Source organism: Streptomyces sp. NPDC058697 (genome assembly GCF_042715345.1).
Classification (GTDB): domain Bacteria; phylum Actinomycetota; class Actinomycetes; order Streptomycetales; family Streptomycetaceae; genus Streptomyces; species Streptomyces liliifuscus.
In genome coordinates this window covers 1-57222 of sequence record NZ_JBHXSU010000036.1, presented here as the reverse complement: position 1 = coordinate 57222, position 57222 = coordinate 1, and the positions used below count along the sequence as shown (strand labels likewise).

Genomic DNA, 57222 nt, shown 5'->3' with positions numbered 1-57222 from the left:
CTGGTACGGATCTTCAGCAGGTCCTGGTACGCGGCGGAGGCGCCCTCGATCTGCGGGCAGCCCACCTTGAGGCCCGCGGACGTCAACAGGGGCTTGGCGTAAGGCCACTTGGACTCGTTGTCGGCCGCCATCGGCAGCCCGCGTCCGAAGCCGTTGCCGTCCCGGCAGTCCCAGTGGATCGCGTTGAACCAGTCGCCGCTGTCGTAGGAGTTGCGGTCGAGCGACTTGGAACGCAGCAGGTCGGTGCCCGCCTGGGACAGTGCCGGGCCCTGTGAGAGCGCGGCCGTGGCCATGGCGAGGACCTGCATGCGGGCCCGGTCGGCGCCCGAGGTGCCCTTGGGCAGCTTGAACGCGAGCGCGTCGAACAGCGACTCGTTGTCGTGCGCGTCCACGTACGCGAGGGCGTCCCCGGGCGCGTCCGCGTAGCCGGCGGGCGCCCCGTTGTAGTCGACCTCGGAGCCCTTGACCTCCTTGCCTGCGGTGTCGGTGAAGGCGTACTCGGCGAGGTTGCCGGACAGGCCCACCTTGATCAGGTCCTGGTAGTGCAGGAGGCGGGCCTTCTGCTCGGCCGAAGTGCCGTTGCCGTCCGAGGAGTTGGGGTCGGTGTAGAGGCCGGAGGCGAAGCCCTGGACGCCCGGGTCCTCGTCGAAGGGGCCGCCGCCGCGCACGGCGTCACGGGCCCGGTCGGAGAAGGTGGCGATGCCGGTCCCGGCCATGTTCTTCTGGGTGGCCTGGACGAAACGGGCGTCGTCCGCGATCTCGCCGAAGTTCCAGCCCTCCCCGTAGAGGATGATCTTCTTGCCGTCGACGCCGTCCTTCGCGAGGGTGAGCGCGTCGAGGGCCTTCCTGACCGCGAGGATGTTGGCCTTCGGGTGGTGGCCCATCAGGTCGAAGCGGAAGCCGTCGACCTTGTACTCCCTGGCCCAGGTGACGATCGAGTCGACGACCAGCTTGCCCATCATGGCGTTCTCGGGCGCCGTGTTGGCACAGCAGGTGGAGGTGGCGACGCTGCCGTCGGCGAGGAGCCGCTGGTAGTAGCCGGGGACCACCTTGTCGAGCACGCTCGTGTCGGCCTGGCCGCTCGCGGTGGTGTGGTTGTAGACCACGTCCATGACGACCCGCAGACCGTCCTCGTTCAGCGACTTGACCATCCTCCGGAACTCGACCGTACGGTCCGTCCCGTCGGGATCGGTGGCGTACGAGCCCTCCGGCACCGTGAAGTGGTACGGGTCGTAGCCCCAGTTGTACGCGTCCTTCGCAGCGGCCTTCGCCACGCACTCCTGCTGCTTCTCGGAGTCGGCGGCGTAGGAGGAGAGGTCGCAGTCGGCCGTCGCCTGGTCCGCCTTCTTCTCCGGGATGGTGGCGATGTCGAAGGCGGGCAGGAGATGGACGTACGAAGTCCCGGACTCCGCAAGCTTCTTGAGGTGCCTGGAGCCCGCGCTGTCCTTGTCGGTGAAGGCGAGGTAGGTGCCCTTGTCCTTCGCCGGAACCGTCTTGTCGTCGACGGAGAAGTCCCGGATGTGGAGTTCCTGGATCTGCGCGTCCTTCAGCGGGACGGCCTTGGGCTTGCGCAGACCCGACCAGCCGCTCGGAGCAAGGGACTTGGCGCCCAGGTCGACGACGAGACTGCGCTCGGAGTCCGCGGCGAGGGCGACCGAGTAGGGATCGGTGACCTTGTTGGTGACGACCTCGCGGACGCTCGGCGCCCACACCTTCACGACGTACCGATAGGCCTTGTTCTGCCAGGACTTGGGACCGGTGACGGACCAGACGCCGGTGGCGTTGTCCCGCTTCATCGGCACGGTCTTCGGTGACGCACCCCTGTCGCCGATCTCCAGCTTCACGTCCTGCGCGGTGGGCGCCCACACGGAGAGCGTCGGGCGTCCCTTGTCGAACGTCGGCCCGAGGTCCGCCTTCGTGGCACCGCCGTAAAGGTCGTCGAGCACGCCCGCGATCTGTACGCCCGTGGCCGCCAACACAGCGCCATTGGCGGCTCGTTGGGAGGCGACGAGCTGGCCGCGCAGCGCCTCGCGCACCCGGTCGCGGTCGCGCGGGTCGACGGACCAGGCCTGGTAGTCCTTGAGGTGCGGGAACTTCGCCTTCTGGGCGTCGGTGAGCGCGGCCCTGTCGAGCCGCAGCCATCGCTCGTCGTCGCTCGTGAGTGCGCCGTCCTTCACCTTGATGGATCCGTTGCGCGAGGAGAGCAACTGGGTCGACGCGGCGGCCTCGTTGCCGTTCCAGGCGACCGTGTCCCGGTCGATCCAGACCGCCTTGGAGGTGGTGAGGTCGAGCGCGGCGGCGCTGCCCGCGGGCTGCGGAAGGAGGTACTTCTCCTGGCCGCTCAACAGCCACACCTCATGGCCGTTCGCCGTGAGGTCGAGCGACTGGTCGGTGGGCAGGTCCTTCTCGTCGCCCTTGTGGATGATGTAACTGAGGCTGGTGGCACCCTCGGTGAGCGGCACCTCGAAGACAGCGCCATACGCGTCAGTCTTCACCGGCTCCAGGGGCTTCGACCAGTCCGTGGGGTCCGCGGCTCCGGTCCAGGTGTGCAGTCCCCAGCCGTCGTAGTTCCCGTCGGCGCGCTGGTAGTGCAGTACGGCCCTGGTCTTGTCCGGCGCCGGGTAGTCGGCGGCCGGCCGTTCGGTCCGTACGGCCTCCTTGCCCTGCTCGACCCAGATCTCGCCCGTCTTGGTGACGTCGATCGTGCGGTCGGCGGAGACGTCCTTGTTGCCGTCCTTGTCGATGACGAGGAAGCCCACGTTCGAGGCGCCCGGCTTCAGCTTCACGTAGGCGAAGGCCCCGTACGCGTCCCGGCCGACGAAGTCGTGACCCTCGGGCCACGTGGTGCCCTCGCCGTCGGCGATGTCGCCCCAGGCGTACAGCCGCCAGTCCGCGTAGTCGCCGTCCTCGCGCTTGTAGTGGACGACCGCGTACTCGCGCGAGGAGGCGCTCGGGATCTCCTCGGCGGGCGGGGTGCCGGTGGTGGAGACGGCCGTCGTACTCGCCGTGCGCCCGGCGGAGTCGATCACAACCGCCTTGTAGCGCAGGGCTGTTCCGGCCGGTACGTCCTTGCCGACGACCTGGGTGACCTTGTACGGGGCGTGGTCGGCTGAGCCGAGCGTCTTCCACTTGCCGTTGCCCACCTGGGCCGCGAAGACGACTCGGTTGAGCTGTCCGCCGTCGGCGTCGGCGGAGATCTCTACGGTGCCGGTGGCGCCCTCGGCGGGTGCCTTCAGCGTGAGAGTCGGCTTGGTCGCGGGCTGTGCGAGCCTGCCCGTCGCCTTGAACACGACGGAGGAACCGGCCGGGACGGTGACGGTGACCTTCTTGTCGGAGCCGCTCTTGAGGGACTCGCCCCCATCGCCCGTGCCGTCCGTCCCGTAGATCCCGCGGAACGTCATGCCCGCCGAACCGGTCGCGAAGGTCGCCTCCTTCGCCTTGTCGGCGTTGTTCACGGCGACGACGTACTCGATGCCGCTCTTCGCGTCCGTGCGGGAGAAGGCGTAGACGCCGGCGCCGTCGGCCGCGTACCGCTCCGTCTGGACGCCGTCCGCGAGGGCCGGGTTGGCCTTGCGGAGCTTCGAGAGAGCACTGATCTGCTTGTAGAGCGGTGCACTCGTGTCGTACGCGTCCTCGGCGTGCGTGCGGTCCGTGCCCAGCTCGTCGTCGTCCAGGTAGTCGGCCGTCTTCGAGGCGAACATGGTCTGGCGGGCGTCCTTGTCGCCGCCCGCGCCGGTGAAGCCCTGCTCGTCGCCGTAGTAGACGACCGGGTTGCCGCGGCCGAGGAACATCAGCTCGTTGGCGAGCCCGTCCTTCTTCACCAGCTCGGCATCGGACGCGTTCGGGTTGTCCTGCTTGAGGAACGTGCCGATGCGGCCCATGTCGTGGTTGCCGAGGAAGGTGACCTGCTCGTAGGCGTTGGCCTTGTCGGTCGTGTACTTGTAGTCGTCCCCGAACACCGACGCGAGCCGCTTCGCGCTGCCGCCCTGGGAGGCGTACGCCCGTGCCGCGTCCTGGAAGGGGAAGTCCAGCGTGGAGTCCAGGCGGCCCTCGGTGACGTACGGGGAGGTGATCGACGTGTCCGCCGAGTAGACCTCGCCGAACATGAAGAAGTCGTCACGCCCCCGCTCGGCCGCGTACGCGTCGAGGGCGGTGGCCCACTGGGTCCAGAACTCCGTGTTGACGTGCTTCACGGTGTCGATCCGGAAGCCGTCGATGTCGTAGTCCCTGACCCACCGCTGGTAGATCTTCTCCATACCGCTAACGACCTCGGGACGCTCGGTCCACAGATCGTCGAGCCCGCCGAAATCGCCGTACGTGGAGTTCTCGCCGGCGAACGTCGAGTCTCCGCGGTTGTGGTACATCGACGTGTCGTTGAGCCACGACGGCACCTTGACGTTCTTCTTCGCGGCGGGCACGACGGGCGTACGAGGGAAGGAGCCGGCCCCGACGGACGGGAAGTCCCCGGTCCCGTCCGCGTAGTCGGCGTCGTCGAAGGGCTCGCCGTCCTTCGTCAGATAGGGGAAAGCGCCCTTGGAGAGGTACGAGTAGGACTTCTCCTTGTAGTCGACGACATCGGCCGTGTGGTTGGTGATGACGTCGAAGAAGACCTTCATGCCCTTGTCGTGGGCCTTGTCGATGAGCCTTTCCAGGTCCGCGTTCGTGCCGAAGTGCGGGTCGACCTGCGTGAAGTCGGTGATCCAGTAGCCGTGGTAGCCGGCCGAGGCGTCCTTGCCGGTGCCCTGCACGGGCTGGTTCTTGAAGATCGGCGCCATCCAGATGGCCGTGGTGCCGAGGTCCTTGATGTAGTCGAGCTTCTTCGTCAGCCCCTTGAGGTCGCCGCCCTGGTAGAAGCCCTTGTCGGTCGGGTCGTAGCCGGTTTCGAGGCGGGAGCCCGTGAGGCCGCCCTTGTCGTTCGACGTGTCGCCGTTGGCGAAACGGTCCGGCAGCACGAAGTAGAACTGCTCGCGGGTGAGGTCGTTACGGGCGGGCGTCTTGGCCAGGGCCGCGTCCGACGGGGGTGCGGGCGGGGCCGCGGCGCGCGCGGCGAGGGGCTGGACGAGCGCCGCGACGAGGGCGGCCACGGCGATGGCCGCGACCCGTCCGGCGTGGGCGGTGCGGCGCGCCGGGGGCGCCGGCCATCTCGGTATCACAGGCGGGAACTCCTTGCGATTACGGCTCAGTCGGGTCCGACCCCGGCGAGACCGTATCTCCGACGCAAGGGTTGCAGCAAGATGCCTGCAAGGAGAAGAAAGAGATTTCACCGGCGCTCTTGGCGGTCATCCGCACGGGAGGCCGGGAACCGACCACCCCAACTACCCGTCCTACAGCCCGAACTTGATACGCACGGTCGAACATGGACTCTTGTTCAATAGATTTACCTGTGCAATTAGGTGTACGCGGAAGGAATGCCCTTGATGGAACTGTCTGCACTGGTCGACGCCCTGAAGGCGCACGCGCTGGACGCCACACTGACCGAGGAGGGCCAGATCGTGGTCAACCTGCCCAGCAGCCGGGACCAGTTGATCCTGGGCCCCAGCCGGAGCGGGAGAGCGCCCCGGCTGTTCTGGCAGCGCCGTACGTTCCTCGGCACCCGTACCAACGAGTGCGGGTATCTGGAGTGGACGCCCGACCCCGGTCCCGTGGTCGGGGAGCTTCTCGGCTACGTACGCTCCAACGGACAGGGCGAGCCGCAGTACGGACCAGTCCTGGACGCGCTGCGGAGCAATGGACTCGACGCGGCGGTCGTGGCCACCGGCGGAGGCTGTCATCGGATCTGCGTCCACCTCGCCGACGGCACCCGGCTCGCCATCGGTGCTCCCGAGTCGCTTCCCCCGCAATTGACCCAGGTCACCGGCTGGCAGGTGCGGCGCATGGGCCCCGGCGACAGGAACAGGGTCGTCTACCAGTCGGCTCCTCGGGACCGTGATCGCGAGGCCACAACCGCCGAGCCCGGCATCGATCTGATGGCCAGGCATGTCGCCCGCTATCTCACCGAGGCGGGGCTGCGCCACGACGGCCACCGCCCGCTGCCCGCGCCGGCACCGGAGCAGGAGGTCACCGCGGGGTCGGTGGCCCGGCTGATCGACGAACTGGCCCAATTACCGTGCCACCGTCGCGGGTTGGACAGCCCGGGCGGTGCCCTCATCACCCTCGCCGAGCGGGACGGCACCAACGCCACGGCCATCGAGGTCCCCGCCGAACTCGCGAGCCGGATCAACTCGGTCCTGCTGAGCATGCTCACGGTCATGCGGCCGTACGACGACTAGCCTCCCCCCGCACCGGGGCGGCCCGCATCGCGCGGCACGCGATACGCGACGATGAACAAGATGGCTACGACACGAGAACAGTTCGAGCAGCGGCTCGCCGCACTGGGGGATGCCTGGATCACCCGCAGGCAGCTGCGGGAGCTGGCGGGAGTCACGGAGAAGACCGTCCGCAACTGGCTCGCCGAAGGCCCCCTCGGCCCGTCCGAGACCCGCACGGGCCCGCACAACTCCCAGCTCATCGAGCGGGAGGCCGCCGCGGCTCTGGCCCGGAGCCACCTCTTCGGGCCCAGGGAGGGCACCACCGTGCCGTGGACCGGTCCGCGCCTGGCCGAAGAGCCCCGGCGGTTGAGTCATGCCCCCGGCGAGCAGTGGGGGTGGGCCGACATCGCCCGGCTGCGCGGGGTGACCCCCGGGGCCGTCAGCAACCTGGCGAAGTCGTACGAGAACCACCCGGCCAGGCCGTTCCCCGGGAGGGTCGGGCGCGGGCGCGACGCGGCGGCCGTGGCCGAGTGGTTCCTCTGGTACGACACCGAGCGTCCGGGATACGCGGCGCGGCGCGAGGAAGGGCGGGTCCCGGAAGTCGTCGCACGGCTGGAGTCGGCGCTGGCCGGACCGGAGGACCTGACGACGGCGACTCTCGCCGAGGAGCTGGGAGTCGCCCCCGCCGTGGCACGGGCGTACCTCGCCCGGGCCGCCGAGCGGGTGATGGGCCGCCATCGGCTCATCCCCCGCAGCGCCATCGCGGGACTCCTGGAGCGGGCCGGCCACAGCGGGACCGCCGAGCAGCGGCGTGAGCGGGTCAGGACCCTGCTGCGCCGGAGGAACGCCCCGCGCAAGCACATCACCGTCGGTGGCACCGACTACTACAGGAAGGCCGAGATCGACCGTCTCCTGTCGTCGCCGCACGACAGCTGACGTGCACGGCCCCTCAGCAGCTCGGCTTGCCCGAATGGATCGCCAGGGCCGTGTTGGAGCCCAGAGTGGCGGTGAACTGCCCGCTGGAGTTCACGGTCACCGAGGTGTTGCTCTGGACGTTGCAGTACGTGCCCGCCGCGAGCGAGGTCTGGTAGGTGCGGGTCAGCGAGGACGACTCGTGGTTGATGGCCACGAAGCCCTTGCCGCCGCGGCCGAAGGCGATGGCGTCGCCCCCGTTGTCCCACCAGTTGGTGACCGACTCGCCCCGGGTGGTGTTGCGGAAGGCGACCATCGACTGGATCTCCGGCCAGGCGTGCTGGCACTTCCAGCCGTCCTGCCAACAGGCGTTGACCGTACCGCCGTTGGGCGGGCCCGCGTCCGTGGAGGAGAACTCGTAGCCGGAGTTGATGTCGGGCGCGCCGTACGGGTACGCCAGCATGAAGACGTTGGCCAGGGTGTAGTTGGCGTTGTCCTTGTAGCTGAGCGTGGAACCGTTGCGCTCGGTGTCGTGGTTGTCGACGAAGACGCCCGAGACCCCGCTGCTCATATAGCCCCAGCCCTCGCCGTAGTTCTTGAGGTAGGCGAGGTTCTCGTTGTTGAAGACCCGCTTGAGGTCGAACGCGTACCGGAACTCCTGGACGTCACCGGTGCCGGTGTACTCGGTCGGCTGGACGGCCTCGCCGGCGCCGTAGATGGCCTCCTGCTTCCAGTACACGGACGAGTTGCTCAGCCGGCCCTTGATGTTGGCGAGGTCGGCGGCCGGGATGTGCTTGGCCGCGTCGATGCGGAAGCCGTCGACTCCCAGCGAGAGCAGGTCGTTCATGTAGGTCGCGATGGCCCCGCGGACGTAGTCCTCACCGGTGTCCAGGTCGGCGAGCCCGACGAGTTCGCAGTTCTGGACGTTGCCGCGGTCCTGGTAGTTGCTGATCTGCGAGGTGCAGTTGTCGAAGTCGGGCGAGGAGTACAGGCCCGGGTAGGCGTACTTCGTGTAGGACGAGCCGCCCGTACCGGTACCGCTGCCCGCCGACATGTGGTTGATGACCGTGTCGGCGACGACCTTCACACCCGCCGCGTGACAGGTGCTGACCATGTTCTGGAAGGCCGTACGGTCGCCGAGCCGTCCGGCGATCCGGTAGCTGACGGGCTGGTACGAGGTCCACCACTGCGAGCCCTGTATGTGCTCGGCGGGCGGCGAGACCTGGACGTATCCGTAACCGGCGGGGCCCAGACGGTTGGTGCACTCCTTGGCGACCGAGGCGAAGTTCCACTCGAAGAGGACGGCGGTGACGTCCTTGGTGCCGGGCGGGGAGGCGTACGCGCTGCCCGCGGTGCTCGCGGGGACGACGAACGCGGCCGCGGCGAGGGCGAGCGCGCCGGACAGGGCTCTCTTGGCCATGTGGGGATCCTTCTCCATTGAAGGGGTGGGCCGTTGAAGGTTCTTGCTGCAAGATTCAACGGCCGTGCGGTGCGCCAGATAGTAGAAGCCCGCCTCCCGAAGCGGAAGGCGGGCTTCTGAAAATTCCGGAAAGTTCTTGCAGAACCCCCGAGTTGATGAACGGTCAGTCAGCGATCCACCACACTGTGGTGTCGGCAGGCAGCTTCGCCTCGCCGTCGTCCGTCACGGTCACCTCGCCGCTCGCGAGCAGCACCCGCCCGTGCGCCGGGACGGTCGCCGCCTCGCCGCCGGTGTTGGTCGTGCAGACGAACGCCCCCCGGCGGAAGGCGAGTACGCCCTCGGGCGCCTTCAGCCACTCGACACGGTCGCCCGCGCCGAGGTCGGCCTGCTCGCTCCGGGCGGCGAGCGCGGACCGGTACAGCTCAAGGGTCGAGCCCGCGACCCCGCTCTGCGCCTCCACGCTCAACTCGCCCCAGCCGGACGGCTGGGGCAGCCAGCTGCCCCCACTGCCGAAGCCGTACGACGAGCCGTCCCGGGTCCACGGGATCGGCACCCGGCACCCGTCGCGGAACCCGTCCTGGCCCGCGCCCCGGAAGTACGCCGGATCCTGGCGCACCTCGTCCGGCAGGTCGACGACGTCCGGCAGACCGAGCTCCTCGCCCTGGTACAGGTAGGCCGACCCGGGCAGCGCGAGCATCAGCAGCGTGGCCGCCCGCGCCCGGCGCAGACCCAGTTCACGGTCTCCGGCGGTACGGATCTGGGTGCCGAGCCCGGCCGGATTGGCGAACCGGGTCGCGTGCCGGGTCACGTCGTGGTTGGACAGCACCCAGGTGGCGGGCGCGCCCACGGGCCGCATCGCGTCGAGGGTGCGGTCGACACAGGACCGCAGCTCCGCGGCGTCCCAATGGGTGCTCAGGTACTGGAAGTTGAAGGCCTGGTGCAGCTCGTCGGGGCGCACGTAGTTGGCGGTGCGCTCGATGGTCGGGGTCCAGGCCTCGGCAACGAAGATGCGGTCACCGGCGTACTCGTCGAGGACGATCCGCCAGGCCCGGTAGACCTCGTGGACGCCGTCCTGGTCGAAGAACGGCATGACATCGTTGCCCAGCAACTTCACCTGGTCGTGGGATCCCAGGTCCGGCAGTCCGTCCGCCTTGACCAGCCCGTGGGCCACGTCGATACGGAATCCGTCGACACCCATGTCGAGCCAGAACCGCAGGATCGAGCGGAACTCGTCGCCGACGGCCGGGTGGTCCCAGTTGAAGTCGGGCTGCTCGGGCGCGAAGAGGTGGAGATACCACTCGCCCGGGGTACCGTCCGGCTCGGTCACCCGCGTCCAGGCAGGGCCCCCGAAGATGGACTCCCAGTCGTTGGGCGGCAGTTCACCGTCCGCGCCCTTGCCCGCACGGAAGTGATAGCGCTCCCGCAGCGGCGAACCCGGCCCCTCCGCGAGGGCCCGCTTGAACCACTCGTGCTGGTCCGAGGAGTGGTTGGGCACAAGGTCGACGATGATCCGCAGGGCGAGATCGTGGGCGTCCCGGATCAGCGCGTCGGCGTCGAGCAGGTTGCCGAACATGGGGTCCACGGCCCGGTAGTCCGCCACGTCGTAGCCGGCGTCGGCCTGCGGCGAGGCGTAGAAGGGGCTGAGCCACACGGCGTCCACGCCGAGGTCGCGCAGATACGGGAGTCGGGAACGTACGCCCTCCAGGTCGCCCATGCCGTCGCCGTTGCTGTCGGCGAAGCTGCGCGGATAGACCTGGTAGATCACCGCGTCGCGCCACCAGTCGCGACGGTCGGCGACAGTGGCGAGGGCGGAGGCCGGGGCCGGGTCGGCGGAGTGCTGGCTCATAACATCCTTGAGGCGTAACAGAGTTCGGTCATGGAGTCGCCGTAGTGGCGCGTGTCTTCTTCGTTTGTGGGACTGCTGATGCGGGACTGCTGACGAGGCGGCCGCGGTGTCAGCGGGGTCGGATGGACACCGCGACCGCCACCCACGCCCCCGAAGGGGCGCGGGGAACTGCGCGATCAGCCACGACGTGCCGCCGGACGACCGACGACCTCATGGCTCACCGCGAACGGCTAACCTTTCGTACCGCCGGCGGTCAACCCGGTCACCAGGTTCTTCTGCACAAGGTAGAAGAACGCGGAGACGGGAATCGCCACCAACACCGCCGTGGCAGCCATGAGGTTGCGCTGGGCGTCGTGCTCGCTGACGAAGCTCTGCAGACCGACGGCGAAGGTGTACTTCGTGTCGGACAGCATGAACGTCGAGGCGAAGGCGACCTCGCCGAACGCGGTGATGAAGCTGTAGAAGGCGGCGACGGCGAGACCCGGCTTGGCGAGCGGCAGGATCAGCCGCGCGAAGGTGCCGAAGGGCGAGAGCCCGTCGACGCGCCCGGCCTCGTCGATCTCGAAGGGGATGGTGTCGAAGTACCCCTTGAGCAGCCAGGCGCAGTACGGCACGGCCGTCGAGCAGTAGACGAGGATCAGGCCCAAGTAGTTGTCGATGAGCTGGAGTTCCGAAAGGATCTCGTACATCGGGACCATCAGCACGGCGACCGGGAACATCTGGGTGACGAGCAGGACCCACATGAACTTCTTGTAGCCGGGGAAGCGCATGCGGGAGACCGCGTAACCCGTCGTGGCCGCGACCAGGACGCCGATGACGGTCGTGCCGAGCGACACGAGGAGCGTGCTCCACATCCAGTCGAAGAACGGCGTGTGCTGCAGCACGAACGAGTAGTTGTCGAACGTCATCTTGCCGAGGATGTCCCCGGGGTGCAGATAGTCGTCCTTGTCCGGGCCGAGGGACAGATAGACGAGCCAGGCGATCGGGAAGAGCGCGATCAGGCTCGCGACGACGAGGATGCCGTGCGAGGTCAGTGAGCCTGCGAGGCTGCGCTCGCCGCGCCGCGGCCCCTTGCCCGCCGGTGCGGTGTCCACGGGGCCCCGGTCCGCCGGGGCGGGGGACGTGACTGTGGTGGTGCTCATGGGGACTCCTGCCTCAGATCGCGAGCTGCTGCTCATTGCGGGCCAGCCAGCGGCGGTAGACGGAGGTGAAGACGATCAGGATGGAGAGCAGCAGCACGCCGTACGCGGCGGACTGCGCGTAGTCGCGCGGCTGCTGGCCGAAGCCCAGGTAGTAGGCCCAGGTGACGAGGATCTGCGCGTCCGGCGCGGTGTCGCCGAAGAGCAGGAAGATGATGGCGAACTGGTTGAACGTCCAGATGACGCCGAGCAGTACGACGGTGGAGCTGACCGACCGCAGCCCCGGCAGGGTGACGTGCCGGAAGCGCTGCCAGGCGTTGGCCCCGTCCATCTCGGCGGCCTCGTACAGGACCGGGTCGATGGACTGGAGTCCGCCGAGCAGCGAGACCATCATGAACGGCACACCGCACCAGGTGTTGACCATGATCGCGGCGAACCGCTGCCAGAAGGTGTCCTCCAGCCACAGCGGTGACGGCAGATGCACCGCATCCAGCATGGAGTTGATGACACCACCGTCGGCGAGCATGAACCGCCAGCCGAAAACAGTGACGAACGTCGGCACGGCCCACGGCAGGACCAGGATGAGCCGGTAGAAGGTCCGCCCCCGCAGCTTCTGGTTGAGCAGCAGTGCGAGCCCGAGCCCGATCACGTAGTGGAGCAGCACGCACAGGGCCGTCCACACGATCGTCCAGATGAAGTGCGACCAGAAGCGGTCGTACGCGGTGGGGCCCCACAGGATGTCGGCGTAGTTGTCCAGGCCGATGAACTTGTAGGTGGCGTCGATGTGGTTGACGCCGATCGTGCGGGCCGAGTTGAGGCTCGTGGCGTCGGTGAACGTCAGGTAGATGCCCCGCGCCAGCGGATAGAGCACCAGCACACCGAGCACGACGACGACCGGGGCGATCATCGCGTACGCGTACCAGTACCGCTGGTACGAGTGCTTCATGCGCTGGAGCGGGCCGGGGCGCGGAGCCCGCTCACCGCGGCGCTTGCCGGTCGCGCGGTCGATGACGACTGTCATGGTTCGACACCTTCTGGAAAATCAGGGGTTGGGCGCACGTTCTGGAGACACGGCCGGTGGCCGCCGGATCCGTCCCCCCTGACCCCCGTCGCGCGGGGGCCCGGCGGATCCGACGGCCACACGGGTCACTTGCTGAAGTCGGGCACCAGCTTGGCGATCGCGGTCTCCGCGTTGCCCAGGCCCTTGTCCAGCGACTCCTTGCCACCGGCGATCTTGGGCAGTTCGGTGTCGAGCGGACCCCACAGCGAGCTGTACTCGGGCAGTGCCGGGCGCGGCTGGGCGGCGGAGAGCACGCCCTGGTAGCCGGCGATGCCCGGGTCGGCCTTGACCTCGGTGGTGTAGGCGTCGTCGCGCGTCGGCAGCGTGGAGTTCTTGAGGGCGATCGTCTCCTGGGACTTCGCCGAGGTCATGAACTTCACGAACTTCAGCGAGGCCTCCTGGTGGGCCTTGTCCGAGCCCGCGTACACGGAGAGGTTGTGGCCGCCGGTCGGGGCGCCCGCCTTGCCGCTGGAGCCGGCCGGGACGGTGGCGATGCCGAGGTTGGCCTTGTCCTTGAACGCCGAGCCCTTGTAGAAGTTCGTGATCTCCCACGGACCCTGGACGATCGCGGCGACCTTGCCGTTGACGAACGCGTCCTGGATGTGGGCGTACGCGTCGGCGGTGGTGTCGGCCTTGTGCAGGCCGTTGCCGTCGAAGAGGCCCTGCCAGGTCTTGTAGGCCTTCTTGGCCTCGGGCGAGGCGACGGTGATCTTCTTGCCCTCGGCGTCGACCGTGTCGGTGCCCTCGCCGTACAGGAACGACTGCGCGTAGTAGGCCTGGGTGGAGCCCCAGTAGCCGTCGACGCCCGTCTTCTTCTTGATGGTGCCGGCGTCGGTCTTGAGGTCGGCCCAGGTGGCGGGCGCCCCGTCGATGCCGGCCTTCTCGAAGAGGGCCTTGTTGTAGACCAGCGCGAGGGTGTCGGTGACCAGCGGCACGCCGTACGTCTTGCCGTCGTACTTGGCCTGCTCGATCAGGCTGGGCTGGAACTTGCCCTGGTCCGCGAGGGCCTCGGTGCCGTCGAGCGGCAGGAAGAAGCCCTTCTTGGCGAACGCGGGGGTCCAGCCGACCTCGGAACGCAGGATGTCCGGGGCGCCCTTGGAACCGGCGGCGGTGTCGAACTTGTTCTGCGCCTGGTCGAACGGCACGTTGACGTACTTGACCTTGATGCCCGGGTTGGCCTTCTCGAATTCCTTCGCGAGGGCCTTGTAGACCGGTGCCTCGTTGGTGGCGTTGGACGTGTCCCACCACGTGATGGTGACCGGGCCGTCCGCCTTGCCACTGTCGTCGCTGTCGCCGCCGCAGGCCGTCGCCGCGAGGGCGAGGGACGCCACCAGTGCGGTGGCCGCTATGCCACGCCGCATGAGTTCTCCTTGAGGGTGAAAGCCCGTGTGCTTGAGGGAACGGCCCCGTCCGCCGTCCCTGCCGACTCTCCGACCGCACCGTTGCCGCCGCCGGGCGACGTGAACGTAACAGCGATGTAAGCGCCGCGAAAGACCTTGCAGCAAAAAAGTGCAAGACCGACAGACAGTTACCCGGGCGTGACCTCTTCTCGACCGTCCCGAGCCTTGATTCACGGGCATTCACCGGGAACGGGACCACTGTGCAAGACTCTGCAAGCTCTTGCCATACCCGTCGGTCACGGGGATCATCGCCCCGGCAGCGCCTTGCAGAACCACCCCTTCCCGCGGGCGCACACAGCGGGTACGCGACGGACACAGCCCGGAATGCCGACCGAAGTGCCGACCAGAATCACGAGGGAACGCGATGACGCAGCAGCCCCGAGCGGGCCGATCAAGTGCCCGCACCCGTCGTTCGTTCGGTGGGCAGGGCGAGACCCGGCCGGTACAGTCCAGTCCTGTGACCACACGGCTTGCCGACATCGCAGCCCAGGCGGGGGTGAGCGAAGCGACCGTCAGCCGCGTCCTGAACGGGAAGCCGGGCGTCGCCGCGACCACCCGCCAGTCCGTTCTCGCCGCGCTCGACGTACTGGGCTACGAGCGCCCGGTCCGCCTACGACAGCGCAGCGAGGGCCTCGTCGGACTCATAACCCCGGAGCTGGAGAACCCGATATTCCCGGCCCTGGCCCAGGTCATCGGCCAGGCGCTGACGCGGCAGGGCTACACTCCGGTCCTCGCGACCCAGACTCCGGGCGGCTCCACCGAGGACGAGCTGACCGAGATGCTGGTCGACCGGGGCGTCGCCGGCATCATCTTCGTCTCCGGACTGCACGCGGACACCTCCGCGGACATGCAGCGCTACGAACAGTTGCGCGGCCAGGGTGTGCCGTTCGTCCTCGTCGACGGTTTCTCGCCAAAAGTGCAGGCACCCTTCATCTCGCCGGACGACCGGGCGGCGATGGCCCTCGCGGTCACCCACCTCGTCTCGCTCGGCCACACCAACATCGGTCTCGCGCTCGGCCCGAAGCGGTTCGTGCCGGTCCAGCGGAAGATCGAGGGTTTCGTCCGCACCATGCAGGACCTGCTGGGCCTCACCTCGGCCGACATCGAGGAGCGACTGGTCCAGCACTCGCTGTACACGCTGGAGGGCGGCCAGGCGGCCACCGCGGCGCTCATCGACCGCGACTGCACGGCCGTCGTCTGCGCGAGCGACATGATGGCGCTCGGTGCCATACGGGCCGCACGGCAGCGCGGCCTCGAAGTCCCCAAGGACATCTCCGTCGTGGGTTTCGACGACTCCCCTCTCATCGCGTTCACGGACCCGCCCCTCACCACGGTCCGCAAGCCGGTCCCGGCCATGGGCCAGGCCGCCGTACGTACGTTGCTGGAGGAGATCGGCGGGACACCGGCGCCCCACAGCGAGTTCGTGTTCATGCCGGAACTGGTGGTGCGGGGTTCCACCGCATCGGCACCTGGGGACCGAAATCGTGCGTAAGCAGTAGTGCCCCACCTACTCCAGGTGTAGAACGTGCGGGCAGGACCCACCCGAGGGATGATCGGTGGGGAAGGGCTTATCTGGCAGACTCTGTCTCTATGGGTGAGAGCACCGTGACGACACTGGAAGGCCAGGAGCAGGCCGCACACCAGCCCGTCGCGGACGAGGCGAACAGCCGCGCGGGGCAAGGTTTCCTGCGCCGCTTGCGTATGCCTCGCCGCCCCCGGCTGTGGTTCGAGATCCTGCTGATCGCGGTGAGTTACTGGACGTACTCACTGATCCGCAACGCGGTCCCCGAGCAGCGGGCGAAGGCGCTGGAGAACGCCGACTGGATCTGGAAGGTCGAGCACCACCTCGGCATGGCCGTGGAGGAGTCCGTCAACCACAGCGTGAACTCGGTGACTTGGCTGATCGTCGGCATGAACTACTACTACGCCACGCTGCACTTCGTGGTGACTCTGGGTGTCCTGGTGTGGCTCTACCGCAGCCACCCCGGCCGGTACGCGGCAACACGCATGGTCCTCTTCGCCACCACCGGCGTGGCCCTGGTCGGCTACTACCTGTATCCGCTGGCCCCGCCCCGCCTGATGAACGGCAGCGACTTCATCGACACGGTCGTGGTCCACCAGACCTGGGGCTCCATGGCCTCCGGCGACCTGAAGAACATGTCGAACCAGTACGCCGCGATGCCGTCCATGCACATCGGCTGGTCCCTCTGGTGCGGCCTCACGATCTTCGCCCTGGCCTCGGTCCCCTGGGTCCGCGTCCTCGGCCTGCTCTACCCCACGGCAACCCTGGTGGTCATCGTCGCCACGGCCAACCACTTCTGGCTCGACGCGGTCGGCGGCATGATCTGCCTGGCCTTCGGCTACGCAGTGGCAAGGCTCTGGTACGGCTCGATGCCGTACGCCCTGCCGCAACTGGTCCCGGCAAAGCCACCGAGGCGATCGCTGCTGCCGACGAAGGCGTAGGCCCGCGCCCCTAAGGGGCGCGGGGAACTGCGCGACAAGCCCCCACCGGCCCGCAGCCTCAGGCCGCGCCACCAGCCTCCCTCAGCGCATCCAAGAAACTCCGCAAGGCAGGCGACCGCGGCGCCCCCTCCCGCACGGCGGCAAAGATCGACCGAACCGGCTCCGGCCCCCGAACCTCCCGCACCACCACACCCGGATGCCGACTGCCCAGCCCCAGCCGAGGCACAAGACTGACACCCAACCCCGCCGCGACGAACCCCTGGGCGGTCGCATAGTCCCCGCTGTCCACGACAACCCGCGGCCGGAACCCGGCGGCCTCGCAAGCCACAAGCTGCGCGTCAAGACACGGCCCGGGCCACTCGCTCCCCACCCACGGCTCCTCCGCAAGGTCGGCCAGCGCGACGGTCCGCCGCCCCGCCAGCGGATGCCCCTTGGGCAGCACGGCGAGGTAGGGATCGTCGAGCAGCCGCACGAGCCGCACACCGTCGGGCCCGGCCTCCTCCGAGGGCCGGACCACGAGCGCCAGGTCCGCCCGCCCCTCCTTCACGTCCGGCAGCGAGTCCTCGAAGTCGACGAGCTTCAACTCGACCTGCACACCGGGATGTTCGGCCCGCACCTTCGCAACGGCCGGAGCCACGAGCGCGGCCCCCGCCGTGGCGAAGTACCGCACGGAGAGCCGCCCCGTACGCCCCTCCAACAGGTCGACGAGCGCGGTCTCGGCCTCGGCGACCTGCCGCCCGATGACGTCCGCGTACTCGGTGAGCATCAGCCCCGCCTCAGTGGGCCGCACCCCGCGCCCGACCCGTTCGAGCAGGGGCGTACGCGCCTCCTTCTCCAGGACGGCGATCTGCTGACTGACGGCGGACGGCGTATAGCCGAGCCGCGCGGCAGCCGCCGTCACGGACCCACTGGTCACCACGGCCCGCAGCATCTGCATACGTCGCACATCAAGCATGCAGCAGAGCTTAACAGTGCATGCAAGATCCTTCACTTGTCCTTACACCACACTCTCCCTCACCGTGGACGCATGCCGCTCGCATCGACCCTCCGCATGGCCGCGCTGGCCCTCCTCTGGGGTTCCGGCTTCCTCTGGATCAAACTGGCCCTGAACCACGGCCTGTCCCCCGCGCAGATCACGATCACCCGCTGCGCCCTGGGCACGGCGGTACTCCTCCTCCTGGCCCGCTCGGCAGGCCAACGCCTCCCCCGCGACCGCGCGACCTGGACCCACCTCGCCATCGCGGCCCTCTTCTGCAACGCGATCCCCTTCGCCCTCTTCAGCATCGGCGAGCAGACGGTCGACTCGGGCATCGCGGGCGTACTGAACGCGACAACTCCCCTGTGGTCCCTGCTGCTCGGCATCTTCCTGGGCACCGACCGCGGACTGGGCCGCGTCCGCCTGACCGGCCTCTTCCTGGGCTTCGCGGGCACACTCCTGATCTTCGCCCCCTGGCAGCGCTCGGCGGGCCTGCTGACCTGGGGCTCCCTGTCCCTCCTGGCCGCCGCGGCAAGCTACGCCGTCGCCTTCGCGTACATGGCCCGCAAACTCACCGACCGGGGCGCCCCGACAGCCATGTCGGCGGCCCAACTCCTCGCCGCAACAGCCTGGACGACCCTCTCAGTCCCCGCCGCCGGCCCCCTGCACACCGACGCCACGGGCCTCCTGGCGATCACCGCCCTGGGCATCCTCGGCACGGGCGTCACCTTCTACCTCAACTACCGCCTCATCGCGGACGAGGGCCCCACCAGCGCCGCAACGGTCGGCTACCTGCTCCCGGTCGTCTCCGTCGCCCTGGGCGTCCTGATCCTCAACGAGTCCACCGGCCCCCGCATCTGGACAGGCATGGCAATAGTCCTGACCGGCGTGGCGATGACCCGCACCCGCAGGACGTCAGAAGGGGACGTGGCGGGGTGTCCGCCCGCAGCGGATGGCGCGTCCGCGCCGGTCCCCTCGAAGGCCCCCCAATCGCGCCAGACCGAGGACGGACACCCCGCCGCGGCCCCGCCCTCGCTCGCCGAGCAGGCGCCCAACCACAACCCGCAGAATGGGCGACGGCCCAAACCCCCTGAGGGCGCGGGGAACTGCGCGCCAAGCCCCCACTGACCGGCACCCGCTGAACAACTCTCGCCAACCCCTACGCTCAGCGGCAGCGCTACCGGTCACCGGCCCCATAGAACAACTCTTCCACAACGGCCCGAGCCCGCCGAGTAGTACGCCGATAGTCATCGAGCATGTCCCCCACATGCCCCGGCCCATACCCCAAGTACCGCCCCACGGCAGCAAGTTCACGCCCATCAGAAGGGAACGTATCCCCGGCCCGCCCCCGAACCAGCATCACAGCATTACGCACCCGCGTAGCCAGAACCCACGCCTCATCCAGAGTCGAAGCATCCTCACCGGAGATCAACTCCGCCGCACAGGCAGCCGCAAGAGCCTCCCGCGTACGAGTGGTACGCAACCCCGGCTCCTCCCACCCGTGCCGCAACTGAAGCAACTGCACAGCCCACTCCACATCGGACAGCCCACCCCGCCCCAGCTTGGTGTGCAACGTCGGATCCGCCCCGCGAGGCATCCGCTCGGACTCCATCCGGGCCTTCAACCGCCGGATCTCCCGCACGGCGTCCTCGCCGAGCCCCTCCGCCGGATACCGCAACGGATCAACCAGCTCGATGAAGCGCCGCCCCAACTCCTCGTCCCCGGCGACAACTTCGGCCCGCAGCAACGCATGGGCCTCCCACACGAGGGACCACCGCCGGTAGTACGCCTCGTACGACTTCAACGTCCGTACCAGCGGCCCGGACTTCCCCTCGGGCCGCAGATCCGCGTCGATCAACAACGGCGGATCGGCACTGGAAACCTCCAACAACCGCCGCATCTCCGAGACAACGGAATTGGCGGCCCGAGAAGCCTCCTGCTCATCAACCCCTTCCCGGGGCTCATGCACGAACAGCACATCCGCATCGGACCCGTAACCGAGCTCGTGCCCCCCGAAGCGCCCCATGCCGATGACGGCGAACCGGGTGGGCAAGGTATCCCCCCACCCCTCCCGCACCACAGCCCGCAACGCACCCGCGAGCGTCGCCGCGGTCAGATCCGAGACGGCCCCGCCGACCAGATCCACCAGCGCACCCTGGTCGGCGTTGGCCGGCGTCTCGTCGGTCCCGTAGGAGTTCACGATGTCGATGGCGGCCGTACGGAACAACTCCCGCCGCCGCACGCCACGCGCGGCGGTGACCGCGGCCTCGCCACCGCTGGCCCGCCCGACGGCCGCGAGGATCTCCTGTTCCAGCTGGGCCCGGCCGCGGGGTTCGAGCCCGCCGCCGTCCCCGTCCCCGAGCAGCGCCACGGCCTCGGGCGCCCGCATCAGCAGGTCGGGGGCGAGCCGCCCGGCGGACAGCACCCGGGCGAGATTCTCGGCAGCGGCCCCTTCGTCCCTCAACAGCCGCAGATACCAAGGGGTCTTGCCCAACGCGTCGGACACCTTGCGGAAGTTGAACAACCCGGCGTCGGGATCGGCGGAATCCGCGAACCACCCCAACAGCACGGGCAGCAGGGTCCGTTGGATGGCGGCCTTCCGGGAAACCCCGGAGGCGAGCGCCTCCAGATGCCGCAACGCGGCGGCAGGATCGGCGTACCCCAGCGCCACCAGACGCTCCCGCGCCGCGGTCGTACTCAACCGGCTCTCGCCGGGCGCGAGTTGAGCGACTGCGTCGAGCAACGGCCGGTAGAAGAGCTTCTCGTGCAGCCGCCGCACCACGGAGGCATGCCGCTTCCACTCCCGGTTCAGCTCACCGATGGGGTCGGTGCGCAGCCCCAACGACCGCCCGATACGCCGCAGATCGGCGTCGTCCTCGGGCACGAGGTGTGTACGCCGCAGCCGGAAGAGCTGTATGCGGTGCTCCATGGAACGCAGGAACCGGTAGGCGTCGTCGAGCAGCACGGCGTCGACGCGCCCCACGTACCCGCCGACGGCCAGCGCTTTCAAGGCGTCCAGTGTGGTCCCGCTGCGCAACGACGTGTCGGCGCGCCCGTGCACCAATTGCAGGAGCTGCACGGCGAATTCGACGTCCCGCAGACCGCCGGGGCCGAGCTTCAGCTCGCGCTCGATCTCGGCGACGGGGATGTTCTCGACCACCCGCCGCCGCATCTTCTGCACGTCGGGGACGAAGTTCTCCCGCTCGGCGACCTGCCAGACGAGCGGCGCGAGCGTGGCGACGTACGACTCCCCCAGCTCGACGTCCCCGGCAACGGGCCGGGCCTTCAACAGAGCCTGGAACTCCCAGGTCTTGGCCCACCGCTGGTAGTACGCCAGATGACTGGACAGCGTCCGAACAAGCGGCCCGTTCCGCCCCTCGGGCCGAAGATTGGCGTCGACGGGCCAGATCGACCCCTCCACCGTGGTCTCGGAACAGATCCGCATCAGATGCGAGGCCAGCCGGGTGGCGGCCCGCAGGGCCTTCCCCTCGTCGGCCCCGTCGACGGCCTCCCCGACGAAGATGACATCGACGTCGGAGACGTAATTGAGCTCGTGTCCACCGCACTTGCCCATGGCGATCACCGCGAGCCGGCACATCGCGGCGTCCTCGGGGGCAGCCGTACGTGCGATGGTGAGCGCGGCCCGCAGGGTGGCGGTCGCGAGGTCGGCGAGCTCGGCGGCGGTCTGCGCGACATCGGTCGTCCCGCACACGTCGCGCGCGGCGATGGACAGCAGGCACCGCCGGTAGGCGACGCGCAGCGTCACGGGGTCGGACGCCTCGGCGAGCCCGCGTTCGAACTCCGCGGTGCCCGGGTGCAGGTCCTGCGGCTCGTACATCACGAGGACCTGCCAGTCGAGCGGATGCCGCGCGAGGTGGTCGCCGAGCGCGGCGGACGCGCCGAGCACCCCGAGCAGCCGGTCGCGCAGCGGCTTGGCCGCGATCAGCGTGTCGAGCAGCTCGCGCTGTGCGGTGTGACCGTCCTGCGCCTCGACGAGCCGTACGAGCCCGAGCAGGGCCAGGTCGGGATCGGCGGTGGCGCCGAGCGCGTCGAGCAGCACCGGATCGTTCCGTATCGGCGCGAGTTCCGCGCTCTCCATGAGCCGCTCGGCGGCGGACGGATCGGTGAAACCGTGCCGCAGCAGCCGCGTGAAGGTACTGCTCCTGCGCCCCGGCGTCATCATCCCCGGCCTCCGGTTCCGCCCACGGATCAAGGTCGTACGGCCCTGAGCCTAACCGGAGAGCCTGAGGGAAGGGCCAGAGCGCGGGCCGACGGTTTCAGCGCGCCACAACCATCGTGGCCGGTCGACCGCCGGCCCTCTCGGTGGCCGCCGGCCCTCTCGGTGGCCGTCGGACCGATGAGTTCCGTCGGCGGGCGGGGTCTGTTCTGGTGAGGAATCATCCAGTCATCCGCCGGGTCTCAGGAGGAGAGCTCATGGAAGCACGGACCGAACTGGACACGCGCTACAGCGACGAGGCCGCCACCGCACGCCCCTGGTCGGAGGCCGAGGCGCTGCTGGCCGAGGCCGAGCTGTTCTGGATCTCGACCGTACGGCCCGACGGGCGGCCGCATGTGACGCCGCTGCCGACGGTGTGGTCGGACGGCGCGCTGCACTTCTGCACCGGGCCCGAGGAGCGCAAGGCGCGCAACCTCGCGCAGAACCCGAGCGTCGTACTGACCACGGGCACCAACACGTGGAACAAGGGGTACGACCTCGTGGTGGAGGGCGAGGCGGTCCGGGTGTCCGACGACGACAGGCTGCGCGCGCTGGCCGAGGCGTGGGAGGGCAAGTACGGCAGTTTCTGGCACTTCGAGGTCGACGACGGGTACTTCCGGCACGGCGCCGGAAAGGCCCTTGTCTTCTCGGTGGCGCCCGGCACCGTTTTCGGCTTCGGTAAGGGAGAGCCGTTCAGCCAGACCCGCTGGCGGTTCGACGGACGCACGACCTGACGGCACAACGCCTACGACAGCACCACTGGCAGCACCACCGGCAGCACCTGCTACACGCCTAAGACAATGCGTACGACAAAGGAGTCGTCCATGGACATGGCCCTTGAAGTGATCACGCTTCCTGTCACCGACATCGACCGGGCGAAGACGTTCTACGAGGAGAAGGTCGGATTCCACGTCGACATCGACACCGAGGTGATGCCGGGCGCCCGCGTGGTCCAGCTGACGCCCCCCGGTTCCGGCTGTTCGATCGTGCTCGCCGAGGGGGTGCCGATCCCGACGGGAACACCGCAGCCGGGCACGTACCACGGTCTGCAGCTGGTCGTGGCGGATGCCAAGGCGGCCTACGAGGAGCTGACCGCCCGGGGCCTGGACGTCAGCGAGCCCGTCCAGTACGCCCCCCAGGACGGCGGCACCTTCATGCACTTCACCGACCCGGACGGCAACGGCTGGGCCATCCAGGAATTCCGCGAGCGCGCCGCCAAGCCCCTCCACAAGCTCATGACGGACCTGGCCGGGCAGGCAGAGTGACGGATCCCCTCGTCGGCTGAGCCACGGCCGGGACCGTCGGGGAGGGGGCGGCGACGATGATCACGCGTGCCCCCTCTGACACGGCCGTGTGCGGCCCACTGGATCCCCACCCATGCCGCGACTGGAGCGGCCGCCCCGGTCGTCCGGTCGCCTTCGCCGGTCCGGCGGCTAGGCTCCGCCCATGTCCGAGTCAGCCCCTGATCCCCGCCTGCAGTCCTTGATCAACGGGCTTCGGCCGGGCCGTATGCGAAGGGTGAAGGTCATCGGGTTCGAAGGACGGGATGTCCTGGTGAGTCTTGTGGATGCCGAGGAGGCGGATTCCGAGACCGGTCGGATCCCCCGGCACGAGGCGTCGATACGGCGAGTGGAGCACCCGTCGGAGATCTTCGAGGTCGGCCAGGAGATCGACGCCGAAGAGATCGGGCGCTGGGGCGACGGCCGGCTCTGTCTCTCCGCCCGAGCGTGTGAGAACCCGGCCCTGCGGTCCTTCCTCCTCTCGATGGAACCGGGGCAGATCGTCACCGGGACCGTCTCCGAGGTTCTCGACTTCGGCGTCTTCGTCCACGTCGACGGCGAGCCCGACGGCCTGTGCACCGGCTTCATCCGGGTACCGGACCTGACGTGGTCCTGGGTCGGTCATCCCTCGGAGTGCGTCGAACCGGGCCTGCGGATCACCGCCGAGGTGATCGTGTCCGAGACGCGCTCAGGGCAGGTCGTCCTCTCCCTCAAAGCCCTGCAGCAGCGTGGGGCCGACGGTCACTGACCGTCGGCCCCACGTGTCGTTCCGCGGAGGGAGTCCCTCCGGCCTGCGCCTACAGCACCGGCAGGTTCTTCCGCAGCTCGAAAGCAGTCACCTCGGAGCGGTACTCGTGCCACTCCGCCCGCTTGTTGCGGAGGAAGAAGTCAAAGACGTGTTCGCCGAGGGTTTCGGCGACGAGGTCGCTGCGCTCCATGAGGGAGAGTGCCTCGCCGAGGTTCTGGGGGAGGGGCTCGATGCCCATCGCACGGCGTTCGGCGTCGGAGAGGGCCCAGACGTCGTCCTCGGCGCCCGGCGGGAGCTCGTAGCTCTCCTCGATGCCCTTGAGGCCGGCGGCGAGGAGCATCGCGTACGCCAGGTACGGGTTCGCGCCCGAGTCGAGGGAGCGGACCTCCACCCGCGCCGAGCCCGTCTTGCCGGGCTTGTACATCGGGACGCGGACCAGGGCCGAGCGGTTGTTGTGGCCCCAGCAGATGTACGAGGGGGCCTCGCCGCCGGCGCCCGCGGTGCGCTCGGAGCCGCCCCAGATGCGCTTGTAGGAGTTGACCCACTGGTTCGTCACCGCCGCGATCTCCGCGGCGTGCTTCAGCAGGCCCGCGATGAAGGAGCGGCCGACCTTGGAGAGCTGGTACTCGGAGCCCGACTCGTAGAAGGCGTTGCGGTCGCCCTCGAAGAGGGAGAGGTGCGTGTGCATGCCGCTGCCCGGGTGCTCCGAGAACGGCTTCGGCATGAAGGTCGCGTTCACGCCCTGCTCCAGCGCCACCTGCTTCATGACGAGGCGGAACGTCATGATGTTGTCCGCCGTCGAGAGCGCGTCCGCGTAGCGGAGGTCGATCTCCTGCTGGCCGGGGGCGCCCTCGTGGTGGGAGAACTCGACCGAGATGCCCATCGACTCCAGCATGGTGATCGCCTGGCGGCGGAAGTCCATGCCGACGTTCTGCGGGGTGTGGTCGAAGTAGCCGGAGTTGTCGGCGGGCGTCGGGCGCGAGCCGTCGACCGGCTTGTCCTTCAGCAGGAAGAACTCGATCTCGGGGTGAGTGTAGAAGGTGAAGCCCAGGTCGGAGGCCTTGGCCAGGGCCCGCTTCAGCACATACCTCGGGTCCGCGAAGGACGGCGAGCCGTCCGGCATGAGGATGTCGCAGAACATCCGGGCCGTGCCGGGTGCCTCCGCACGCCACGGAAGGACCTGGAAGGTCGAGGGGTCCGGCTTGGCGATCATGTCGGACTCGTAGACGCGGGCGAAGCCCTCGATGGCCGACCCGTCGAAGCCGATGCCCTCGTCGAAGGCCTGCTCCAGCTCGGCCGGGGCCACGGCCACCGACTTGAGGAAGCCCAGCACGTCCGTGAACCACAGGCGTACGAAACGGATGTCGCGCTCTTCCAACGTACGGAGCACGAACTCCTGCTGCTTGTCCATCTTCCGCTTCCACCCAATCTTGCTGGTCAGGCCGCCTGCTCCCGTCCCAGGGAGGCGGTCGGGCACCTGCGCATCACACCACAACAGCATTTCATGCGCGTTGCGGACCCAGATCGCCCGGCCGACCTCCGCCTGAACGCCTCACGTACGGCAGGTGTACTGCTCTGACGCCTATCTTGCCCGTTGAGCGCCGCACATGTAATGGCCGCCCACTGCCGTCTCCGGGACGGGACGGAACTCTCATTTGGCCATTCCTCGGGCCTCTCGACGTACATCCACTTCTCCCCCACTACGATCAGCTGACCACACGACTGTCCCTTTCCCCCAGAAGGACCACCCCATGGGTTCCGCCAAGAAGACAGAGTCCCAGTCGCGCAAGGCGCGAATAGAGGAGATGCGGCGTGCCGAGCAGGCCCGTGAGCGCCGCAGCCGGATCCTCACGATCACCGCGAGCGTGATCGTCGTCGCCGGTCTCGTCGCCGGTGGTGCCTTCCTCATCAACTCGCAGTCAGACGACAAGGACAGCGCGTCGGGCGACTCGAAGTCGACGTCGGGGAAGTTCGTCACGGGCAAGGACGGGGTGAAGACGTGGAGCACCAAGCTCACGCAGAACCACGTCACCAAGGACGTGAAGTACCCGATGGAGCCCCCGGTCGGCGGTGACCACAACCAGGTGTGGATGAACTGCAACGGCGACGTCTACACCAAGGCGATCAAGAACGTGAACGCCGTGCACTCGCTGGAGCACGGCGCGGTCTGGGTGACGTACAACAGCAAGGCATCGGACGCGGACGTGAAGGCGCTCTCGGAGAAGGTCAAGAAGACCCCCTACACGCTGATGAGCCCGGTCGAGGACCAGAAGGACCCGATCATGCTCTCCGCGTGGGGCCACCAGCGTACGGTGACGAGTGCGAGCGACCCGGCCGCCGCCACGTTCTTCGAGACGTACGTCCAGGGCAAGCAGACGCCCGAGCCGGGTGCCGCCTGCACCAACGGCCTGTCGCAGTGAGGAAGATGAAGTTCGCCGGCTGGATCTCCGGGGTCGCCGCGGCCGTGGTCGTGGCGGCCGGGGCGATCACGTACGCGGTCGCCGACGGCGACGACTCCGGCATGAAGGCCCCGGCGGCCGACTCCGCGGACGCCGGCTTCGCGCGTGACATGGCGGTGCACCACCAGCAGGCCGTCGAGATGTCGTACATCGTGCGCGACCACACCAAGGACGAAGAGGTACGCCGTCTCGCGTACGACATCGCGCAGACGCAGGCCAACCAGCGCGGCATGATGCTCGGCTGGCTGGACCTGTGGGAGCTGCCCAAGGTGTCGGCCGACGAACCCATGTCATGGATGGACATGAGCGGCATGCCGTCCGCCGGGGACGGCTCGCTGATGCCGGGCATGGCGACGACGGCCCAGATGGAGTCGCTGGGCAAGCTTGACGGCAAGGCCGCCGAGGTCCGCTATCTGCAGCTCATGTACGCGCACCACATGGGCGGGGTGCACATGGCCAAGGGCTGTGTGGAGCGGTGTCAGGTCGGCGTCGAGCGACGGCTCGCACAGGGAATGGTCCAGGCGCAGGAGTCGGAGATGCAGCTCATCACCGACCTGCTGAAGAAGCGCGGCGCGAAGCCGCAAGCCTGAGCCCAGCCGGGATGCCTCCGGGGCGCGACCCGTCTCATGTCGGGCATCGCGCCCCAAATCCCTTGCACATACGGTTCCTTGGGCGCTTCTTGGCCCAGCCATGCCCCCGCCATTCCCCTGGCATGAACGGTTCATCGCAAGAGTGACCCCCATCCAGAGATCCATTAGGGGGTTCTCCATGAGATCCAACCGAGCCGCGGTACGTGCCGGTGTGAGCATGGCGGCGACACTGCCTCTGCTCGCCGGCGCGCTGGCACTCGGCATACCCGCGGCCCACGCGTCGACCGACCCGGCCGGCCGCGACACGCTCCAGGGCACCAAACCGCTGTGGGCCACCGCCCAGGCGGACAAGGGAGCCACGGCGGACGCCTCCCGGGTCTCGGCCCGGGTCTATCTCGCCGGCCGGGACGCGGCGGGCCTGAGCGCCTACGCCAAGGCCGTCTCCGACCCGTCGTCGCCCTCGTACGGGAAGTACCTGAGCGCGCAGCGGACCGAGGCCCGCTTCGGCGCCACCAAGGCCCAAGTGGCCGAGGTGACCGCCTGGTTGAAGTCGGCGGGCCTGACCGTCACGGAAACCACACGCCGCTACCTCTCGGTGACGGGTGAAGTGGCCGACGCGGAGAAGGCGTTCGGCACCCAGCTGCACAACTACGCCAAGGGCAGGAAGACATACCGGGCGCCCTCCAAGGCGGCCTCGACGCCCGCCGCCCTCAACGGCGCCGTGCTCACGGTCACCGGCCTGGACAACGCCCCGCACAAGGCGAACCACTCCGACACGCTGCCGCCGCCGGACGCCGTGTTCCACAACTCCGGGCCGTTCTCCTCGTACTACGGCTCGAAGACCGCGACGACGCTCCCGAAGGCGTACGGCACGAGGATCCCGTACGCCGTGAAGGGCTACACGGGCAAGCAGCTGCGGGCGGCCTACGGAGCCGGCCGGGCGACCGGCAAGGGCGTGACCGTGGCGATCACGGACGCGTACGCCTCGCCGACCATCGCGGCGGACGCGGCCACGTACGCGGCGAAGCACGGTGACGCGGCGTACGGCGGCGGGCAGTTGAGCCAGGTGCTGCCGGCCCAGTACACGCGGACCGAGGAGTGCGGCGCGGCGGGCTGGTACGGCGAGGAGACCCTGGACGTCGAGGCGGTACACGCCGTAGCGCCGGCATCCGACATCGTCTATGTGGGCGCCGAGTCCTGCTACGACGACGATCTGCTCGACTCGCTCGGCAAGATCGTCGACGGACACCTGGCCGACATCGTCTCCAACTCGTGGGGCGACATCGAGGCCAACCAGACGCCGGACCTCGCGGCCGCCTACGACCAGGTCTTCCAGCTGGGCGCGATCGAGGGCATCGGCTTCTACTTCTCGTCCGGCGACAACGGCGACGAGGTGGCGCACACCGGCACGAAGCAGGTCGACACCCCGGCCAACTCGGCGTGGGTGACGGCGGTCGGCGGCACCTCGCTGGCCGTCGGCAAGGGCGACACGTACAAGTGGGAGACCGGCTGGGGCACGACCAGGGCCACGCTGTCGGACGACGGCAAGAGCTGGACGGACTTCCCGGGCGCGTACACCTCCGGCGCGGGCGGCGGCACCAGCGCGACGGTGAAGCAGCCGTTCTACCAGCGAGGCGTGGTCCCCTCCACCCTCGCGAACCCGAACGGCAAGCAAGCCATGCGAACGGTGCCGGACATCTCCGCGATCGCCGACCCCAACACCGGTTTCCTGGTCGGCCAGACGCAGACCTTCCCGGACGGGACACAGAAGTACGACGAGTACCGCATCGGCGGCACCTCCCTCGCCTCGCCGGTCATCGCGGGCATCCAGGCGCTCGCCCAGCAGCAGCGCGGCGGGCACCCGATCGGCTTCGCCAACCCGGCGATCTACGACCGGTACGGCTCGAAGCTCTACCACGACGTCACGGACCACCCGACGGGCCGCGACCTCGCGGTGGCGCGCGTGGACTTCGTCAACTCGTTCGACGCGTCGGAGGGCCTGCTGACCTCCGTGCGCAGCCTGGGCAAGGACAGCTCACTGAAGGCAGTACGCGGCTACGACGACGTCACCGGGGTGGGTTCACCGGCCCCTGGCTATGTGACGTCATACCACCACTGACGCTTTTCCCATGTGTTGGGCGCCCGCCCCTCGCCAGCCATCCTCTCGGCGAGGGACGGGCGCACTCATGTCCCCAGAATCGCGTCCACGACGTCCTGAGGACGATCGAGCATCACAAGATGACCGGCAGGCGCGGACACACGCAACGCACCACCGAGCCGCTCGGCAAGCACTCGCTGCCGATCGAGCCACCCCCGCGAACCACCGTCGTACGCGGCAAGCACCGTGACGGGCGAGTCGAGCGGAACCCGCCCCCGCAGGGAGGCCAGTTCGACGGCCTGATCCCGATAGCGGGCGTTCTCGCCAAGGACGGCATGCAGAAAACGACTGGTGGAGTAGGCACCCCGCACAAGATCGTCCGAGGCCGGGTCACCGCCACTGTGCCGCCCGACGCGAACCGCGGTACGCCGCAGGAGAGGCCCCAGGAGGCGCGGAACACCCGCGGCGGCCAGCAACGTGCCGCCCACCCACGTGCACGCGTCCGAGAACTCGGGGGCCCGCCTGCCCCGGGGTGCCTCCTCGACGCTGGAGTCGACCAGCACGAGCCCGGCCGTCCGCTCCGGAAACAACCGGGCGAACGCCTCGCAGTGGAACCCGGCGAGCGAGTGCCCCACCACGGTGGCGGGCGCACCGGTCCCGGCCCCGGCCGCGTCGAGCACGCGCGCGATGCGCTCCGCCTCACCGGTGAGCGTGGGCCACGCGCGCGCGTGGCCGCTGAGCCCGAGCCCCGGCCGATCAAAGCGGACGACCGTGCGGTGCGGGGCGAGCAGCGGGACGACGGGGTCCCAGTCGAACCACGCCATCCCCAGACCAACGCTGAGCACGCAGACGGGCCCGGTGCCGTCGACGCGGATGTGGTGGGGGGCTCCAAGAATGCGTACGAAGGTCAAGGCCGGGCCTCTCCGGAACGGGACGGAATACGCTCCCTGCCGCGCACGTCCGGGTCCCGCCGAAGAAGTGAGCCGGATGTCGCGGTGTGGCGCACCAGCGAGACGGCCAGCACCCCCACCCAGACCGCGATCACGCCCACCTGAAGACGCTGGGCGACGCCCAGGCCCCAGCCGTCGTGGCCCGCCTCCAGCGCGGCGATGGCGGCCAGCGTCCAGGCGGTGGCGGCCAGTTCGAGCGTCACCAGGACGGGGCCCGAGCGGGCGAGGGGCGCCCGGGGCGCGTACCGGCGGGCGGTGAGGGTGAGGGCCACCATGGCGACGAGGATGCCGCACAGGGCGACCGTGCTGCTCACGGAGTGCGCGGAATGGGCCGACGGCAGCAGGCCCGCGCGCTCCTGTGCGGCGCACGTCGGGTCCGCGGTGGGTGTGCAGCTCAGTGGCAGGCGGGAGTCCACGGCTGTGGCGGCGCCGAAGAGTCCGAGTGCGATCCAGCCGGCCCTTGCCCATCGCCCCGGGGAGGGCGGTCGGAGCGATGCCAGGAGGGCGGCGGCGGCCACCAGGGTGCCCGCGAGCAGGTCCGCTGTGCGGAACAGGGTGCCGTGGGGCTGGTTCCGGGCGGCCAGTTCGCTCACGTACGTGTGGGCGGGGGTGAGGTCTGTCGTCAGGACGACCTCCAGTGTCCAGGCGGTGTAGGTGAGCGCGCCGAGGGCCAGGAGGGCGGCTGTGGTCGGGCGGGGTCTGATCATTGGTGCCCATGATCGGGGCGGGGGGTTCGTTTCGCACGTTCGTCGCCTGCGGGCGGGTGGGGGCCGATCGCGCAGTTCCCCGCGCCCCTGAGGGGGGTGGGGGCTCGGTGTTGTGTGTTGGCTGCAGCCCGGTGGGGGCTGATCGCGCAGTTCCCCGCGCCCCTAAAAAGCAGGGGCTACCGCCCCCCAACGACAAAAGCCAGGGGCGCAGCCCGCTTGGGAACAAGGCGAGGGCGCAGCTCCGCTTGGGAACAAGGCGAGGGCGGAGCCCGCTTGAAGGCAGAAGCCACGGGCGCAACCGAGCTGCGGCCGAGCGAGGACAGACCCCGCCGATCCCCGAGAACTCCCTCACCAGACGTCTGCCGATCAGCGACAGGTGGCGCGGGAGCGTCTGAACGGGACGGGCGTCGGGCCGGCAGCCGTCTCCGAGACGTGAGGGGACGGGCCGGGACGTGCGAGCGCCGCGCTTCCCGGCCCACCCGACTTCCTACAGAGCAAGCTCGGATGTCCCGGCCCGTCCCCGCCCCACCGCGAACCCAAGGGGCGCGAGGAACTGCGCGACCAGCCCCCACGCACCCGCAGCCAACCACCGAAGGCCACCGCCGAACCGCAGTCACCGCCGAACGGCGGCCTCCGCCTCCGACTCCGCCCGCCGCGGAACACCCCCGGCAACAACCCGCCCGCCACGAACCGTCACCCGACGACGGTCCACCACAAACGCGACCGCAGCCACCCCCAGCCCCAGAACCGCCAACCCCGCACCGGCCACCGCAGGCGACGTCGTACCGAAGCCCGCAGCCAGCGTGAGCCCACCGATCCACGCACCACCGGCATTCGCAAGGTTGAACGCGGCCTGATTGGCGGACGAGGCCAGGGACGGAGCCGAGGACGCCTTCTCCATGACCATCAGCAGAAGCGGGGAACTGGTGACGAACGCCGCCATACCAAGCAGCACCACAGCCAGAGCCGCACTCCAAGCCGTGCCCATCAGAACCGGGAACAGAGCCAGCACAGCCACCAGCGAAACAAGCCCGCCGAACAGCGTGCCCCGCATGGAACGGTCGGCCAGACGCCCACCCAGCAGGTTGCCGATGGTCGCACCCACACCGAACAGCGCCAGCAACAACGTCACGCTGGAGTCGGCATACCCGGCGGAATCCGTCAGCATCGGCGTGATGTAGCTGTACGCCGAGAACAGCGCACCGAATCCCGCGACAGTGGTCCCGAGCGCCAGCCACACCGGCAGCGACTTGAGCGCGGCCAGTTCGCCGCGCAGTCCGGCGGCAGGGGCGTGAGAACCGTCACGCGGCAGCACCAGCGCCAGCGACGCGATGGCCACCAGCCCGATCACGCTGACGCCGAGGAACGTGGCGCGCCAGCCGAAGTTCTGCCCCACCAGCGTCGCGGCGGGCACGCCCGCGATGTTCGCGACGGTCAGACCGAGAAACATCATCGAGACGGCGCGAGCCTTGCGCTCGGCGGGAACCAGACCGGTGGCGACAACGGCTCCGACGCCGAAGAACGCACCGTGCGGCAGACCGCTGAGGAACCGGGCGGCAAGCAGAGAGTTGTGGTCGGGGGCGAAGGCCGAGAGCGTGTTGCCCACGACGAACAGCACCATGAGACCGATCAGGACCTTGCGGCGGGACATTCGGGCGGTCACCGCGGCGAGCAGCGGGGCGCCGATGACGACACCGATCGCGTACGCCGAGACCAGGTGTCCCGCGGTGGGGATCGAGATTCCCAGGTCGTCCGCGACGTCGGGCAGCAGGCCCATCATCACGAACTCGGTGGTGCCGATGCCGAAGGCGCCCACGGCTAGGGCGAGCAGGGCCAGGGGCATGAGGGGGCCTTTCAAAGGGTGAGCGGAGTTCCGTACAGCTTATGTTCATCTACGGAACAAAGCGTCCCAGGCCCAGTATTCCCAGGGGTTACGAGCCGGTTGCCGAAAGCTTCACTCGAGCGGCGATCGGAAGATGGTCACTGCCCGTCTCCGGGAGGGTCCAGGACGTCACCGGCTCGACGCCCTTGACCATGATCTGGTCGATCCGGGCCATCGGGAACGACGCGGGCCAGCTGAACCCGAAGCCGCTGCCCGCCGCGCCCTGCGTGGAGCGCATCTGCGAGGTGACGCCGTTCAGCGCGCGGTCGTTCATCGTGCCGTTCAGGTCGCCGAGCAGGGCGACCTGCGGGAGCTTCTCGTCGGCGATGGCCTCGCCCAGCGCGTCGGCGCTCTTGTCGCGCTGGCGCGCGGTGAACCCGGCCTCCATCTTGACCCGCACGGAGGGGAGATGGGCCACGTACACCGCGAGCTTCCCCTCCGGCGCGGTGACCGTGGCCCGCATCGCACGCGTCCACCCGAGCTTGATGTCGACCGGCCGGGACTCGCTCAGCGGGTACTTGCTCCACAGGCCGACCGTGCCCTGCACCGAGTGGTACTTGTACGTCGGGTCCAGGGCCTGCTCGTACACCGGAACCGCCGAGGCTGTCAGCTCCTCCAGGGCGACAACGTCGGCGCCGGACGCGGCAACGTCACGGGCCGTACCGGCCGGGTCCGGATTCTCGGCGTTGACGTTGTGCGTGGCGACCGTGAGATTTCCGCCACTGCCGGTCCGGTCGGCGAGCAGTCCGCCGAAGAGGTTGAGCCAGACGACCGCCGGCAGCAGCACGGCGATCAGCGCGGTGGCGGACCTGCGGACCAGCGCGAGGACGAACAGCACCGGGATGAGGAGGGCAAGCCAGGGCAGGAACGTCTCCGTGAGGCTGCCGAGGTTGCCGATGGTGTTCGGGATCCGCGCGTGCAGCCCCATGACCAGGGAGAGCACGAGGGCGAACGCGGCGAGGACGATGCCCCGGCGCCAGATGCCCCGGTCGTTGCGGAGGGTGGAGAGCAGGCGCCGAAGCCGGGGTTCTCTGCGGTCGGACCCCTGGTCACCGCTGCCCGTCTCCGTCTTGTACGCCTGCGCCATACCGTCGCCTCACCAAGTGCCGTGCACACCATCCCTGCGGATAAGACCCTAGGGGATGATCGCGTTTGTTCTCGCCGTGCCATGACGGCCGTATGGGCACGAGGACGAAAGAGTCGACGTGAGGGGTTCCGGTTGCGCGCCCGACAGGGCCGGTCTGTGACGAAACGCGCACATTCCCACGGGGGTTGGAACCCGCATCGGAACCCGCGCCGAAAGCCGTCGCCGACCAGCGCTCAGGATCGGCCGGCCCCCAGCCCCGCCAGCACCGTGTCGACGATCCGCTCGGGCAGCCCCTCCTCCAGCCCGGCATCCGGGCGCAGGACGGCGCGTACGAGCATGGGGCCCACGAACAGGTCGTTGGCCAGTTCCACGTCGACGTCCGCACGGAGTTCGCCGTTGAGCTGGCCGCGGCGCAGCACGTCGAACGTCTTCCGGCGGCGCGGTTCGATGACGGCCGAGTGGTAGACCTTCCACAGCTTGGGGCTGCTCTTCATCTGCGCGTGGACGTTGTGCATGATCGCCGAGGAGCGGTTGGCCAGACCCTGCTGCCGCAGCGATTCGAGCAGGATGATCAGGTCCTCGCGCATGGAGACGCCGGGCAGTTCCGGGTCGGGCGGTTCGGCGGTGCGCAGCACGTCGCAGAAGAGTTCCTCGCGCCCGCTCCAGCGCCGGTAGATGGTGGCCTTTCCCACACCGGCGATACGGGCGACCCGCTCTATGGAGATGTCCGCAAGCGGAACGCCCTCCTCCAGCAGCTTCATGACGCCCTCGACGATCGCGTGCTCGACGGCCTCGCTGCGCGGGCGCCCTCTGGCGGGTCCGCCCCCGCCGGTCGCCCCCGCCTCCTGCTCCGCGACGCCCACGTCCTCGCTCCGCTCTCGAATCCCGCTGTTCCGCCGCCCGTGTCCGGCCGGCTGCCCCGTTGATTCTCCCCGGTGCGCGGGGAGTTCGGTCACCGGCCGTCCCGGGTGACCGGATCCTTGCCGTACTGCTCAGTTGTCCGCGCTCACCAGCTCCGCCTCCTTCTCCTCCGGGGCCGGTGTGCGGCCCGGCAGGAACAGGCCGACGACCACGGCGCCGACGAGGGCGACACCCGCGCCGCACAGGGCGGTGACATGCATCGCGTGCAGGAAGGCGTCGTTGGCCGGGCCGACGAGGGCATCTCCCTTCGGGCCGAGCTTCGCGGCGAAGCCGAGCGTCGCCTCGATGGACTCGCCCGCGCTGTGCCGGGCGGCGGCGGGCAGCTTGTCCTCGATGCCCGAGCGGTACGCGGCGGACAGGACCGACCCGAGTACGGCGATGCCGAGGGCGCCGCCGACCTGGCGGAACGTGTTGCTGAGCGCGGAGGCGGAGCCGGCCTTCTCGCGGGGCAGGGCCTGCATGATCACGACGCTGGTGGGCGTCATGATGTGCGCCATGCCGGTGCCCATGAGGAAGAAGATGACCTCCAGGATCCAGATCGGCGTGTCCGCCTCAAGACCGGCGAACGCGGCCAGCATGGCGGCGATGAGGAGCATGCCGCCGGTGGTGGTGGCCTTGTTGCCGAAGCGGTCCACGACCAGCCGGGCGCGCGGCGCGAAGACGAGCTGCGCGACGGCCAGCGGCAGCATCAGCAGGCCGGTCTGCAGGGGCGAGTAGCCGCGCACGCTCTGGGTGTAGAAGACGGCGAAGAAGGTGACGCCCATCAGCGCGAAGAACACGAGCGCGATGGCGCTGATCGCCGCCGAGAAGACCTTGTCCTTGAAGTACGTGACGTCGATCGACGGGTGGCTGCTGCGCTTCTCGAACACCACGAAGCCGACGAGTACGGCGAGTCCGGCGCCGATGGTCGCGAGGACCGTGGGGTCCGTGAAGTCGGCGAGCTGGCCGCCCTTGATGATGCCGTAGACGAGCAGGACGAGCCCGATGACGGACAGCACGACGCCCACCGGGTCGATCCGGCCCGGCTTCGGGTCGCGGGAGTCGGGGACGAGCCACACCATCAGGCCCAGCGCGAGGATCACGATCGGCACGTTGATCAGGAAGACGGATCCCCACCAGAAGTGGTCGAGGAGTACGCCTCCGGTGATCGGGCCGATGGCGATGGCGAGGCCGACGCCGCCCGCCCAGATGCCGATGGCCTTCGGCTGCTCGTCGCGCTCGAAGACGTTCATGAGGACCGCGAGGGTGGCCGGCATCACAAAGGCGGCGCCGAGGCCCATCACCGCGCGGAACGAGATGAGCTCGACCGGTGTCCCGGAGGAGGCCGCGAGCGCCGAGCCGACGCCGAAGACGAAGAGCCCGCCGAGCAGGACCTTCTTGCGCCCGAGCCGGTCACCGAGGAGGCCGGCGGAGAAGAGCAGGCCCGCGAAGACGAGGGTGTAGGCGTTGATGGCCCATTCCAGCTCGCTCTGGGTGGCCCCCAGGCCGGTCGGGGCGGGCGTCGAGATGGTCTTGATCGCGACGTTCAGGATCGAGTTGTCCAGGACGACGATCAGCAGGCTCAGCATCAGGACGCCGAGGATCGCCCAGCGGCGCCGGTGCACGGCTTCCGGTATGCGGGTGGCCGGGACGGCGGGAGTTGTCATGCCGAAAAGCCTAGAGGAGATTCGATACGAGACCGTCTCGTATTGGAAACCCTTTACCGAGACCTTACGGACCCGTGGGGGGAGCGAGCGGGAGCCGGTGCCCCCTCTAGCCGTTCCCTGGCACGAGGTGCCACCATGGAGGGGATCCGGAGACGCCGTGAGGGCGCTTCGAGATGACAGAAGGAGCCGTTGCAATGACGCAGCTTTCGGCTGCCCGGGCGACCACCGACAGCAGCAGTAGGGCGCTGTACGGAGGCAAGGGCACACGCCGCATCACCGTCCGCGACATCACCACCGCCAAGGAACGCGGCGAGAAGTGGCCGATGCTCACCGCGTACGACGCGATGACCGCGTCCGTCTTCGACGAGGCCGGTATCCCGGTCATGCTCGTCGGCGACTCGGCGGGCAACTGCCACCTCGGGTACGAGTCGACCGTGCCCGTCACCCTCGACGAGATGACCATGCTCTCGGCCGCCGTCGTACGGGGCACCTCGCGCGCCCTGATCGTCGGCGACCTGCCCTTCGGGTCCTACCAGGAGGGGCCCGTGCAGGCGCTGCGCTCGGCGACCCGGCTGGTCAAGGAGGCCGGGGTCGGGGCGGTGAAGCTGGAGGGCGGCGAGCGGTCCCACCGCCAGATCGAGCTGCTCGTGGAGTCCGGCATCCCGGTGATGGCGCACATCGGTCTCACCCCCCAGTCCGTGAACTCGATGGGGTACCGCGTCCAGGGGCGCGGCGAGGAGGCCGCCCAGCAGCTTCTGCGGGACGCCAAGGCGATCCAGGACGCGGGAGCGTTCGCGGTCGTCCTTGAACTGGTTCCGGCGGAGCTGGCCGCCGAGGTCACCCGGATGCTGCACATTCCCACCGTGGGGATCGGGGCGGGGCCGGACACCGACGCGCAGGTTCTCGTCTGGACGGACATGCTCGGGCTGACCGGGGGCAAGATGCCTCGGTTCGTGAAGCAGTACGCCAATCTGCGTGAGGTCATGGGCGACGCGGCGAAGGCCTTCGCCGATGACGTCGTCGGCGGAACGTTCCCTCAGGAGGAGCACTCCGTCCACTAGTCCACTGCGGCACCAGGCAGCCCGCCGATTTCCCCCGTCGGCGGGCTGTCTCCTTGTCGGGCCCGTCGGTTTCCATACCGGGATGAGAGAGGTGCCACCGAGGAGTGGGCACGGTCGCGTCGCCCTGCTCGATGTCTTCCCTGTCAAGTTCAGATGTGCTGTGATTGTTCCGCTCGTCTCAGGAACGGTCGGCAAGAGGTACCGAGGTCTCGCTCGTTCGATCAGCCAGACAACATGAACAACCCACGCCCGGGGGATCATTTGGATTGGCGCAGCCAGATCATCGACTCTGACGCACTACATCTGGACGATTACGTACGGGCAACGTACAGCATTTCCGTACCCGCCGGAGCAGACACCAGGCGATCTGCCGTTCAGATGCTGCGCATTCTGACAGTTCGTTCACAAAGAGACTTGCCGGTAGGACAGCAACTGGATCCCAGCAAGTTCGGTGCGGTCATACATATCGGCACTTCAGCGCCGTGGTCAGAGGTTACGCTAGCCATCCCTGTGAGTAGCGTGGAACCCACTGAAGGGCTTTCCCACCTCTTACAGATGCTGACGAGCGTCGTCGAATACAACTACGCCGACGGAGCATGGCTCCAGCGTGTAGATCTCCCGCAACGCTACCTCCGACACGTACCCGGGCCCCAACTCGGGACCCCAGGTTTGAGGAATTTACTCAGTATCCCGACACGTCCCCTGCTCGCGCTACAGGTCGGCCCTCGGTACCAATCGCTATCCGCCCTGACAGGTCTCTACCTCGAGGCCCTGCTGGCAGGAGTCGACATGCTGGTGGATGACATCCTACTCGGCGATCCGCCGGGGGAGCTTTCCCTGGCGAATCGTGTGCCAGTACTCACGAACCTGTGCGAACGGGCAAGCCATTCCTCTGGCAAAAAGAAAATTTATGCCACATGCCTGACCGGCAGCTCGAATCAAATGCTCAGCAAGGCACATTGGGGTGCATCGCAAGGAGTCGGCGGCTTCATAGTGAACTCGTTCACTCACGGCCTTGGAACGCTCGAAGACTTGAGCAGAGCCGGCCTCGAAAAATGCCTCTTCGCCACGAACATGGGCTCCGGGATGGTCTCAAGGCCGGCCACCCCCACGTCCGCCGTATCCGATCGCCGTGTCGGCATAGACGAGCAGGTCATCTCGAAACTCAGTCGGCTTGCGGGGGCGGACGCAGTGCACACCGGAACGACGGGAGCAGAGTGTTTCGATGTCTCGTGGGGTGACGCAAACCGCACCTTGGCACAGCCCATCATAACTGCTGGCACAAACATCCCTCCGAGTTTCTGCGTCGCAGAGGGAGACCTGCAGATGATCAACGTGTGGCCGAACATGAGAGAACTCGGAACGGATACAATATTCGAGGTCAGATCGGCAATCCTGGGCACAGGCAGCCCAGTTCGCGACAAGGCGAAAAGGTTCATCGACCTTCTTGATCGGCTCACTACGGTAGGTGACGACCGGGAAGCAATGCAAGTCTATCGACGGCTGGCCCAAATCGACGAGGACCTACAAAGGGACCTCGACGAAACAGACCTCAATGACTGGTGACCCATGCTGCGGACCGTTGATAACTTGCTGCACTTCACTCCCTCAACTGCTGACCGCATAGCCGACACCACGGCTCTGTCAGCAAGTCTCGCGGCCGTATCCTTGGCCATTTTCCTCGTGCTGCCCACGTTCCGCCTACTAGTAACAAAAAGCGAACAGCTCGGGTATTCCGATTACATTCGCATCCGAAGCTTATTCCGAGGATTCACCATCCTTGGTGGCGCGAGTATTCTCTTCACCGTCTCAGTCATTTTGGGAATCGCGGGGGCCCACTGGCCATGCAAGTTGATACTGCTATCCCAAGAGACATTCTGCATCCTCGGCCTCACACTTTCCATCGTAGCCATTATCAAGGTCTGGACCACGATTTCGATCAACATCAAGGCCGATTCAAAGCCATGAGGTACTTTAATTCTTCCGTCCTGTTGGGTATGACCGCCCTCGAACTTCGCCTGCGGCAGCGCACGACCAGTGACGTAACATTGCGCTTCGCTCACCAGCCCAATATTTTTGCGAGCGGATACGTCCTATCGACCGCAGCCATCGCGGACTCCATAGCCAGGCTCACCACAAAGCCCGGCGCGACAGTGACGTTAAATTACGTCGCCATTGACTACGACGCGGCCGATGATGAACGCACGTTCAGGGCTCCGATCCCTCGGATGACGCCAACTCCGGGTGTCAACTATCGGAGGGTAATCACCCGTCGCCACGCAAAGGACCGTCTCGCTTGCAGCGTCGAGTCCTCAGAAATCATTAAAAACCTGGCCGTGCTGTACCGGTGCATCCTGGAAGGGAGTTTGGGACTACGGCATGCATTGGCCACTACTGGGTTCCCGGTGGCGTCCCGCGGACGCTGCCGCTCCATTGTGCGTCGCTCATTCGACACGCTTGAAGCTCTCCTGCTGTCGCAGCCTCGCCTGACGGATGTGACAGCTCTACACAATGCCTGGGTCCTTCAGGAAGTCTTTTTTTGCAGTCGCGTTCGGATCATCACGGGATCTCAATGGCTGGCAAGTTATTCCGAGCAACGTCTCTCTCTGACGAGAGAGCTTCTCAGAGTGAACCCCGCCTGGGGTGAACGAGTCATATGGGCTACATGCCAACAATGCTTCAGGAGAATGCGTGCGACAGCTTCTGTAGCCGGAGACGATGTAACTGTCGAGCACCACCAATGCGACGCTTGCGGAACACGGTCCAAGGAGGCGCTGCTCCGCTTGGATCACACCATCGACTCCCCGGCCGGGCCCTGCCCGAAGTACGTTCCCTCCGTGCATCTGGATGATATCTTGGACCGTTACGTGGGCGATCACGACATCTCGGTTTATTATCCCGGATCCTATGCGCACGCCCAGGAAGCGGTAAGAATCCTGGGGCAAGCGGTAAGCGCAGGGCTGAAAACTCCGCGCCTTCCCACACCTGACTGGTGCCCCACGATGTCGGAATTGGCGTGGATATGGGACGCCAAGGTAAGTGAACCCAAGTTTCATGGCCTGCTGGGACGAATATCAGCCTGCACTACATACAGTCTGACACCCGACGATTTCGCAGGTATTTTCGAAGATCGCGTGCATGCCCTGCGTCAACGGCGGATGGAATCCACTCATGGGTAAGTTCACCACACCAACCCCTATCATCACATGAGCTGGATGGACTTCCGCTGATTACCTCTGGACTTACGCTATGAAGTGTGCGACTTTATACAGAAGAATGCCGCAGGACGGGACACACAGATGTATGATGCGGTTACGTCCAAAGAAATCAACACCGTATCGGTGCTGGCCTTGACCCAGAACCGGCGAAGGCTTCTGGCCGACATTCGCATACCTCGCCCCAAACCGGCAGAAATTTCCTCATATCTCGCGCAACAGTCGCACGGCGACCTCGTCTGGTCAACGCAGCGTGCCAGTGCGATACCGAGAGGTGTGGCGGTTCCGGTTCTCGTCGAGCACCCGAACGACAGCGACGAACTCGCTTACTGGCCGCGACGCAACGGCACAACAGCTGGTGTCTACGTCTCGGGGCGTTCGGAGCAGGAGCATCGCTCGACTCTTTTCTGCGTACTCCAGAAATTAGATGCCCATTGGCGCAGATTCACGCCAGACGGTGTCAGCTTCATGTGGCCCAGCCGAGACTTTGAAGTGGCCGACATAGTATCGAAAATTGGACTCCAACTCGATGCCTTCTTTGCCATGAGAGACGCCATCAGTTCGGCACCCTGCCACGCCCGCCCGCCAGACTTGAGGATTCGTCCGGCCCTCCCCCAGGACCTCCCTTCTCTCATTCGGCTGGCCGAGGAAGTGGTGAATGCACACATTCCCTACAGCCCCTTTGCACGGCTGCCGGCATCCCTCGGGGCGCGATACCGGGAGCGCCTGACCGCCCAGTGGGAACACCGAACCGTGGATGGCGCCCGGCCGATATCTTTTGTGGCCGAGCTGGATACACAGGTTGTCGCCATGGCTGACTGCCGAATCGTCGAGGAAAAATCATGCATGGGAGCACTCGTTCACCGCGGCAAGTACCTGTACGTCAACAGCTTCGCAGTCGCCAAGTACCTGCGTGGCACCGGCGTCGGGACCGCTCTGGCCAACTACCTGCACGGAAACGTACTGAAGGAGGGATGCTGCGGTTCGTACCTCTGGTTCAGTGCCTACAATCCGAACGCCAGCCGCTTCTGGCGCAAAGCCGGCTACGTGCCACTCTGGACATCCTTTCAGCGAAGGGGTGAATGACTGGCAGGCGCAGTTGTACTGTAATCACACGTACACAGCCTACCGAAATGAGCGCTTTCACCGCACGCTCACTGATCCGGTAAGGGATCAGTGAGCCCTCACGCACGGCTACCATCCACCGAGATAACCTGCCAGACCATGGAGATCCTTCATGAGTATGAACGAGTTCGCCGAACGAGCGGCGAAGATGATCCGCGAGAACCGTTTCCTCACGCTCGCCACGCACGGTGCGGACGGAGTGTGGGCGGCACCCATCAATTACGTCGTAGGCAGTGACACGCACCTCTATTTCTACTCCGCAGCAGAGGCTCGGCACTCACGACACGTTGGCGATAGGGCTGCCGTAGCAGGCTCTGTGTTCAACTCAATGGCCACTTCGGAAGAAGTAGATGGTTTGCAGTTCACAGCCACGTGTGAGCCCCTAGACGGCGAGAAATTAGAGAATGTTTCGGAGTACTACTTCCGGGTCAACTTTCCCGATGAGGCCGACCGCGCATGGTGGTATCGCCCGGCGTCGGAGTTCGCCCCAGGAGCGACTTGGCGTTTTTATCAATTGTCCATGACCGAGGTTTTCGTTATTGACTTCGAGAGCGTTGAGGAGTCGCGAATTGACAAGCGCGTGCAAGTTGACCTTGAAGAGTTGGCTGCGCTCTTGGCGTCACCGGTAGTCCAGGGTGAAGCCTGACCGTGCTAAGGGTGGTTGTCGTCGGCGGCGGGCTCAGCGGGCTGGAGTTCGCCGTCGCTCTCCAGTCCTACGAACGGTTCGAGATTGTCCTGCTCGAATGGGGTGGTGCGCTACGAAAACATCACGAGCAGGAGGATGACCGCCGCTTTAGTGGCGATCAGAGGACCAGGACCTGGCGAACGCTGGGGACCGATTGGGGCGATGGATCGGGCCTGAAACGTCGGCTCGGGGGACGCTCGCTCTGCTGGCACGGTGTGGTGCTTCCTATCGAGGACTATGCACTGGCCAAGTGGCCGGGGGTCTGGCAACAGCGTTTTTGGCGAGACGGGCTCTACTCAGCCACTGTCGAGCACGTGAATGCGCAACTGCCGTCCGCTGTGCCATCTCTTGACCAGAACTCCCGTCACGGACTTGCCTCAGTGCCACAGGCATCTATCGCGTGGTCGGCGAACCAAGGTAGCGACAACGGGTCGCCTCACCGAAGAGTCTATTCGCCTCTCCACACAATGAACGAGTCCCGTGTCAGACTGGTGAAGGGTGCGCGGGTCAACCGAGTGAGTCAAAAGTATGGTGCCCTTTCGGTCGATTTCAGCACGAGCGCCGGACTCCATTCAATAAAGTCTCAGCTATGCATACTCGCAGCGGGCGCTGTGGAGAATGCACGCATAGTTTGCGACTCCGTGGGCGAGCCCATCGCAGGAAAGATCACCGATCACCATTGCATCGGTGTGGTGTCCGGGCGCGAGGAGAGCAGCCTCGGAATCGGAGTGAACAAGCCCATGGGGTATCTACGATGGCCCGATCTGCGGTGCAACGTATTTGTACAGGAAGAGCTCCTTTCACACCAAGGCGGTGCCAGACGGATCGTCGATGCGTGGGCATTGGCGGAGCAGGACCTCACGGCGGGCAGCCCATTTGCCATTCAACCTGCTTCCACTCGTGCCGGGTTCGGCAGTGTGGCGATCGATACGCACATATCAGTTGAAGATCGCCAGCGGCTAGGTGCCATCAGCCAGAGGCTCAACGAGTTGATCAGGACCTATCCGGGCACGATGTCCGGCGAGGACGTCGAGGTGCAGCCCCATTACCACACGGAGCCTTCCGCAATGAGACGTGTCATCGACGGGTCCGCTGCCCATCTCCACTACCGGATTCCTTTGGGCAGCGTCGATCACGAGGCTGGCACCCTGCCGATGGGCGAACTCGTCGACGCAGACCTTGGCTTAACCGGTTTCGACGGCATCTACGTCCTGGGTCCTGGTGTCTTCCCAGCGAGTGGGGCGGCGAATCCCTCCCTGACCTCCCTCGCGTTGAGTAACTGGCTGGCTAAGCATCTGATTTCCAACTTATAAGGACATCCCGACTATGCCGATCTCTGCGGGAAGCTGCATACAAGGCTTGAGCCTGGACTTTTTTGGCACATTGGTCACGGTCGATGAAGACCGACCGTCGATGGCAACTGTGCTGACGTCGCTGGGGTTCAGATGCACAGATTCCATGGAGTCGATATGGAACACACATGGGTTTGATGGACAGGAGACGCCCACCCACTCCTCCGAACCTGATTATCTGACTTGGCGCAGAACAAATCTCGCACGACTGGCCGCATCCTCGGGAGTCCCCACCCATCTCATTGGTGCAGTGGTCGAGAATCTTGAAGAGAACGACCTTTCCTGGACAGTCAAAGCAAAACCAGGCGCTGCTGAACTGCTGACATTTTTGACCACTCATGGAATACCCGCCACTATCTGCTCCAACTGGGACTATGGCCTCAGCCCCTACCTGCGACAGGCCGGCCTTCCGGACGAATTCCCCCGCGTCATCTCGTCCTTCGTTGGCGTCCGAAAACCCGCGACTCGCATCTTCGGTGAAGTGGCTCGTCAACTGACCCTGCCACCTCACGCCATCCTGCACGTCGGCGACTCGGCCGAAGCGGACGTCATAGGAGCCTTACGCGCAGGAATGCAATCCGGCTACCTGCGCAGCGAGCGATCCACGCTCACGCTGCCCTCCACCCTTGTCGAGGTGTTTCCCAGCCTGTACTCGGTACTGGACTTCCTGCGAGTCCGTCTCTCCCTCTACTGACTCTCGCGTCGTCGGACAGGCAGCCTGACACCCCGGGGAAGGGCTATGAGCAGGGACAGAGAGGCCCGACAAAGACCGTTGGCGACACACACTGCGACTGTCGGTGGTTTGTCGGTGGTTTGTCGGTGGCGGCTGGCACCTTTGGCGGCATGACGCGAATCGACAAGAACCCCAGCGGCGGAAACGCCGCCGTCTCCGTACGGGGGCTGGTCAAGCACTACGGCGAGACCAAGGCACTGGACGGCGTGGACCTGGACGTCCGCGAGGGCACCGTGATGGGTGTGCTCGGACCGAACGGCGCCGGCAAGACCACCCTCGTACGCATCCTGTCCACCCTCCTCTCCCCCGACTCCGGCGCGGCGAGCGTCGCCGGCTACGACGTCATACGGCAGCCGCGCCAGCTGCGCCGGGTGATCGGTCTCACCGGTCAGTACGCCTCCGTCGACGAGAAGCTCCCGGGCTGGGAGAACCTCTACATGATCGGCCGGCTTCTCGATCTGCCGCGCAAGGACGCCCGGGCCCGTGCCGACGAACTGCTTGAGCGTTTCTCGCTCACCGACGCCGCCAAGCGGCCCGCGAGCACGTACTCCGGAGGTATGCGGCGGCGCCTGGACCTGGCCGCGTCGATGATCGGGCAGCCCTCCGTCCTCTTCCTCGACGAGCCCACCACCGGTCTCGACCCGCGCACCCGCAACGAGGTCTGGACCGAGATCAAGCGCATGGTCGGCGACGGGGTCACCGTCCTGCTCACCACCCAGTACATGGAGGAGGCCGAGCAGCTCGCCTCCGAGCTGACCGTCGTGGACCACGGCAAGGTCATCGCGGGCGGCGCCATCGAGGAGCTGAAGGCGAAGGTCGGCGGCCGTACCCTGCGGGTCCGCCCGGTCGATCCGCTGCAGCTGCGGCCCCTGGCCGCCGCGCTCGACGAGCTGGGCCTCACCGGCCTCGCCGCCAGCACCGTGGACACCGAACGCGGTGCCGTCCTGGTCCCGATCCTCAGTGACGAGCAGCTGACCGCCGTGGTCGGCGCGGTCATCGCGCGGGGCATCACCCTCTCCTCCGTCACCACCGAACTGCCCAGCCTGGACGAGGTGTTCCTGTCTCTCACGGGTCACCGCGCCAGTGCCCCGCAGGACGCGACGCCCGCCCCGGACCTTGAGGAGGTCGCCGTATGAGCGCCACCACTCTTTCCACCGCCGGCCTTTCCGCCGCCGGCGGCAAGGCGGACGGCCGGATCCCGCTGCGCGGTCATCTGCGCCACACCGGCGCCCTCATCCGCCGCAACCTGCTGTGGATCCGGCAGGACCCCGAGTCGATGTTCGACGCGCTGCTGATGCCGGTCGTCTTCACCCTGCTGTTCGTGTACGTCTTCGGCGGCTCGATCGGGCAGGCCCTGGGCGGCGGCCAGGACGGGTACGTGCAGTACGTGATCCCCGGCATGATCGCGATGATGAGCATGACGCTGTCCCAGGGCGTCGGCACCGGCTTCAGCCAGGACTTCAACTCCGGTGTCATGGACCGCTTCCGGTCCCTGCCCATCGGGCGCGGCTCGGTGCTGTTCGCGAAGGTCTCCGTGGAACTCGTACGCATGCTGTTCGCGACGACCGTGCTGATGATCGTCGCCGTACTGGTCGGGTTCGACATCAACAGCTGGCCCGGTCTGTTCGCGGCCGTGGGCCTGGCCGCGGTGTTCGCCTCGTCGATCATGTGGGTGTTCCTCACCCTGGGCGTGATCCTGAAGAACGCACAGTCCGTACAGGCGATGGGATTCCTCGTGCTGTTCCCGCTGCAGTTCGGTTCGTCGATCTTCGCCCCGACGGCGTCCATGCCCGGCTGGCTGCAGGCGTTCACCGACTACAACCCGCTCTCCACGCTCGCCGACGCGGCCCGCGGACTGATGGTGGGCGGCCCGGTCGCGCACGACCTGTGGGTGACGCTCGGCTGGTCGGTGGCGATCACCGCCGTGATGGCGCCGGTCGCGATCCACAAGTTCCGTACCAAGAGCTGACGTTCACGTTCGTCCGGACCACGGCACGTCCACGATCCGCGTCGTCAGACCAGGGCGGCGGCCTCCTCGGGGGAGAGGCCGCCGCCTTCGGCGTACGCGGCCTCGTACGCCTCGTCGTCGAGGACGGCGCGCACGGCCGTCTCGGCGTCCCCCCGCACCTGGCGTTCCATCGGGGACCGGACGTGGCCGGACGGCAGCAGCCCGTCGGCGGCGCCGAGACAGCGGGCGGCGTCCCGGACCCGCTGTCCGCCGTCGACGCCGGACAGCGCGAGGACGGCGGTGGTCAGATGCACCGACATCATGTTCGGCGAGATCATGTGGCTCAGCGGGTCCTGCGCCCGTTCCAGGGCACCCCGCACCTTCGTCACCGCCTCCTCGTACAGCCCCTCCACGGCGTCCAGCCAGGCCTCCACCCCGAGCACGTACGAGTCGAAGACCACGAAGTGGACAGCGCCGAACTCCTCACGCATCCGGGCCATCTGGGTGCGGGCCTCGGCAAGCCGGCCGGTGCGGCCGAGCCACGTCGCGAGGAAGAGCCGGGCCGCGGGCATCGCCTCGTTGCGCGCTCCGAAACCCTGCTCCAGGACGTCGCGGAGCAGCCGCTCGCCCCGCTCGGTCTCCCCCGAGTCGATGAGCACGCCGCCGAGGCGGGCGGTGAGGATGGCCGTCTGGGCGCGGGCACCGAGGCGGTCGGCGTGTGTGATGGCCGCCCGGTAGTCCGCCGCGGCGAGTTGGTGCTCGCCCTTGCGTTCCCGGGCCTCGCCCCGTGCGGAGAGCGCCTCGGCGGCGCCCCAGCCGTCCCCGATGCGGACGAAGATCTCCAGCGACTCGTCCGCGTCCCGGGTCGCGTCACCGGCCCAGTCGGAGCGGTTGGCCAGGATGTTGGCGCGCATCTGCAGGGAGCCGGCCAGCTCCCATTCGTAGCCGAGCTCCCGGCAGGTCGCCACGCTCGCGTCGATGACCTCGCGCAGCCGGTCCATGTCGCCGGTCAGCATCACGGCGTAGAACCAGAGGAAGCCGGGGTTGCGGCAGACCTGCGGGTAGCCCGGCTGGTAGGTCTCGGTGATGGCCAGCAGCTTCGCCTCGGCCTCCGGGGTCTGCCAGGTCTCCAACTCCAGGTCCATACAGGCGAGATGGAGGAGGTGGACACCGCGCCGGGCCTCGGCGAGGACCTCGGGGCGCATCGGTGGCGGAGTCTCCGTGCACCGTTCGTAGAGCGGGACGGCGGGCTCGGCGGGCGGCGCGAACGGGTCGGGGCCGAGCGCCATGATCTCGCGGGTCCAGTTGCGTGCCGCCATGCGCAGGTCGCGGATCTGCCAGTACCAGGCGAGGGAGAGGATGAGGCAGAGCGCCTCCTGTTCGTCCCCTTCGGCGACGGCGTGCTGCAGTGCGGCGCGCGTGTTCTCGCCCTCGGTCTGGAGCAGTTCGATGGCCGCGCGCTGGCCGGGGCCGCGCAGCTCCGGGTCGGTGGTGCGGGCGAGTTCGCGGTAGTACGTGAGGTGGGCGCGCTCGGCGGCGCGGCGCTCGCCGGACTCGTCGAGCCGCTGCCCGGCGTACTCGGCGACGGTCTCCAGGAGCCGGTAGCGCATCTCGCCGTCGGCTCCGCCCAGGGGGGAAGGGGCCGCGACGACAAGGGACTTGTCGACGAGCGAGCCGAGCAGTTCCAGGGCGGCGGGTCCGCAGACGGCCTCGGCGGCGGCGAGGTCGCAGCCGCCGGCGAAGACGGACAGCCGCCGCAGCACGTCCCGTTCGCCCTCGTCGAGGAGGTCCCAGGACCAGTCGACGACGGCACGGAGTGTCTGCTGGCGCGGCAGGACCGTACGGCTGCCGGAGGTGAGGAGGCGGAAGCGGTCGTCGAGGCGGTCGGCGATCTGCCGCGGGGTGAGCATCCGCAGCCGGGCGGCGGCCAGTTCGATGGCCAGCGGCAGCCCGTCGAGCCGCCGGCAGATCTCGGCGGCCGCCTCCGGGTCGTCCTCGATGCCGAAGCCCGGCCGGGCGGCGGCGCCCCGGTCGGCGAGCAGCTTCAGCGCGTAGGGCTCGGGCAGCGGTTCCACCGGCCGCAGCAACTCCCCCGGTACGCCGAGGGGTTCGCGGCTCGTGGCCAGTACGGTCAGTCCGGGGCAGCGTTCCAGGAGCTGTTCGACGAGGCGGGCCGCGGCGTCCACGACGTGTTCGCAGTTGTCGAGGACGATCAGCATGCGGCGGTTGGCGCAGTGCTCGGTGAGCCGGACGAGGGGGTCGTCGTGCCGGTCGGTGACGGCCCGCATCTCCTCGGCGCCGGCGCCACGCAGCACGGTCTCCCGCGCTCCGACCGCGGTGAGTACGGCCTCGGGTACGGCCTCCGGGTCGTCGACGGGCGCGAGTTCGGCCAGCCACACCCCGTCGGGCACGGACGCGGCGATGCTCTCGGCGGCCTCCTGGGACAGCCGGGTCTTGCCGGCCCCGCCCGGCCCGAGCAGTGTCACGAGGCGGGCGGATCCGAGGTCCCCGCGGATGGTCTCCAGGTCGGTGTGCCGGCCGACGAAGGAGGTGAGCCGGGCGCGGAGGTTGCCGAGGCCGCGGTCGCGGGTGCCGGACGGGGCACCGGGCCCGGACGTCTGCTCGTACGACGTCGGCCGGTGTCCGTTCTCACTCGCTTCCCCCCGCAGCAACTCCCCGTACAGCGACCGCAGTTCGGGTCCGGGGTCGGTGCCGAGACGGTCGGCGAGGAGCTGTCGTACGGATTCGTAGCCAGCCAGTGCCTCCGCGGTGCGGCCCGCGTCGCGCAGGGCGCGCAGGCGCAGGAGCTGGAGGGGCTCGTCCAGGGGGTGGGCGTCGCTGAGGGCGGTGAGGTCGGGGAGGTACTGCTCGGCCTGGCCGAGGGCGAGGGCCGCGGTGAGGCGGGCGCGGCGGGCGTCGAGGCGGCGGGTCTCCCAGCGGGAGGACTCGGCGGTGCGGTCCGGGAGGTCGGCGAGGGCGGGGCCGTGCCAGAGCGCGAGGGCGTCGTCGAGGACGACGGCCGCCTTGCCGGGGTCGCCGTCGGCGAGCGCGCGGACCCCCTCCCCGGCGAGCCGCTCGAAGCGGTGCAGGTCGATGTCGTCGGCCGCCGCGCACAGCCGGTAGCCGCCCTCGGCGGAGGCGATCGCGTCCGCGCCGAGCGCCCTGCGCAGCCGGCCCACCAGGGCCTGCAGCGCGCCGGTGGCGTCGGCGGGCGGGTCGGCGCCCCACACCTCGTCGACCAGTACGGCCGCGGGCACGGTCCGTCCCGGCCGCAGGGCGAGCACGGTCAGCAGGGCACGCAGCCGCGCCCCGCCGACCGGGACGGGGGTGCCGTCGCCGCGGAGTGCCTGGGTGGTGCCGAGAATGCGGTAGCGCACGGGGTCCATTGTCTCCGGTGGTCTCAGCACGGGTCGCGGGGTTCCTGCGGAGTGGCGCCCGGGATGTCGATCGTGACGCCCGGGATGTCGATCGCGGCGAGGACACCGGTCACCGCGGAGCCCTCCGGTGTACGGGTTTCAGCCGGTTCGGACCACTTGGCCCAGGTATCAGCCGGACGCGGCGACCGCTCCTCCGATACGGGTACGGGCACGGGTACGGGTTCGCACCGCGCCCGTCTGCCCGCGTAGAACACCTGCCACGACCTCATGGGTCCACCCTCCCCGGAACTCACAGGCGATCGCGAGACGTTTTCGGCATACGCCCGGTACGGTCGGGCACGCCCCTCAGCATGAAGCCCGCTGAGCGAACCCCAGGGAGCCCGACCCCATGACCACCGCCACCACCCGCCACAGCGACCGGCGGATCAGCCCCGTCTTCCTCGGGATCGTGGCCGTCACCGCGGTGACCGGATGGGCCACCTGGACGGGCTTCGCCGAGCAGCCCGGTGTGGCCGTCTTCCTGTTCGTGACGGCGGCCTGGATCGTCTCGCTCTGTCTGCACGAGTACGCGCACGCGCGCACGGCCCTGCACAGCGGTGACATCTCGATCGGCGCGAAAGGGTATTTGACCCTCAACCCCCTCAAATACACCCACGCGCTGCTGAGCATCGTGCTCCCCGTCATCTTCGTGATGATGGGCGGTATCGGTCTGCCGGGCGGCGCGGTCTGGATCGAGCGGAGCCGGATCCAGGGCCGCTGGAAGCACAGTCTGATCTCGGCGGCGGGCCCGCTGACGAACGTCCTCTTCGCGGTGGTCTGCACGGCCCCGTTCTGGCTGGACGCGCTGGACGGCGTACCGGCCGACTTCCAGTTCGCCCTCGCGTTCCTCGCACTGCTCCAGGTCACGGCCGCGCTCCTGAACTTCCTGCCGGTGCCGGGCCTGGACGGCTACGGCATGATCGAGCCCTGGCTGTCGCACAGCATCCGCCGCCAGGTGGAGCCCCTCGCGCCCTTCGGGCTGCTCCTCGTGATCGCCATCCTGTGGATCCCGGCGGTGAACAGCGTGTTCTTCGACGTGATCGACGCACTCCTGCGCAGCCTGGACATCGACGAGTTCCGGACGTACTGCGGGCAGAACCTCTACCGCTTCTGGACGGACACCAACGAGTACTGCTCGGTCAGCCCGTGACGGTCGGCGACTGGCGGCGCGCCCTGTCCCGGCGCAGGTAGTACCAGGTCATGTTGGACGAGAGACCCGCGAGCAGCACCCACACGATCCCCAGCCAGCTGCCCTGGACGAAGGAGACGACGGCCGCGGCGGTTGCCAGCAGGCAGACGACGAGGGCGTAGAGGGCGAGTCGGGACATGGGGTGCGGCTCCTGTCGGGTCCTGTCGTTGCTGCCGTGGCCGGCGGTCCCGTCGGGGGACACTGCTGCCTCCAGTGTCCCCCACGTCCGGAGCCCGCTGTACGCCTACACGTCGGTCACGCGCAGACCCGCGTGGGCCTTGTACCGGCGGTTCACCGAGATCAGGTTCGCGACCAGCGCCTCGACCTGGTGGGCGTTGCGCAGCCGCCCGGAGAAGACCCCGCGCATGCCGGGGATGCGGCCGGCCAGCGCCTGGACGATCTCGACGTCCGCGCGCTCCTCGCCGAGGACCATGACGTCGGTGTCGATCTCCTCGATCTCCGGGTCCTCCAGGAGGACCGCCGAGAGGTGGTGGAAGGCGGCCGTGACCCGCGAGTCCGGCAGCAGGGCGGCGGCCTGCTCGGCCGCGCTGCCCTCCTCGGGCTTCAGCGCGTACGCGCCCTTCTTGTCGAATCCGAGCGGGTTGACGCAGTCGACGACGAGCTTGCCGGCCAGTTCCTCGCGCAGGGACTCCAGCGTCTTGCCGTGTCCGTCCCACGGCACGGCGACGATCACGATGTCGCTGCGGCGGGCGGTCTCGGCGTTGTCGGCACCCTCGACGCCATGGCCGAGCTCGTCGGCGGCGGCCTGCGCGCGCTCCGCGGCCCGCGAACCGATGATCACCTTCTGGCCGGCCCGCGCCAGCCGGTAGGCGAGGCCCTTGCCCTGCGGACCGGTGCCGCCGAGTACGCCGACGACGAGCCCGGACACGTCGGGAAGGTCCCAGGGGTCCTTCGCGGGCGCCTTCTGTGCACTGTCAGTAGAGGTCATGGGCCGACTTTACGTGCGCGGTTCGCCTCCGCGGCGGTCAGGTGAGCCCTGTCACGGGCACCCTGCGGAAGACGATGGTCTCGTACGCGCCGAAGTCGCCCGTCTCGTAGAGGAGTCCGACGGTGTCGTCGTCGACGCGGACGAGATCGGAGTACCCGGCGGGCAGCCCGTCCACGGTGTGCGCGGGCCGCCAGGTGACGCCGTCGTCGGTGCTGGCGCGGATCGTCATCAGGGCGCGGAACCCGGGGTCGGCGGGGCCGGAGTACAGCAGGACGTCCGGGTCGCGGAGCTGGAGCACGCTGCCCTCGACGACCGGTCCGGTGAGGCCGGCCTGCGGGCGGAAGGGCTTGACCAGACTCTGGCCGCCGTCCTGGGAGTAGGCGTCGGCACGGGTGCCGGGGGCGGTGGAGTCGGTGCGGGTGTTGAAGTAGACGCGCCCGTCGGGGAGTTCGGTGGCGGTGGTCTCGTTCACGTTGATGTAGTTGTCGGTGTTGTCGTCGACGTACCCGATGCGCCAGGTCTCACCGTCGTCGTCGCTGAGCAGACAGTGCCCGCCGTTGTACTTGCCCTCGGTGCCGGTGTCCTTGCCGGCCGGCGGGAGGGAGTGGTTGGCGGGGACGACGACCCGGCCGGTGCTCAACTGGAGGGCGTGGCCCGGGGTGGTGGCGTACCACCGCCAGGTGTCCTTCTTCGTCTGCTTCGTGATCTCCTTCGGGCTCGACCAGGTGAGGCCCTCGTCGTCGCTGTGCTGGACCCAGACGCGGCGTCCGTCGGCGGCGGTCACCTTGCCGCGGCGGATGCTGTCCTCGGTGGCGAGGGCGGCGTTGCGGAGGTGGACGAGCAGGACGCGGCCGGTGTCGAGGACGACGGGGGCCGGGTTCCCGGAGAGCGCGTCGCCGTTCTTGGCGGCGACCTGGAGCGGGCCCCAGGTAAGGCCGCCGTCCGTGGAGCGCTTCAGCACGATGTCGATGTTCCCGAAGTCGTCGCGGGAGCCGACCCGGCCCTCGCAGAAGGCCAGCAGGGTGCCCCCGCCGGTGGCGACGACGGCCGGGATGCGGAAGCTCGCGTAGCCCTCCTGTCCCGCCCGGAACGGCACTGATGTCTCAGTACTGGCCATGGAACCCTCCCTTACCGACTCGGACGGACACTCTTCCCACCCCGGGCGAATTCATGGTGAACTCCACCTGACGAGTGGCCGGTTGCGGCAGGATGCGTGCGCATGGATGCCGTACGGGTCGCCCTGTTGCGCGAAGTGCTCGCCGGGACCGAGTGGCCGGGTGCCACGCGGCGGTTCGCGGGAGCGCTGCGGTCCTCCGTGCTGCCGCACGGGGGCGGACTGCTGCTGGTGGGGACGGCCGAGTACGAGCCGTGGCACCTCGCCGCGCACCTCGTGGACGAGGCCGCCTGGTCGGGCACCCCGGAGCTGACACCGACGCTCGTACGGCACGGGGCGCGGCCCGGCGACCCGGCCCATCTGGCCGTCGGACTCGGCCGGATCGAGGCGGCCCGGCGGGGCGAGACCCTCCTCGTCGTGGCGCCCGACGCCCCCGGGGCCCCGCTCCTGGAACGCGTCCACGACGCGCGCCGGGCCGGGGCGACCGTTCTCGCGCTGGACTGCGGCGACCGCGACCTGCACGCGATGGCGCACGAGGCGCTCGCGGTGCCGTCGGAGCCGGACCTCGACCTGGACACCGTGCAGCACCTGGTGAGCGCGGCGGCCGGGGAGAACTCACTCCCCTCCCCGCGGGGCAGGCGACGGCTGCGGGACCGGCTGTCACGGCTGGCGGACCAGTTGACGTCTCCGCCACCGGCACGGTGGTGACGTCCGCACCGATCGACTGAGGGTCCTCGCGGTCGGAAAAGCGGTTGTCCTCGTCGGGGGCGCGCCGGACCATGGCACCTCGTGACGGAACCCGATTGCGACGCCCCCGAATCCGCCCCCGGCCCGGGCCGCTCGCGCCTGCGCGCGCTGCTGCCCGATCTGGCGCCGTGGCGGACCTCCGCCGACTTCCGGCGGCTGTGGGTGGCCGGGCTCGTCACCAACTTCGGCAGCTTCCTGACCTTCGTCGCGCTGCCGGTGCAGATGAAGGATCTGACCGGTTCCGTGGTGGCCGTCGGCGCGATCGGCGCGGTGGAACTCGTCCCGCTGATCGTGTTCGGGCTGTACGGCGGGGCGCTCGCCGATGCCCTGGACAAGCGGAAGCTGATCCTCTGGACGGAGGTGGGGCAGGGGCTGCTGAGCGCCGTGCTGCTGGTCAACGCGCTGCTGCCGGATCCCCTGGTGTGGCCGTTGTACGCCGTCGCCGCGCTCTCCTCCTCGCTCGTCGCCGTCCAGCGGCCCGCCCTGGACGCGCTCACGCCGCGCATCGTGCGGCACGAGCATCTGCCCGCGGCGGCCGCGCTCAACTCGTTACGGTGGACGGTCGGCGGGGTGGCCGGTCCGGCGGTCGCGGGGCTCGTCGTGGCGTACGCCGGGCTCGGCTGGGCCTACGCCGCGGACCTGGCGACCTTCGTGGTGTCGGTCGCGCTCGCGGTGGGCCTCGCCGCGTCGCCCGCCTCCCACGAGGCCGCGAAGCCGTCGCTGCGGTCGATCCTGGAGGGCGCCCAGTACGCGTGGAGCCGCAAGGAGCTCCTGGGTACGTACGCCATCGACCTGGCCGCCATGTTCTTCGCGTTCCCGCTGGCCGTACTGCCCTTCCTGGCGGACGAGCTGGACGCGGAGTGGTCGCTGGGCCTGATGTACGCGGCCCTGCCCGCCGGGGCGCTGCTGGTCAGCCTGACCAGCGGGTGGACGTCCCGGGTCCATCGGCACGGGCGGATGGTGGTGCTGGCGGCGGCCTTCTGGGGGCTCGCGATGGTGGCCGCCGGGGTCGTCCACGATGTGTGGCTGGTCCTGCTGTTCCTCGCGCTGGGCGGGTGTTTCGACATGGTCAGCGGGATCTTCCGCGCGGCGATGTGGAACCAGACGATCCCCGACGAGCTGCGGGGGCGGCTGGCGGGGATCGAGCTGCTCTCGTACTCGGTCGGGCCCCAGCTGGGACAGGTACGGGCCGGCGGCATGGCCGCGTGGATCGGTGTGCGGGGATCTGTGTGGGCCGGGGGTGTGCTGTGCGTGGCGGCGGTGGGGGCGCTGGCTTTGTGCCTGCCGAAGCTGATGACGTACGACGTGCGGACGAATGAGCATGCGGTGCGGATGAAGGAGGCGCGGGGGAAGGTTTCGGCCGGTTCTTAGGCTGCGGGCCGGTGGGGGCTGGTCGCGCAGTTCCCCGCGCCCCTGAAAGGCGGGGCTGCGCCCCATGCCTTTCATCTTTTAGGGGCGCGGGGAACTGCGCGATCGGCCACGACGGACCCGCAGGTCACAACGGGCAGCTAGTCGTCTTCGGAGCCCCGCGCAGCGGAGTCATGCCAGCGGGGGTCGTTCTCCCATTCAAGATTCCGCTCTCGAGCGATCTCCATCGCCTGCTCCGCCTCGCCACGAGACGCGTACGGGCCGAAACGGTCCTTGCCCGGACAGTCGGGGCCCTCTTCGACCTTCTTGTGCTCCAGGCAGTAGTACCACTCGCCCGGCTTCCCGACGGTCCGCTTCTTGAACAGGGCCATGGCTGGGGCTCCTTTCGCCAGGGACATCGTCCCCCACCACGCGCTGGTTAGACTCGCTGCCATGTCTGGCCAGTCGCTGCTCGTACCAGGGGAGCTTTCTCCCACCCGTCCCGTGCCGGGAAACATCAGGCGTCCCGAGTACGTGGGCAAGCCCGCCCCCACGCCGTACACCGGAGGGGAGGTCCAGACCCCGGAGACGGTCGAGGCGATGCGTGTCGCGGGGCGGATCGCCGCCCGGGCGATGGCCGAGGCCGCGAAGCTCATCGCGCCCGGTGTCACCACGGACGAGCTGGACCGGGTCGCCCACGACTACATGTGCGACCACGGCGCCTACCCGTCCACGCTCGGCTACCGCGGTTTCCCGAAGTCGCTGTGCACCTCCGTGAACGAGGTCATCTGTCACGGCATCCCGGACTCCACGGTCCTGCGGGACGGCGACATCATCAACCTCGACGTGACGGCGTACATCGGCGGCGTGCACGGCGACAACAACGCCACGTACCTCGTCGGTGACGTGGACGAGGAGTCGCGGCTGCTCGTCGAGCGGACCCGTGAGTCCCTCGACCGTGCCATCAAGGCCGTCAAGCCCGGCCGGCAGATCAACATCATCGGGCGGGTCATCGAGTCGTACGCGAAGCGCTTCGGGTACGGGGTCGTGCGGGACTTCACCGGGCACGGCATCAACTCGTCGTTCCACTCGGGGCTGATCATCCCGCACTACGACAGCCCGCACGCGACGACCCTGATCCAGCCGGGGATGACGTTCACGATCGAGCCGATGCTGACGCTGGGGACGCACGAGTACGACATGTGGGACGACGGGTGGACCGTCGTGACGAAGGACCGGAGGCGGACCGCCCAGTTCGAGCACACGCTGGTCGTCACGGACAGCGGGGCCGAGGTGCTGACCCTGCCGTAACCGCCCTGTTTCGTATCAAGTCCCACACCAGGTTCCGCACGAAGCCGCCCACTCGAACAGAGGGGCGGCTTTTTTATGTGGATCGGGTGCGGATCCGGGGTACGGTTTTACCGACAGGGCGTCGGGAACCTGTTGACTTAGGTAAGCCTAACCATACAAGATGGGCCCGGCTCTCGTCCCCCTTCGGCCCCGGAGGTCTTCATGAACTCGTCGAGCACACCGTTCTCGACGCTCATCCGCACCGCCTCGCACGAGCAGCACGGGCAGGCGCACGACTCGACGTTCATGAGCGAGTTGCTGGGCGGCAGGCTGGGCGTGGACGCGTACACGCGCTACACCGAGCAGCTGTGGTTCGTCTACCGGGCGCTGGAGGAAGGCGGGCGCGAGCTCGCCGGCGATCCCGTGGCCGGGCCGTTCATGCGTCCCGAGCTGGTGCGGGTGGCCGCGCTGGAGCGGGACCTCGCGCATCTGCGGGGCCCGGACTGGCGCGAGGGCGTCACCGCGCTGCCCGCGACCGAGGAGTACACGGCACGGATCACGGAGTGCGCGCGTACGTGGCCCGGTGGGTACGTGGCCCATCACTACACCCGTTACCTCGGCGACCTCTCCGGCGGCCAGGTCCTGCGGAGCAAGGCGGAGCAGACGTGGGGCTTCGCGCGCAAGGGGGACGGGGTGCGGTTCTATGTGTTCGAGAACATCGGGAACCCTGCCGCGTTCAAGCGGGAGTATCGCGAGCTGCTCGATGGTGTGGCGGTGGATGATCTGGAGAAGCAGCGGATCATTGCTGAGTGCAAGCGGGCGTTCGCGCTTAATATCGCGGTCTTTGTTGCTTTGGGGGAAGAGTTCCGCATCAGTGCGTGAGCGCTCCGCTTTTGGGCTGGGTTTCGGGTGCGGGTGAGTGGGGGCTGGTCGCGCAGTTCCCCGCGCCCCTGAAAGGCGGGGCTGCGCCCCATGCCTTTCATCTTTTGGGGGCGCGGGGAAC

46 protein-coding genes (1 of these 46 only partly in view) are annotated in these 57222 nt (G+C 68.2%); 25 read left to right on the top strand and 21 right to left on the bottom strand.

Annotated features, from left to right (window positions below; translation table 11 throughout):
• Positions 1-5153 carry the 5' portion of a pullulanase-type alpha-1,6-glucosidase gene (pulA, locus tag ACFWXQ_RS43325; protein ID WP_383939880.1) on the bottom strand. Its footprint begins 304 nt before the window's first position, so only the first 5153 of its 5457 coding nucleotides appear in the window; it begins with the start codon at positions 5151-5153; its stop codon lies beyond the left edge, outside the window.
• A gap of 264 nt (positions 5154-5417) precedes the next feature.
• On the opposite strand from pulA, the gene ACFWXQ_RS43320 reads away from it, so the two are divergent.
• Both ACFWXQ_RS43320 and ACFWXQ_RS43315 read left to right on the top strand, forming a co-directional pair.
• A complete protein-coding gene (locus ACFWXQ_RS43320; RefSeq protein WP_383939883.1) occupies positions 5418-6269 on the top strand; it encodes a hypothetical protein in 852 nt (283 codons plus the stop codon).
• Between the two features lie 60 nt (positions 6270-6329).
• The gene (locus tag ACFWXQ_RS43315) at positions 6330-7184 is read left to right on the top strand and encodes a hypothetical protein (protein WP_383939886.1); all 855 of its coding nucleotides are present in this window, start codon (positions 6330-6332) and stop codon (positions 7182-7184) included.
• 13 nt (positions 7185-7197) lie between these two features.
• On the opposite strand, the gene ACFWXQ_RS43310 is transcribed toward ACFWXQ_RS43315, so the two are convergent.
• The 5 genes from ACFWXQ_RS43310 to ACFWXQ_RS43290 form a co-directional block, all read right to left on the bottom strand.
• A complete protein-coding gene (locus tag ACFWXQ_RS43310; protein WP_383939889.1) occupies positions 7198-8580 on the bottom strand; it encodes an alpha-amylase family protein in 1383 nt (460 codons plus the stop codon).
• A 163-nt stretch (positions 8581-8743) separates the two neighbouring features.
• Entirely contained in the window at positions 8744-10426 is a 1683-nt protein-coding gene (locus tag ACFWXQ_RS43305) for a glycoside hydrolase family 13 protein (protein ID WP_383939892.1), read from the bottom strand.
• A 230-nt stretch (positions 10427-10656) separates the two neighbouring features.
• A complete protein-coding gene (locus ACFWXQ_RS43300; protein WP_383939894.1) occupies positions 10657-11568 on the bottom strand; it encodes a sugar ABC transporter permease in 912 nt (303 codons plus the stop codon).
• Positions 11569-11581: 13 nt separating this feature from the next.
• Entirely contained in the window at positions 11582-12586 is a 1005-nt protein-coding gene (locus tag ACFWXQ_RS43295) for a carbohydrate ABC transporter permease (RefSeq protein ID WP_383939897.1), read from the bottom strand.
• A gap of 125 nt (positions 12587-12711) precedes the next feature.
• Positions 12712-13986: an extracellular solute-binding protein gene (locus ACFWXQ_RS43290; protein WP_383939899.1), complete on the bottom strand. Its 1275-nt coding sequence runs from the start codon at positions 13984-13986 to the stop codon at positions 12712-12714.
• A 496-nt stretch (positions 13987-14482) separates the two neighbouring features.
• Between ACFWXQ_RS43290 and ACFWXQ_RS43285 the strand changes: the two genes are divergently transcribed.
• Both ACFWXQ_RS43285 and ACFWXQ_RS43280 read left to right on the top strand, forming a co-directional pair.
• Positions 14483-15517 carry a LacI family DNA-binding transcriptional regulator gene (locus ACFWXQ_RS43285; protein WP_383939902.1) on the top strand — a complete coding sequence of 345 codons (1035 nt, stop codon included), beginning with the start codon at positions 14483-14485 and terminating at the stop codon, positions 15515-15517.
• Positions 15518-15615: 98 nt separating this feature from the next.
• Complete coding sequence (locus ACFWXQ_RS43280) at positions 15616-16488, top strand: phosphatase PAP2 family protein (protein WP_383939905.1); 873 nt, start codon at positions 15616-15618, stop codon at positions 16486-16488.
• 58 nt (positions 16489-16546) lie between these two features.
• Here the strand turns inward: ACFWXQ_RS43280 and ACFWXQ_RS43275 are convergent, their stop codons facing one another.
• Positions 16547-17443 carry a LysR family transcriptional regulator gene (locus ACFWXQ_RS43275; protein WP_383939908.1) on the bottom strand — a complete coding sequence of 299 codons (897 nt, stop codon included), beginning with the start codon at positions 17441-17443 and terminating at the stop codon, positions 16547-16549.
• Between the two features lie 72 nt (positions 17444-17515).
• Here ACFWXQ_RS43275 and ACFWXQ_RS43270 point away from each other — a divergent pair, with 72 nt between their 5' ends.
• A complete protein-coding gene (locus ACFWXQ_RS43270) occupies positions 17516-18592 on the top strand; it encodes an EamA family transporter (RefSeq protein WP_383939911.1) in 1077 nt (358 codons plus the stop codon).
• 49 nt (positions 18593-18641) lie between these two features.
• On the opposite strand, the gene ACFWXQ_RS43265 is transcribed toward ACFWXQ_RS43270, so the two are convergent.
• The gene (locus ACFWXQ_RS43265; RefSeq protein WP_383939914.1) at positions 18642-21647 is read right to left on the bottom strand and encodes a bifunctional [glutamine synthetase] adenylyltransferase/[glutamine synthetase]-adenylyl-L-tyrosine phosphorylase; all 3006 of its coding nucleotides are present in this window, start codon (positions 21645-21647) and stop codon (positions 18642-18644) included.
• A gap of 251 nt (positions 21648-21898) precedes the next feature.
• Here ACFWXQ_RS43265 and ACFWXQ_RS43260 point away from each other — a divergent pair, with 251 nt between their 5' ends.
• The 3 genes from ACFWXQ_RS43260 (at position 21899) to ACFWXQ_RS43250 (ending at position 23708) form a co-directional block, all read left to right on the top strand.
• Positions 21899-22414, top strand: coding sequence for a pyridoxamine 5'-phosphate oxidase family protein (locus ACFWXQ_RS43260; RefSeq protein ID WP_383939917.1), 516 nt, complete (start codon positions 21899-21901; stop codon positions 22412-22414).
• Positions 22415-22504: 90 nt separating this feature from the next.
• Positions 22505-22945: a VOC family protein gene (locus ACFWXQ_RS43255; RefSeq protein WP_383939919.1), complete on the top strand. Its 441-nt coding sequence runs from the start codon at positions 22505-22507 to the stop codon at positions 22943-22945.
• A 181-nt stretch (positions 22946-23126) separates the two neighbouring features.
• Positions 23127-23708, top strand: a complete 582-nt coding sequence (locus ACFWXQ_RS43250) for a S1 RNA-binding domain-containing protein (protein WP_386270320.1) — start codon at positions 23127-23129, stop codon at positions 23706-23708.
• A 49-nt stretch (positions 23709-23757) separates the two neighbouring features.
• Here the strand turns inward: ACFWXQ_RS43250 and glnA are convergent, their stop codons facing one another.
• Entirely contained in the window at positions 23758-25119 is a 1362-nt protein-coding gene (glnA, locus tag ACFWXQ_RS43245) for a type I glutamate--ammonia ligase (protein ID WP_384089688.1), read from the bottom strand.
• Positions 25120-25459: 340 nt separating this feature from the next.
• Between glnA and ACFWXQ_RS43240 the strand changes: the two genes are divergently transcribed.
• The 3 genes from ACFWXQ_RS43240 (at position 25460) to ACFWXQ_RS43230 (ending at position 28876) form a co-directional block, all read left to right on the top strand.
• On the top strand, positions 25460-26128 hold the full coding sequence (locus ACFWXQ_RS43240; protein ID WP_383945975.1) for a DUF3105 domain-containing protein: 669 nt from the start codon (positions 25460-25462) through the stop codon (positions 26126-26128).
• A gap of 5 nt (positions 26129-26133) precedes the next feature.
• Positions 26134-26757 (top strand): DUF305 domain-containing protein, encoded by a 624-nt coding sequence (locus tag ACFWXQ_RS43235; RefSeq protein ID WP_383945977.1) that lies wholly within the window; start codon positions 26134-26136, stop codon positions 26755-26757.
• Positions 26758-26935: 178 nt separating this feature from the next.
• Complete coding sequence (locus ACFWXQ_RS43230) at positions 26936-28876, top strand: protease pro-enzyme activation domain-containing protein (RefSeq protein WP_383945980.1); 1941 nt, start codon at positions 26936-26938, stop codon at positions 28874-28876.
• 65 nt (positions 28877-28941) lie between these two features.
• Here the strand turns inward: ACFWXQ_RS43230 and ACFWXQ_RS43225 are convergent, their stop codons facing one another.
• The 6 genes from ACFWXQ_RS43225 to ACFWXQ_RS43200 form a co-directional block, all read right to left on the bottom strand.
• Positions 28942-29766 carry an alpha/beta hydrolase gene (locus tag ACFWXQ_RS43225; protein ID WP_383945982.1) on the bottom strand — a complete coding sequence of 275 codons (825 nt, stop codon included), beginning with the start codon at positions 29764-29766 and terminating at the stop codon, positions 28942-28944.
• Complete coding sequence (locus tag ACFWXQ_RS43220; RefSeq protein WP_383945985.1) at positions 29763-30512, bottom strand: DUF998 domain-containing protein; 750 nt, start codon at positions 30510-30512, stop codon at positions 29763-29765. The genes ACFWXQ_RS43225 and ACFWXQ_RS43220 overlap by 4 nt, the downstream gene beginning before the upstream one ends.
• 613 nt (positions 30513-31125) lie before the next feature.
• The gene (locus ACFWXQ_RS43215) at positions 31126-32355 is read right to left on the bottom strand and encodes an MFS transporter (protein WP_383945988.1); all 1230 of its coding nucleotides are present in this window, start codon (positions 32353-32355) and stop codon (positions 31126-31128) included.
• Positions 32356-32443: 88 nt separating this feature from the next.
• Complete coding sequence (locus ACFWXQ_RS43210) at positions 32444-33481, bottom strand: endonuclease/exonuclease/phosphatase family protein (protein WP_383945991.1); 1038 nt, start codon at positions 33479-33481, stop codon at positions 32444-32446.
• Positions 33482-33714: 233 nt separating this feature from the next.
• On the bottom strand, positions 33715-34344 hold the full coding sequence (locus ACFWXQ_RS43205; protein WP_383945994.1) for a TetR/AcrR family transcriptional regulator: 630 nt from the start codon (positions 34342-34344) through the stop codon (positions 33715-33717).
• A gap of 129 nt (positions 34345-34473) precedes the next feature.
• Positions 34474-36048 carry an MFS transporter gene (locus ACFWXQ_RS43200; RefSeq protein ID WP_383945997.1) on the bottom strand — a complete coding sequence of 525 codons (1575 nt, stop codon included), beginning with the start codon at positions 36046-36048 and terminating at the stop codon, positions 34474-34476.
• A 194-nt stretch (positions 36049-36242) separates the two neighbouring features.
• On the opposite strand from ACFWXQ_RS43200, the gene panB reads away from it, so the two are divergent.
• From panB to ACFWXQ_RS43155, 9 genes are all read left to right on the top strand, one after another.
• The gene (gene panB, locus ACFWXQ_RS43195) at positions 36243-37109 is read left to right on the top strand and encodes a 3-methyl-2-oxobutanoate hydroxymethyltransferase (protein ID WP_383946000.1); all 867 of its coding nucleotides are present in this window, start codon (positions 36243-36245) and stop codon (positions 37107-37109) included.
• Between the two features lie 153 nt (positions 37110-37262).
• Positions 37263-38675: a RuBisCO large subunit C-terminal-like domain-containing protein gene (locus ACFWXQ_RS43190; RefSeq protein ID WP_386270319.1), complete on the top strand. Its 1413-nt coding sequence runs from the start codon at positions 37263-37265 to the stop codon at positions 38673-38675.
• Between the two features lie 3 nt (positions 38676-38678).
• Positions 38679-39077, top strand: coding sequence for a hypothetical protein (locus ACFWXQ_RS43185; protein ID WP_383946003.1), 399 nt, complete (start codon positions 38679-38681; stop codon positions 39075-39077).
• 1331 nt (positions 39078-40408) lie between these two features.
• On the top strand, positions 40409-41410 hold the full coding sequence (locus tag ACFWXQ_RS43180; protein WP_383946006.1) for a GNAT family N-acetyltransferase: 1002 nt from the start codon (positions 40409-40411) through the stop codon (positions 41408-41410).
• Positions 41411-41561: 151 nt separating this feature from the next.
• Entirely contained in the window at positions 41562-42095 is a 534-nt protein-coding gene (locus tag ACFWXQ_RS43175; RefSeq protein ID WP_383946009.1) for a pyridoxamine 5'-phosphate oxidase family protein, read from the top strand.
• A gap of 680 nt (positions 42096-42775) precedes the next feature.
• Positions 42776-43447, top strand: coding sequence for a GMC oxidoreductase (locus tag ACFWXQ_RS43170; protein WP_383946012.1), 672 nt, complete (start codon positions 42776-42778; stop codon positions 43445-43447).
• A 13-nt stretch (positions 43448-43460) separates the two neighbouring features.
• Positions 43461-44180 (top strand): HAD family hydrolase, encoded by a 720-nt coding sequence (locus tag ACFWXQ_RS43165; RefSeq protein WP_383946015.1) that lies wholly within the window; start codon positions 43461-43463, stop codon positions 44178-44180.
• Between the two features lie 149 nt (positions 44181-44329).
• Positions 44330-45355 carry an ATP-binding cassette domain-containing protein gene (locus ACFWXQ_RS43160; protein WP_200398688.1) on the top strand — a complete coding sequence of 342 codons (1026 nt, stop codon included), beginning with the start codon at positions 44330-44332 and terminating at the stop codon, positions 45353-45355.
• Positions 45352-46188: an ABC transporter permease gene (locus ACFWXQ_RS43155; RefSeq protein ID WP_383946019.1), complete on the top strand. Its 837-nt coding sequence runs from the start codon at positions 45352-45354 to the stop codon at positions 46186-46188. Before ACFWXQ_RS43160 ends, ACFWXQ_RS43155 begins: the two co-directional genes overlap by 4 nt.
• A gap of 44 nt (positions 46189-46232) precedes the next feature.
• Here ACFWXQ_RS43155 and ACFWXQ_RS43150 read toward each other — a convergent pair whose 3' ends face one another.
• Both ACFWXQ_RS43150 and ACFWXQ_RS43145 read right to left on the bottom strand, forming a co-directional pair.
• Positions 46233-49553 (bottom strand): BTAD domain-containing putative transcriptional regulator, encoded by a 3321-nt coding sequence (locus tag ACFWXQ_RS43150; RefSeq protein ID WP_383946041.1) that lies wholly within the window; start codon positions 49551-49553, stop codon positions 46233-46235.
• 14 nt (positions 49554-49567) lie between these two features.
• Positions 49568-49813, bottom strand: coding sequence for a hypothetical protein (locus ACFWXQ_RS43145; protein WP_383946022.1), 246 nt, complete (start codon positions 49811-49813; stop codon positions 49568-49570).
• Positions 49814-49932: 119 nt separating this feature from the next.
• Between ACFWXQ_RS43145 and ACFWXQ_RS43140 the strand changes: the two genes are divergently transcribed.
• On the top strand, positions 49933-50733 hold the full coding sequence (locus ACFWXQ_RS43140; RefSeq protein WP_383946025.1) for a site-2 protease family protein: 801 nt from the start codon (positions 49933-49935) through the stop codon (positions 50731-50733).
• Here ACFWXQ_RS43140 and ACFWXQ_RS43135 read toward each other — a convergent pair.
• The 3 genes from ACFWXQ_RS43135 to ACFWXQ_RS43125 form a co-directional block, all read right to left on the bottom strand.
• Entirely contained in the window at positions 50723-50911 is a 189-nt protein-coding gene (locus tag ACFWXQ_RS43135; protein WP_200398684.1) for a hypothetical protein, read from the bottom strand. The two genes, ACFWXQ_RS43140 and ACFWXQ_RS43135, sit on opposite strands and share 11 nt — an antisense overlap.
• 105 nt (positions 50912-51016) lie before the next feature.
• The gene (gene npdG, locus ACFWXQ_RS43130; protein ID WP_383946028.1) at positions 51017-51721 is read right to left on the bottom strand and encodes an NADPH-dependent F420 reductase; all 705 of its coding nucleotides are present in this window, start codon (positions 51719-51721) and stop codon (positions 51017-51019) included.
• Positions 51722-51758: 37 nt separating this feature from the next.
• Entirely contained in the window at positions 51759-52838 is a 1080-nt protein-coding gene (locus ACFWXQ_RS43125) for an exo-alpha-sialidase (protein WP_383946031.1), read from the bottom strand.
• Between the two features lie 102 nt (positions 52839-52940).
• Between ACFWXQ_RS43125 and ACFWXQ_RS43120 the strand changes: the two genes are divergently transcribed.
• Positions 52941-53543, top strand: coding sequence for a hypothetical protein (locus ACFWXQ_RS43120; protein ID WP_359725704.1), 603 nt, complete (start codon positions 52941-52943; stop codon positions 53541-53543).
• Positions 53544-53624: 81 nt separating this feature from the next.
• The gene (locus ACFWXQ_RS43115) at positions 53625-54953 is read left to right on the top strand and encodes an MFS transporter (RefSeq protein ID WP_383946035.1); all 1329 of its coding nucleotides are present in this window, start codon (positions 53625-53627) and stop codon (positions 54951-54953) included.
• Between the two features lie 137 nt (positions 54954-55090).
• Here the strand turns inward: ACFWXQ_RS43115 and ACFWXQ_RS43110 are convergent, their stop codons facing one another.
• Positions 55091-55321 carry a hypothetical protein gene (locus ACFWXQ_RS43110; protein ID WP_384096715.1) on the bottom strand — a complete coding sequence of 77 codons (231 nt, stop codon included), beginning with the start codon at positions 55319-55321 and terminating at the stop codon, positions 55091-55093.
• 61 nt (positions 55322-55382) lie between these two features.
• Here ACFWXQ_RS43110 and map point away from each other — a divergent pair, with 61 nt between their 5' ends.
• Together map and ACFWXQ_RS43100 are read left to right on the top strand one after the other, a co-directional pair.
• Entirely contained in the window at positions 55383-56240 is an 858-nt protein-coding gene (gene map, locus ACFWXQ_RS43105) for a type I methionyl aminopeptidase (RefSeq protein WP_055612264.1), read from the top strand.
• A gap of 201 nt (positions 56241-56441) precedes the next feature.
• Entirely contained in the window at positions 56442-57101 is a 660-nt protein-coding gene (locus tag ACFWXQ_RS43100) for a heme oxygenase (biliverdin-producing) (protein WP_383957383.1), read from the top strand.
• Positions 57102-57222 lie beyond the last annotated feature (121 nt).

Coding starts and splice junctions, on each gene's coding strand:
- ACFWXQ_RS43320 (WP_383939883.1), top strand. CDS start 5,418: ATGGAACTGTCTGCACTGGTCGACGCCCTGAAGGCGCACGCGCTGGAC.
- ACFWXQ_RS43315 (WP_383939886.1), top strand. CDS start 6,330: ATGGCTACGACACGAGAACAGTTCGAGCAGCGGCTCGCCGCACTGGGG.
- ACFWXQ_RS43310 (WP_383939889.1), bottom strand. CDS start 8,580: ATGGCCAAGAGAGCCCTGTCCGGCGCGCTCGCCCTCGCCGCGGCCGCG.
- ACFWXQ_RS43305 (WP_383939892.1), bottom strand. CDS start 10,426: ATGAGCCAGCACTCCGCCGACCCGGCCCCGGCCTCCGCCCTCGCCACT.
- ACFWXQ_RS43300 (WP_383939894.1), bottom strand. CDS start 11,568: ATGAGCACCACCACAGTCACGTCCCCCGCCCCGGCGGACCGGGGCCCC.
- ACFWXQ_RS43295 (WP_383939897.1), bottom strand. CDS start 12,586: ATGACAGTCGTCATCGACCGCGCGACCGGCAAGCGCCGCGGTGAGCGG.
- ACFWXQ_RS43290 (WP_383939899.1), bottom strand. CDS start 13,986: ATGCGGCGTGGCATAGCGGCCACCGCACTGGTGGCGTCCCTCGCCCTC.
- ACFWXQ_RS43280 (WP_383939905.1), top strand. CDS start 15,616: ATGGGTGAGAGCACCGTGACGACACTGGAAGGCCAGGAGCAGGCCGCA.
- ACFWXQ_RS43275 (WP_383939908.1), bottom strand. CDS start 17,443: ATGCTTGATGTGCGACGTATGCAGATGCTGCGGGCCGTGGTGACCAGT.
- ACFWXQ_RS43270 (WP_383939911.1), top strand. CDS start 17,516: ATGCCGCTCGCATCGACCCTCCGCATGGCCGCGCTGGCCCTCCTCTGG.
- ACFWXQ_RS43265 (WP_383939914.1), bottom strand. CDS start 21,647: ATGATGACGCCGGGGCGCAGGAGCAGTACCTTCACGCGGCTGCTGCGG.
- ACFWXQ_RS43260 (WP_383939917.1), top strand. CDS start 21,899: ATGGAAGCACGGACCGAACTGGACACGCGCTACAGCGACGAGGCCGCC.
- ACFWXQ_RS43255 (WP_383939919.1), top strand. CDS start 22,505: ATGGACATGGCCCTTGAAGTGATCACGCTTCCTGTCACCGACATCGAC.
- ACFWXQ_RS43250 (WP_386270320.1), top strand. CDS start 23,127: ATGTCCGAGTCAGCCCCTGATCCCCGCCTGCAGTCCTTGATCAACGGG.
- glnA (WP_384089688.1), bottom strand. CDS start 25,119: ATGGACAAGCAGCAGGAGTTCGTGCTCCGTACGTTGGAAGAGCGCGAC.
- ACFWXQ_RS43240 (WP_383945975.1), top strand. CDS start 25,460: ATGGGTTCCGCCAAGAAGACAGAGTCCCAGTCGCGCAAGGCGCGAATA.
- ACFWXQ_RS43235 (WP_383945977.1), top strand. CDS start 26,134: ATGAAGTTCGCCGGCTGGATCTCCGGGGTCGCCGCGGCCGTGGTCGTG.
- ACFWXQ_RS43230 (WP_383945980.1), top strand. CDS start 26,936: ATGAGATCCAACCGAGCCGCGGTACGTGCCGGTGTGAGCATGGCGGCG.
- ACFWXQ_RS43220 (WP_383945985.1), bottom strand. CDS start 30,512: ATGATCAGACCCCGCCCGACCACAGCCGCCCTCCTGGCCCTCGGCGCG.
- ACFWXQ_RS43215 (WP_383945988.1), bottom strand. CDS start 32,355: ATGCCCCTGGCCCTGCTCGCCCTAGCCGTGGGCGCCTTCGGCATCGGC.
- ACFWXQ_RS43210 (WP_383945991.1), bottom strand. CDS start 33,481: ATGGCGCAGGCGTACAAGACGGAGACGGGCAGCGGTGACCAGGGGTCC.
- ACFWXQ_RS43200 (WP_383945997.1), bottom strand. CDS start 36,048: ATGACAACTCCCGCCGTCCCGGCCACCCGCATACCGGAAGCCGTGCAC.
- panB (WP_383946000.1), top strand. CDS start 36,243: ATGACGCAGCTTTCGGCTGCCCGGGCGACCACCGACAGCAGCAGTAGG.
- ACFWXQ_RS43190 (WP_386270319.1), top strand. CDS start 37,263: ATGTGCTGTGATTGTTCCGCTCGTCTCAGGAACGGTCGGCAAGAGGTA.
- ACFWXQ_RS43185 (WP_383946003.1), top strand. CDS start 38,679: ATGCTGCGGACCGTTGATAACTTGCTGCACTTCACTCCCTCAACTGCT.
- ACFWXQ_RS43180 (WP_383946006.1), top strand. CDS start 40,409: ATGTATGATGCGGTTACGTCCAAAGAAATCAACACCGTATCGGTGCTG.
- ACFWXQ_RS43175 (WP_383946009.1), top strand. CDS start 41,562: ATGAGTATGAACGAGTTCGCCGAACGAGCGGCGAAGATGATCCGCGAG.
- ACFWXQ_RS43165 (WP_383946015.1), top strand. CDS start 43,461: ATGCCGATCTCTGCGGGAAGCTGCATACAAGGCTTGAGCCTGGACTTT.
- ACFWXQ_RS43160 (WP_200398688.1), top strand. CDS start 44,330: ATGACGCGAATCGACAAGAACCCCAGCGGCGGAAACGCCGCCGTCTCC.
- ACFWXQ_RS43155 (WP_383946019.1), top strand. CDS start 45,352: ATGAGCGCCACCACTCTTTCCACCGCCGGCCTTTCCGCCGCCGGCGGC.
- ACFWXQ_RS43150 (WP_383946041.1), bottom strand. CDS start 49,553: ATGGACCCCGTGCGCTACCGCATTCTCGGCACCACCCAGGCACTCCGC.
- ACFWXQ_RS43145 (WP_383946022.1), bottom strand. CDS start 49,813: ATGAGGTCGTGGCAGGTGTTCTACGCGGGCAGACGGGCGCGGTGCGAA.
- ACFWXQ_RS43140 (WP_383946025.1), top strand. CDS start 49,933: ATGACCACCGCCACCACCCGCCACAGCGACCGGCGGATCAGCCCCGTC.
- ACFWXQ_RS43135 (WP_200398684.1), bottom strand. CDS start 50,911: ATGTCCCGACTCGCCCTCTACGCCCTCGTCGTCTGCCTGCTGGCAACC.
- npdG (WP_383946028.1), bottom strand. CDS start 51,721: ATGACCTCTACTGACAGTGCACAGAAGGCGCCCGCGAAGGACCCCTGG.
- ACFWXQ_RS43125 (WP_383946031.1), bottom strand. CDS start 52,838: ATGGCCAGTACTGAGACATCAGTGCCGTTCCGGGCGGGACAGGAGGGC.
- ACFWXQ_RS43120 (WP_359725704.1), top strand. CDS start 52,941: ATGGATGCCGTACGGGTCGCCCTGTTGCGCGAAGTGCTCGCCGGGACC.
- ACFWXQ_RS43110 (WP_384096715.1), bottom strand. CDS start 55,321: ATGGCCCTGTTCAAGAAGCGGACCGTCGGGAAGCCGGGCGAGTGGTAC.
- map (WP_055612264.1), top strand. CDS start 55,383: ATGTCTGGCCAGTCGCTGCTCGTACCAGGGGAGCTTTCTCCCACCCGT.
- ACFWXQ_RS43100 (WP_383957383.1), top strand. CDS start 56,442: ATGAACTCGTCGAGCACACCGTTCTCGACGCTCATCCGCACCGCCTCG.